The organism is Spirillospora sp. NPDC046719 (assembly GCF_040645715.1).
In the GTDB taxonomy this organism is placed as follows: Bacteria; Actinomycetota; Actinomycetes; order Streptosporangiales; family Streptosporangiaceae; genus Spirillospora.
On sequence record NZ_JBEYYT010000021.1, the window covers coordinates 1 to 51,638 of the forward strand.

At 72.3% G+C, this 51,638-nt stretch carries 32 protein-coding genes; 20 read left to right on the plus strand and 12 right to left on the minus strand.

What is annotated here, in order from left to right; translation table 11 throughout:
• The 4 genes from ABZ914_RS06205 to ABZ914_RS06220 all read left to right on the plus strand — a co-directional run.
• Window positions 1–172: DAK2 domain-containing protein (locus ABZ914_RS06205; protein ID WP_500192028.1), on the plus strand; the 172-nt coding region annotated here is incomplete at its 5' end.
• Entirely contained in the window at window positions 169–1,098 is a 930-nt protein-coding gene (locus ABZ914_RS06210; RefSeq protein ID WP_500192000.1) for a beta-keto acid cleavage family enzyme, read from the plus strand. The genes ABZ914_RS06205 and ABZ914_RS06210, both read left to right, overlap by 4 nt.
• A complete protein-coding gene (locus ABZ914_RS06215; RefSeq protein ID WP_500192001.1) occupies window positions 1,088–2,821 on the plus strand; it encodes an IlvD/Edd family dehydratase in 1,734 nt (577 codons plus the stop codon). Before ABZ914_RS06210 ends, ABZ914_RS06215 begins: the two co-directional genes overlap by 11 nt.
• On the plus strand, window positions 2,808–3,566 hold the full coding sequence (locus ABZ914_RS06220) for an SDR family oxidoreductase (RefSeq protein ID WP_500192002.1): 759 nt from the start codon (window positions 2,808–2,810) through the stop codon (window positions 3,564–3,566). Before ABZ914_RS06215 ends, ABZ914_RS06220 begins: the two co-directional genes overlap by 14 nt.
• A gap of 7 nt (window positions 3,567–3,573) precedes the next feature.
• Here ABZ914_RS06220 and ABZ914_RS06225 read toward each other — a convergent pair whose 3' ends face one another.
• Window positions 3,574–4,359: an IclR family transcriptional regulator gene (locus tag ABZ914_RS06225; protein WP_500192003.1), complete on the minus strand. Its 786-nt coding sequence runs from the start codon at window positions 4,357–4,359 to the stop codon at window positions 3,574–3,576.
• Between the two features lie 733 nt (window positions 4,360–5,092).
• Between ABZ914_RS06225 and ABZ914_RS06230 the strand changes: the two genes are divergently transcribed.
• From ABZ914_RS06230 to ABZ914_RS06285, 12 genes are all read left to right on the plus strand, one after another.
• Window positions 5,093–7,639: a hypothetical protein gene (locus tag ABZ914_RS06230; protein WP_500192004.1), complete on the plus strand. Its 2,547-nt coding sequence runs from the start codon at window positions 5,093–5,095 to the stop codon at window positions 7,637–7,639.
• Window positions 7,632–12,344, plus strand: coding sequence for a DUF6603 domain-containing protein (locus ABZ914_RS06235; protein WP_500192005.1), 4,713 nt, complete (start codon window positions 7,632–7,634; stop codon window positions 12,342–12,344). Before ABZ914_RS06230 ends, ABZ914_RS06235 begins: the two co-directional genes overlap by 8 nt.
• 15 nt (window positions 12,345–12,359) lie before the next feature.
• Window positions 12,360–13,541, plus strand: coding sequence for a Kelch repeat-containing protein (locus ABZ914_RS06240; protein ID WP_500192006.1), 1,182 nt, complete (start codon window positions 12,360–12,362; stop codon window positions 13,539–13,541).
• Window positions 13,538–16,675: a hypothetical protein gene (locus tag ABZ914_RS06245; protein ID WP_500192007.1), complete on the plus strand. Its 3,138-nt coding sequence runs from the start codon at window positions 13,538–13,540 to the stop codon at window positions 16,673–16,675. Before ABZ914_RS06240 ends, ABZ914_RS06245 begins: the two co-directional genes overlap by 4 nt.
• Complete coding sequence (locus tag ABZ914_RS06250) at window positions 16,672–21,909, plus strand: hypothetical protein (RefSeq protein WP_500192008.1); 5,238 nt, start codon at window positions 16,672–16,674, stop codon at window positions 21,907–21,909. The genes ABZ914_RS06245 and ABZ914_RS06250 overlap by 4 nt, the downstream gene beginning before the upstream one ends.
• Window positions 21,906–23,723, plus strand: a complete 1,818-nt coding sequence (locus ABZ914_RS06255; protein ID WP_500192009.1) for a hypothetical protein — start codon at window positions 21,906–21,908, stop codon at window positions 23,721–23,723. The genes ABZ914_RS06250 and ABZ914_RS06255 overlap by 4 nt, the downstream gene beginning before the upstream one ends.
• A gap of 177 nt (window positions 23,724–23,900) precedes the next feature.
• Entirely contained in the window at window positions 23,901–25,199 is a 1,299-nt protein-coding gene (locus ABZ914_RS06260; RefSeq protein ID WP_500192010.1) for a protoporphyrinogen/coproporphyrinogen oxidase, read from the plus strand.
• Window positions 25,200–25,211: 12 nt separating this feature from the next.
• Window positions 25,212–26,186 (plus strand): acetylxylan esterase, encoded by a 975-nt coding sequence (locus tag ABZ914_RS06265; RefSeq protein ID WP_500192011.1) that lies wholly within the window; start codon window positions 25,212–25,214, stop codon window positions 26,184–26,186.
• A complete protein-coding gene (locus ABZ914_RS06270; RefSeq protein WP_500192012.1) occupies window positions 26,179–26,718 on the plus strand; it encodes an NUDIX domain-containing protein in 540 nt (179 codons plus the stop codon). The genes ABZ914_RS06265 and ABZ914_RS06270 overlap by 8 nt, the downstream gene beginning before the upstream one ends.
• A complete protein-coding gene (locus ABZ914_RS06275) occupies window positions 26,715–27,755 on the plus strand; it encodes a glycerate kinase (RefSeq protein WP_500192013.1) in 1,041 nt (346 codons plus the stop codon). Before ABZ914_RS06270 ends, ABZ914_RS06275 begins: the two co-directional genes overlap by 4 nt.
• Window positions 27,752–28,855 (plus strand): phosphonoacetaldehyde reductase, encoded by a 1,104-nt coding sequence (locus ABZ914_RS06280; RefSeq protein ID WP_500192014.1) that lies wholly within the window; start codon window positions 27,752–27,754, stop codon window positions 28,853–28,855. Before ABZ914_RS06275 ends, ABZ914_RS06280 begins: the two co-directional genes overlap by 4 nt.
• Window positions 28,852–30,207, plus strand: coding sequence for an XRE family transcriptional regulator (locus tag ABZ914_RS06285; RefSeq protein ID WP_500192015.1), 1,356 nt, complete (start codon window positions 28,852–28,854; stop codon window positions 30,205–30,207). Before ABZ914_RS06280 ends, ABZ914_RS06285 begins: the two co-directional genes overlap by 4 nt.
• On the opposite strand, the gene ABZ914_RS06290 is transcribed toward ABZ914_RS06285, so the two are convergent.
• The 7 genes from ABZ914_RS06290 to ABZ914_RS06320 form a co-directional block, all read right to left on the minus strand.
• Window positions 30,122–31,111, minus strand: coding sequence for an isocitrate lyase/phosphoenolpyruvate mutase family protein (locus ABZ914_RS06290; protein WP_500192016.1), 990 nt, complete (start codon window positions 31,109–31,111; stop codon window positions 30,122–30,124). The two genes, ABZ914_RS06285 and ABZ914_RS06290, sit on opposite strands and share 86 nt — an antisense overlap.
• Window positions 31,108–31,659, minus strand: coding sequence for a thiamine pyrophosphate-dependent enzyme (locus ABZ914_RS06295; protein WP_206699985.1), 552 nt, complete (start codon window positions 31,657–31,659; stop codon window positions 31,108–31,110). The genes ABZ914_RS06290 and ABZ914_RS06295 overlap by 4 nt, the downstream gene beginning before the upstream one ends.
• Before the next feature lie 2 nt (window positions 31,660–31,661).
• A complete protein-coding gene (locus ABZ914_RS06300) occupies window positions 31,662–32,150 on the minus strand; it encodes a thiamine pyrophosphate-binding protein (protein ID WP_500192017.1) in 489 nt (162 codons plus the stop codon).
• A 111-nt stretch (window positions 32,151–32,261) separates the two neighbouring features.
• Window positions 32,262–36,284 carry an nSTAND1 domain-containing NTPase gene (locus ABZ914_RS06305; protein ID WP_500192018.1) on the minus strand — a complete coding sequence of 1,341 codons (4,023 nt, stop codon included), beginning with the start codon at window positions 36,282–36,284 and terminating at the stop codon, window positions 32,262–32,264.
• Window positions 36,281–36,634, minus strand: a complete 354-nt coding sequence (locus tag ABZ914_RS06310; protein WP_500192019.1) for a CU044_2847 family protein — start codon at window positions 36,632–36,634, stop codon at window positions 36,281–36,283. Before ABZ914_RS06310 ends, ABZ914_RS06305 begins: the two co-directional genes overlap by 4 nt.
• A 4-nt stretch (window positions 36,635–36,638) precedes the next feature.
• Window positions 36,639–40,424, minus strand: coding sequence for a non-ribosomal peptide synthetase (locus ABZ914_RS06315; protein WP_500192020.1), 3,786 nt, complete (start codon window positions 40,422–40,424; stop codon window positions 36,639–36,641).
• Window positions 40,421–42,205, minus strand: a complete 1,785-nt coding sequence (locus ABZ914_RS06320; protein WP_500192021.1) for a non-ribosomal peptide synthetase — start codon at window positions 42,203–42,205, stop codon at window positions 40,421–40,423. The genes ABZ914_RS06315 and ABZ914_RS06320 overlap by 4 nt, the downstream gene beginning before the upstream one ends.
• 67 nt (window positions 42,206–42,272) lie before the next feature.
• Between ABZ914_RS06320 and ABZ914_RS06325 the strand changes: the two genes are divergently transcribed.
• Window positions 42,273–43,055, plus strand: a complete 783-nt coding sequence (locus ABZ914_RS06325) for an aldose epimerase family protein (RefSeq protein ID WP_500192022.1) — start codon at window positions 42,273–42,275, stop codon at window positions 43,053–43,055.
• Here ABZ914_RS06325 and ABZ914_RS06330 read toward each other — a convergent pair.
• Window positions 43,052–43,699 (minus strand): hypothetical protein, encoded by a 648-nt coding sequence (locus ABZ914_RS06330; protein WP_500192023.1) that lies wholly within the window; start codon window positions 43,697–43,699, stop codon window positions 43,052–43,054. The two genes, ABZ914_RS06325 and ABZ914_RS06330, sit on opposite strands and share 4 nt — an antisense overlap.
• A 34-nt stretch (window positions 43,700–43,733) precedes the next feature.
• Here ABZ914_RS06330 and ABZ914_RS06335 point away from each other — a divergent pair, with 34 nt between their 5' ends.
• From ABZ914_RS06335 to ABZ914_RS06345, 3 genes are all read left to right on the plus strand, one after another.
• On the plus strand, window positions 43,734–44,687 hold the full coding sequence (locus ABZ914_RS06335; RefSeq protein ID WP_500192029.1) for a formyltransferase family protein: 954 nt from the start codon (window positions 43,734–43,736) through the stop codon (window positions 44,685–44,687).
• A gap of 83 nt (window positions 44,688–44,770) precedes the next feature.
• Window positions 44,771–45,280 (plus strand): SDR family NAD(P)-dependent oxidoreductase, encoded by a 510-nt coding sequence (locus tag ABZ914_RS06340; RefSeq protein WP_500192030.1) that lies wholly within the window; start codon window positions 44,771–44,773, stop codon window positions 45,278–45,280.
• Window positions 45,281–45,364: 84 nt separating this feature from the next.
• Window positions 45,365–46,612 (plus strand): NAD(P)/FAD-dependent oxidoreductase, encoded by a 1,248-nt coding sequence (locus tag ABZ914_RS06345; RefSeq protein ID WP_500192024.1) that lies wholly within the window; start codon window positions 45,365–45,367, stop codon window positions 46,610–46,612.
• A 523-nt stretch (window positions 46,613–47,135) separates the two neighbouring features.
• Here ABZ914_RS06345 and ABZ914_RS06350 read toward each other — a convergent pair.
• The 3 genes from ABZ914_RS06350 to ABZ914_RS06360 all read right to left on the minus strand — a co-directional run.
• Entirely contained in the window at window positions 47,136–49,700 is a 2,565-nt protein-coding gene (locus tag ABZ914_RS06350) for a CehA/McbA family metallohydrolase (RefSeq protein ID WP_500192025.1), read from the minus strand.
• Window positions 49,697–51,118, minus strand: coding sequence for an APC family permease (locus ABZ914_RS06355; RefSeq protein ID WP_500192026.1), 1,422 nt, complete (start codon window positions 51,116–51,118; stop codon window positions 49,697–49,699). Before ABZ914_RS06355 ends, ABZ914_RS06350 begins: the two co-directional genes overlap by 4 nt.
• Before the next feature lie 181 nt (window positions 51,119–51,299).
• The coding region (locus ABZ914_RS06360; RefSeq protein WP_500192027.1) for a helix-turn-helix domain-containing protein at window positions 51,300–51,638 on the minus strand (339 nt) is incomplete at its 5' end.

The following is a 51,638-nucleotide window of genomic DNA, read 5'->3' on the forward strand; positions in this document are numbered from 1 at the left end:
CGCCGGCGCGGCCCGCGCCGCCGCAGAGGGCGCCGTGTCGACTCGGGGCATGCTGGCGCGCCGCGGGCGGGCGAGCTACGTCGGAGAGCACGCGCGCGGAGTGGTCGACCCCGGGGCGCTCGCCGTCGCCTGGTTCTTCGAGGCCGCGGCGCACGCGCGGGCGGCGGCATGAGGGCCGCGGACGCCGGCCACACCGGCAAAGTGATCATCACGGTCGCGCCCACCGGCGGGTTCCTCACCCGCGCCGACCACCCCCACGTCCCGACCCGGCCGGACGAGATCGCCGCCGACGTGGCGCGCTGCGCGGACGCGGGCGCGAGCGTGGCGGCGCTGCACGCACGGCGCCCGGACGGCCAGGCCACCTGCGACGCGGCGGTCTACCGCGACATCAACGCGCGGGTCCGCGCGGCCTGCGACGTGGTGATCAACAACTCGACCGGCGGCGGGATCAACGGCGACCTGCTGCGGGTGCGTCCGGACGGCTCCCGGGTGGTCGACTGGGCCGCCCGCATGGCGGGCGTCGACGGCGGCGCGGACACCTGCACGCTGGACGCCGTCACCGCCTACATCAGCGGGCCCGATGGGCACGAGGTGCTCATGGACACCCCGATGGAGCGGGCCGTCGAGCTCGCGGCGGCGATGTTCGAGCGGGGGATCAAACCGGAATGGGAGGCGTTCGGCCCGTCCCACCTGGCCCGCGAGCTCGTCCGGCTCACGGCCCTGGGCTTCGACGCCGAGCCGTACTGCGTGAACCTGGTGCTCGGCCTGGACGGCACGTTCCAGAACGCCGTCCCCTATACGCCGGCCAATCTGCAGAACATGGCGGACGCGCTGCCGGACGGCTCGGTGTTCACGGTGACCGTCAACGGTCCGCAGCAGTTCCGGGGCCTCGCGCACGCGCTGGCGCTCGGCGGGCACATCCGGGTCGGGATCGAGGACAACCCCTGCCTCGTCCCCGGGGAACCGGCCGAGAACGTCCGCTTCGTCGAGCGCGCCGTCGCCCTCGTCCAGAGCGTCGGCCTCGAACCCGCCACCCCCGACGAGGCCCGCCGGATCCTCGGACTCCCCGCACGAGAGGACCTCCCCCATGCCGTCTGAACAGGACCGGGACCGCGCGCCGCTGCGCTCGCAGGAGTGGTTCGGCGGCTCCGGCATCAACGGGTTCATCCACCGCTCGTGGATGAAGAACCAAGGCGTCCCCGACCGGATGTTCGACGGCCGCCCGGTCATCGGGATCTGCAACACCTTCTCCGACCTGACCCCGTGCAACGCGCACTTCCGCGAGCTCGCCGAACACGTCAGGCACGGCGTGCTCGAAGCCGGCGGGTTCCCGGTCGAGTTCCCGGTGATGTCGCTCGGCGAGACCATCGTGCGGCCGACCACCATGCTCTACCGCAACCTGGTCTCGATGGAGGTCGAGGAGTCGATCCGCGCCAACCCGGTCGACGGTGTCGTGCTGCTGTGCGGTTGCGACAAGACGACGCCGTCGCTGCTCATGGGCGCCGCGAGCTGCGACCTGCCGACCATCGTGGTGTCCGGCGGGCCGATGCTGAACGGCCGGTGGAAGGGCAGGACGGTGGGGAGCGGCACCTCCCTGTTCGAGATGAGCGAGGAGGTGCGGGCAGGCCGCGTCACCGAGTGCGAGTTCCGCGCCGCCGAGGGCGCGATGGCGCGGTCGGCCGGCCACTGCAACACCATGGGCACCGCCTCGACCATGGCCTGCATGGTGGAGGCGCTCGGCCTCGCGCTCCCCGGCAACGCCGCGGTCCCCGCCGTCGACGCGCGGCGGCGCCTCCTGGCCCGCGAGTCGGGCTTCCGGGCGGTCGAGATGGTCCGCGAGGACCTGCGGATGTCGCGGATCGTCACCCGCGCGTCCTTCGAGAACGCCATCAGGGTCAACGCGGCGATCGGCGGGTCGACGAACGCCGTGGTGCACCTGCTGGCGCTGGCCGGACGGCTGGAGATCGAGCTGGAACTGGACGACTTCGACCGCGTGGCCGAGGGCGTGCCGCTGCTGGTCGACCTGATGCCCGCCGGACGCTTCCTGATGGAGGACTTTCACGCGGCGGGCGGCCTGCCCGTCGTGCTGAAGGAACTGGGCGACCTCCTGAACACCGGAGCGCCGACGGTGAACGGCCGGACGCTCGGCGAGAACGCGGCCGGCGCCGTCGCCTGGGACCGCGAGGTCATCCGCGCCGCCGCCGACCCGCTGCGGCCCGATGCCCGGATCACCGTGCTGCGCGGGAACCTGGCGCCGTCGGGAGCCGTCGTCAAGCCGGCGGCGGCCTCGCCGCACCTGCTGCGCCATACCGGGCCCGCGCTGGTGTTCGACGGCATGGACGACTTCCGGGCCCGCATCGACGATCCGGATCTGCCGGTGGACGAGAACACCGTCCTGGTGCTGCGCCACGCCGGCCCGCGCGGGTTCCCGGGCATGCCCGAGGTCGGCAACCTGCCGCTCCCGAAGAAGCTGCTGGAGCGGGGCGTCACGGACATGGTCCGGATCTCCGACGCCCGCATGAGCGGGACGGCGTTCGGCACGGTCGTGCTGCACGTCGCGCCCGAGGCCGCCGCGGGCGGTCCGCTGGCGGCCGTGCGCGACGGGGACCTGGTCGCCCTCGACGTCCCGGCCGGCACGCTGGACCTGCTGGTCGACGCGGAGGAGATCCAACGGCGGCTGGCCGCGGCGGCACCGCCGTCCCCGCCGTCGACCGGCTACGCGAGCCTCTACGTCGAGCACGTCCTGCAGGCCGACCGGGGCGCCGACTTCGACTTCCTGGTCGGGCGGCGAGGAGCGGCGGTGCACGGTGACAATCACTGACCCGCCGCGGCCCTCGGTGGCCGTCGTGACCGGCGCGGGGAGCGGCCTCGGCCAGGCCATCGCCCGCGCGCTGCTCGACGACGGCCACGTGGTCGTCCTGGCGGGCCGGACGCGGGCATCCCTGGAGGACACGGCCGCAGACCATCCTCGCGCCCACGTGGTCGTGACCGACGTGACCTCCGCCCCGTCGGTCCGGAACCTGTTCGCGTCGGCGCGAGCCCTGCATGGCCGCATCGACGTCCTGATCAACAACGCGGGGATCCTCGGACCGCGGGGAGCCGTCGACGAGGTCGAGGACGGGCCCTGGCACGACGTGCTCGCCGCCAACGTGACCGGCTCGTTCCTGTGCGCCCGCGAGGCGGCGCGCATCATGAAGGACCAGCGGCCCCAGGGCGGCCGGATCATCAACAACGGGTCGCTGTCCGCGCACGTGCCGCGGCCGCGCAGCGTCGCCTACACCGTGAGCAAGCACGCGATCAGCGGGCTCACGGCGTCCATGAACCTCGACCTGCGCGACCACGGCATCGCCTGCACCCAGCTCGACGTCGGCAACGCCGCGACGGCGATGACCTCCGGCATCGGAGTGCGGGCGCTCCAGCCGGACGGCACCCGCCGACCCGAACCGACGATCGACCCGCTGCACGTCGCACGCTCGGTCGCGCACGTCGTGTCGCTGCCGCTGGAGGTGAACGTCCCGTCCCTCACCGTGATGGCGCGGGCGATGCCCTACGCGGGGCGCGGCTGACGCGCCGTCAGCGCCGCTGCAGGACCGGCCGGACGATCGAGCGCGCCCGCTCCAGGTCGCGCGAGATCGTCATGGCCGTCGTCCGGACGGCGGCGTCCATCCGGGCGGTGTCGATCCGGCCGACGACCCCGGACATCGACACCGCCGCCAGCACCTCCTCGTCCGGGCCGATGACCGGGGCGGCGATCCCGACGATGCCGTTCAGCGCCTCCTGCCGGTCGAACGCCACACCGCGCCTCCGGACCCGCCGCAGCTCGGCCCGCAGTGCCCCGATCTCCACGATCGTGTGCGACGTGAAGCGCTGCAGGACATGCGGGATCGCTACCTGTTCCGCGGGCATGAACGCCAGGATCGCCTTCCCGGACGCGCTGGCATGCGCCGGCCACCGTCCCCCGGAATGCTGCGGCAGCCGCGGGCCCTCCGCGCTGCGGAAGACCTCCAGATGCACGACGTCGAACCCGTCCAGCAGGGCGAGCCCGACGTTCTGCCGGGTCGCCTCGTGCAACGTCAGCAGATGCCTTTTCGACGCCTCGCGCAGGTCCCGCTGCTGCGGCAGCGTCTCGCCGATCTCGAACAGCAGCAGCCCCGGACGGTAGTCCTGGCCGTCCCGCTCAAGGAGCCCGACCCGGACCAGCTCGGCCACCATCCGGTACACCGTGGTCTTGGGCAGGCCCGTCCGCTGCGTGAGCGCCGAGGCGCTTAGCACGCCGCTGCTGTGCGCGAACTGCCTGAGAATCTCAGCGGCGCGACCGACCGCGGTGATCTCGCCAGTGCCCCGATGGGCGGGACTCATGGCCGCCTCCTCCGAGGCGCGATCGCCAAGGTCAAAGCCCAGATCCGCTTCGCGTGCACGCCACTCCCTCGTCGCCTCGGCTCAGACCGAGCCTGCGCGCTCCACCGCGTTCACAGGGAGCCCAGAGTCCCATTGAACGGGAATCCTCCCCGTGCTGCCTAGTGCCGCAGCGGCCGCAGCACCACCGGCTCCACGCTGGAGTCGCTGAGGAGCGCGAGCGGGATCATCATTTCGAAGGTGAGGTGGAATGGAGGTCCGACCTGGCCGGCGTTCGAAATCTACAACGTAAAGGAAGTGGCTCGCCATCCCGCGAACAAGAGCGCGACGGCTCAATTGTTGCTCTTATGGGATTAGAGGCCAATATCTCTCCAAACGGGCGTGCGGCATGCTCTCATCGAGAGCATGCCTCTTCGCGCATCCAGCCCTCGCCGAAGAGGTCACAAGTTTCCGCGAAGGCGTTACCGCAGGTCACGGCCCCGTAGAGGTGCTTCGTGCGAGAGTGGCGCAGCTCCGCCGTAACGTCTGACTTGCGAGGCCCCACTTTCGGTTCGGAGTTAATGTGGATTTTGACCCTGAGTTGAGGTCGCGGTCGTGATAGTTGCGGCCGGAGTCGGCCAGTGACGAGACGTCCGGACATCCCTGATGGCACGGTGAGTGTTCCAGACATCACTGACGGCGATGATCGGTTGCGTTCCGGTGAGCCGTCCGAAGTCCCACGTGGATGGGGGCGCTCGTGGCACCGGACATCGTTCTGTTCCCGCACTGCGATCTCCACCTGGTCCTGTCCGGTACGCCGCCGTTGACGCTGCAGGTGTCGGACCGGGCGGTGACGGCCGGCGGGTACACGCTGACGCCGATCGCCCCGGGGGCGATCGCCGTGGACTTCTTCGCGCCGCATCGCCCGGTCGGACAGCGGCTGCTCCCGCCGCTGCCGGCGTACAACAGCGCCAACGGGCAGGTCACCGCCACCCAGCCGGGAGTGTACCTGTTCCAGGTCCGGCGCGGCAGCGACTACATCGTCGGCCGGCTACAGGTGCACACCTCGATCGTGGCGTGGTGGTTCGGCAACGACTCCATCACCACCGCCGTGGACGACGTGGCGCACGCCCAGCCGTCGATCTACGCCAAGTTCAGCGACGATCCGACCGGTACGGACCTGATCGGCGACATCACCGGGCACGGGTACGTGACGCTGACGTCGGCCGACACCAACACCTTCGTGGTCAACCCGCAGGGGCGGCTGCGCGGCCTGCGCGAGACGACCGGCACCCCCGGGACCGTGGACCTGACGGGCACGTTCCTCAACCAGACCCAGCGGCTGCCCGTGCGGGTGGTGAACTACGCCAAGCACCGCCGCGACCTGAAGCCGGTCCAGACGCCCAACGTGGCGCACGCGGCCGAGCAGCACAACATCGTCTTCCTCGCGGAAGGGTTCCGTAAGTCCGACGAAGAGACCTTCGACAAGATCGTCACCCGCGTCGTGGACCAGATGTTCGACCAGCCCCGGCATCAGCCGTACCCGATGCTGGAGGGCAGCTTCAACATCTTCAAGGCCTTCGGCGCCTCGCAGGAGCATTGCGCCACCGTCGCCTACCGGGTCGCCGACGCGGACCAGACGACGGGGACCGGCGTGCCCATCCCGTTCATCCGCAGGGTCAGCGACAACGAGAACGTCTACACGCTGCGGGACCTGGTCGCCAAGGTCGGGCTGCCGATGCGCAACGAGAGCAGGGCGAACCTCAAGACCATCTGGGCAGGGCAGGAGCTGACCGGCTTCGATCCCAACAAGGTGGACGACACGGTGCTGGGGGCGTGGAAGAAGCACCAGGGGACCGGGATCCTGCACGCACGCGACACCCTGTTCGGAATGCATCTGGGCTGCCGGTGGGGCGACCGCTTCTCCGACCGCAAGGCGGCGGTGACCCCGCCCGGAAGCGACCAGCCGGGCACGCCGGGGCTGCGCGAGTTCATCGCCCGGCTCTATGAGTTCTACAAGCCCGAACAGGCGACCAGGGCGTTGACGCCCGACCCCCGCAGGCATCCCCCCGAGCGGTTCGCCGGCCGCCACAGCACCAATCCGGGCAACCTGATCCTGCAGTACCTCGCGGGCCTGGAGTACGCGTTCGCCCCGTTCCCTCACATCGGACCGGTCTGGGAGCCCGACGACGCCCACTTCAAGCCCAGCCGCGGGCTGGTCGCCCTCATCACCTATGACGAGGTGAACGGCGGCAGCAACGTCAACAACAACACCCTGACGGCCCTGACGACCAACAAGGGCGACGGGGTGGAGTTCGAGTACGCCGCGGGCGACAAGCGGGTGATGCGGCGCAAGCCGTCGTCGGAGCCCGACGTCGACTTCACCGACACCGTCGACACGGTCGCGCACGAGTTCGGCCACAGCTTCGGCCTGAAGGACGAGTACGAGAACTCTGGGGGAGACGACCCGACCGCGCCCGCGACCTCACCGGACGACATCCTGGGCGACAACGTGAGCATGCTGGGGTTCCTGCGGATCAACCCCGCGCCCGACCGGCAGATCGACGTCACCAAGGTCAAGTGGTTCGCGCTGCCCCGGATGCGGCAGTCCGCACGGCTGGTCATCGACTCCGCGCCGGGTCTCGGCGGCATCGAGATCATGATCGACAAGCGGTACATCGCGCCGTGGCAGAAGATCGCGGCGCAGAACCCGCCGGCCGAGGTGCACCTGCGCAACTTCCACGTCAGCCCGCAGGGCATCCAGCTGCCGCTGGCCACCGGCCCCGCCCAGATCCTGACCAACCTGAAGATCGCCCACATCGAGCCCGAACTGGGCACCATGACGCTCGACGGCCCGGGCCTGCCGCCCGCGCCGTTCCCGACGTTCGCCGCGGGCTCGGCCGTGTACGTGCCGCTGAAGGACGCCGCCGGTCAGATCCGCACCGTGGTCGAGCCGGCGGTGCGCAAACACCTGACCACTCCCACCCCCGCCAACAGGACGCCGCTGAACGTCGACACCGACATCCTGCGTCCCAAGCACGAGGTCGATAACCCCAGGTCCATCCCGGACTTCAAAGCGCCCTGCAAGTCCTCGAAGCTGATCGGCGTCTACGAGGGCGCGCTCGACTTCGCGGGCGGCTACTACCGGCCGACCGGAGCGTGCAAGATGCGCCGCTCCGACGACGAGGACAACGACGGCGAGTTCTGCTTCGTCTGCAAGTGGCTGATCGTCAACCGGGTCGATCCGGGTTACCACGGCATCCTCGACGCGATGTTCTACCCGAAGGCGAAGAAGAATGGCTGAGCCCGGCACGTTCGACAAGCTGGTGGCCGAGCTGGGGCAGGCGCTGCTGCCGCTGCGCGAGGCGCTCGCCTCCCCGGAGGCCTTCACCGCGTTCCTGCAGAAGCTGGGCTGGCGCGCCGAGGACATCCCGCAGCCGCTGCGCGACCTCGGCAGCGGGGTGGAGACCCTCTACGACGGTCTCACCAGGCTGCTCGGCGCGGGCGGCCTCAACGTCGGCGGCTCCGTGGGCGACGGCGAGGCCTCGGTGCAGATCTCGCCCGACGACGTGGGCCGGGTGCTGCGGGCCTTCCAGGACGTGGTCAACGCGATCAAGGCGATCGCGAACGCACCCGACTCGGCCATCCCCGCGCCGCTGCGCGCGGACGGCTTCAAGGAGAAGTTCCCCGGCCAGCTCATCGACCACCTGGTCATCACCTACCTGCAGCGGTACCACCCGTCGATCGGGTTCGGGCTGCGCGCGCTGGGCGTGGTCAAGACGGGCTACGCGCCGGCTGAGGGCAATCGGCCGCCGTACATGAACGTCCGGCTCGACCTGACGGACCTGCCCAGGACGCTGAGCGAACCCTCGCTGGTGCTCAAGAACGCCTTCGGCTGGGGCGAGGCGGACTTCGACTTCGAGGCGCTGGCCGTGCAGGTCGACAACCTGATGATGGCCCTCGGCGTGGACATCGCCACGGCCGAGATTCCGACGGCGAGTGCGGCCGCCCTGCAGGGCACCGCTCCCAAGCTGACCGACCCGCCGGTGCGCGGCATTCGGGCGGTCTTCTTCGAACGGGCGCAGGCCTCGGGTCGCATGGCCGCCGAGATGAGGCTGCTGCCGGTTCCGGCGGCGGCCGGGGGCCCGCCCGGCCTGGCGCTGATCCCCGCCTTCAACGGCGCGCTGGACTTCAAGTTCCAGCTGGGCGACGACATCGCCCTCACCATCCGTACCGACCTGGATCTGCAAGGCGGGATCGGGCTGCGGGTGCGGCCGGACCGCCCGATCGAGATCATCGTCGGCTTCGCCGGCGGCGGCGGCTCGCCGTCCCACGCCGGCGGCTCGCTGGTGGTCAAGGCGGAGCGCGGCAACGCCGACGCCGCCCCGATCGTATTGCTCGGCTCACCCGGAGCGACCCGGCTGCAGTTCCGCAAGGTCGGCGGCACCGGCGGCATCCGGCTGTCCGACGGCGCGGCGGACGTGTTCGCCGAGTTCGAGCTGGCCGGTCTGGAGTTCGTCTTCGACCCCGGCGAAGCCGACGGCTTCATCGCCAAGATCGTGCCGGACGGCGGCTTCTCCTTCGGGGCCGACCTGGCGCTCGGCGTCTCCCAGCGCACCGGCTTCTACTTCCGCGGCACCTCCAACCTGGAGATCCAGCTGCCCGTCCACCTCAACCTGGGCCCCATCGACATCCAGTCGCTGACCGTCTCGGCCGCCCCCGGCGCGGACGGCCTGCCGATCAACCTCGGCGCGACGTTCAAGGCTGAGCTCGGCCCGATCAAGGCGGTCGTCGAGGAGCTCGGTCTGGCGGCGACCTTCGGCTTCACGTCCGGCAACGACGGGAACCTCGGCCCACTGGACGTCTCGCTCGGGTTCAAGCCGCCCAAGGGCGCGGGCCTGTCGGTGGACGCCGGGGTGGTCAGCGGCGGCGGCTACCTGTTCTTCGACCCGGCCAAGGGGGAGTACGGCGGGGCGCTGGAGCTGGAGTTCGCCGGGCTGTTCGACGTCAAGGCGATCGGGCTGATCACCACCCGGATGCCGGACGGCTCCGCGGGCTTCTCGCTGCTGCTGATCATCACCGCCGAGTTCGGCACCGGCATCCAGCTCGGCTTCGGCTTCACCCTGCTGGCGGTGGGCGGGATCGTCGGGCTGAACCGCCGGATGAACCTGCAGGCTCTGGTGGAGGGGGTACGGAGCGGCTCGATCGAGTCGGTGATGTTCCCGCGCGACGTGGTGGCCAACGCGCCGCGCATCCTGTCGGACCTGCGCGCGTTCTTCCCGCCCGAGCAGGGCACGTTCCTGGTCGGGCCGATGGCCAAGATCGGCTGGGGTACCCCCACGCTGGTCTCGGTCTCGCTCGCGGTGATCATCGAGGTCCCCGGCGACATCGCCATCCTCGGTGTGCTGCGCTGCGTGCTGCCCACCGCCGACCTGCCGCTGCTGGTCCTGCAGGTGCAGTTCGTCGGCGCGATCGAGTTCGACAAGCAGCGCCTGTGGTTCTTCGCCCAGCTCTTCGAGTCGCGCGTGCTGTTCATGACCCTCGAGGGCGGAATGGGCCTGCTGGTCGGCTGGGGCGACGACCCCGACCTGGTCATCTCCGTCGGCGGCTTCCACCCCTCGTACAGGCCGCCGCCGCTGCCGTTCCCGGTGCCGCCGCGCATCCGGGTGGACATCCTCAACCGGCCGGGCGCCCGGATCACCGTCTCCGGCTACTTCGCGATCACCAGCAACACGGTGCAGTTCGGTGCGCGCGCCGAGATGGTGCTGGGCTTCGACGACTTCGGCATCTCCGGCCATCTCAGCTTCGACGCGCTCTTCCAGTTCTCGCCGTTCCGCTTCGCCATCGCCATCTCCGCGGGGGTCTCGCTCAAGGCGTTCGGCGTCGGCCTGTTCGGCATCGACCTGGACTTCCAGCTCGAAGGCCCGGCCCCGTTCCGGGCGCACGGCCGGGGCTCGATCTCGCTGCTGTTCTTCGAGATCTCCGCCGACTTCGACATCACCTGGGGCGAGGACCGCGACACCACGCTGCCCCCGATCGACGTGCTCCCGCTCCTGGCGGGCGAGGTCGCCAAGCCCGAGGGCTGGCAGACCCGGCTGCCGACCGGCGGCGGAAACCCGCTGGTCACGCTGCGCACGTTGCCGCCGACCGAGGACCTGGTGCTGCACCCCCTCGGCTCGCTGTTCGTCCGCCAGCGCGCGATCCCGCTCGCCGCACGGCTGGATCGCATCGGCGCGCAGCGGCCGCGCGACGGCAAACGGTTCACCGTCGAGCCCCTGCCCGGCAGCGGCCTCGTGCGCGCCTCCATCACCGCCGACAAGTTCGCGATGGCCCAGTTCCAGGACATGGACGACGCGACCAAACTGTCGCGACCGGCGTACGAGGACCAGGACGCGGGGCTGGAGATGGTGGCCGCGCAGGGCGCGATCGCCTCCGCCCGGGTCGTCAAGCGCAGCGCCCGCTACGAGCAGATCGTCATCGACAGCAGGCTGCGCCGCCCGCCGGGCACCGTACGACCGGCGACCCGCACGATCGTGCAGGCCGACGGACTCGTCCGCCGGGTCGCCCCCACCGCCGCGCCCACCAAGACGCTGGCCAGCGTCAGCCCGGCCGTGTTCACCCGGCTTCTGGAGGGCAGCAGCACCAGCCGTTCACCCCTGTCACAGCGCGAAGCCGACCAGCGCCAGCCGTACGCCCCTGACGAGACCGTGCAGGTCACGGGCCAGCGCTTCGTGGTCGCGCACCTGCGCAACAACGCCCAGGCCTTCCCGCCGGCCTCGCTCGGCTCGGCCGCGGCGAGTTTCCGCAGCCAGGCGGCGGCCGAGGAGGCCCTCGCCGAGTGGGTCACCGCGGACCCCGCGCTCATCGGCCGGCTGCACGTCATCCCCGAATCCGAGGCGGCGGCCCTGCCGGTCGCCCCGCAGTCGTGGACCTCCACCGGCTCCCTGCCCACCCCGGCCATCGCCCCGGCGGCGGTACGGCTGAGCAGCGGCAAGATCCTCGTCGCCGGCGGTCGGGACGCCGCGGGCAAGGCGCTCGCCGACGCCGCGCTCTTCGATCCCATCGCCGGGAACTGGGCCGCCACCGCGCCGCTTCCGGTCGCCCGCGACGGGCACACCCTCTGCCTCCTGCCGGACGGCCGGGTCCTCGCCGCCGGCGGCGTGACCCAGACCGCGCCCCTGGCGACCACCGAGATCTTCGACCCGCTCACCGCGACCTGGAGCAGCGACGTTCCGCCGATGCGCACCGCCAGGTTCGGCCATGGTGCCACGGTGCTGCGCGACGGCAAGATCCTGGTCACCGGCGGCACCGGCACCCGCGGCGACTCGCTCGCGTCCGCCGAGGTGTACGACCCGGCCAAACGGCAGTGGACCGAGACGGCGATGACCGACCCTCGCTCCGACCACCAGGCGGTACTGCTCGCGGACGGCCGGGTCCTGGTGGCCGGCGGCGTCCTCAAGACCGGCCGGACCGACGCCGCACTCGGCTATTGCGAGATCTACGACCCGGCGACCGGCATATGGACCCCGACCGGCTCGCTCGCCACACCTCGCGCGGGTCATCAGGCGACGCTGCTCGCCGACGGCACCGTCCTGGTGACCGGCGGCGACGCCCCGACCGGTCCGGTGCGCGGTCCGTACGACTCCGCCGCCCTCGCCAGTGCCGAACGCTTCACCGTCGAATCCGGCACATGGACGGCGGTCCGCGACATGCCCGGGGGGCGCACCCGGCACCGCGCCCTGCCATTGCGCTCCGGCCTGGTGCTCGTGGCGGGCGGTACCCGCGCCCCCGCCTTCGACGGCGGCTTCCGCAGCGCGCTGCTGTACGACCCGGCCGCCGGCACCTGGACCCCCGCGAGCGGCCTGGCCACCGGCCGGTGGGCGTTCGCCGTGATCGACCTGCCCGACGGCCGGGTGCTCGTGGCCGGTGGCCGGACCCGCTCGGTCGCCGCCGCCCCGCACCCCGGCACCGACATCCTCACCCCGACCGCCGAGATCTTCACGCCCTGACGACGGAGGCACCCCATGACCAGTCCCACCGTGGCGGCTACCGGACAGTGGACGACCACCGGGGCCCTTCCCTCCGCGCGCGTGTGGTCCGGCCAGCACGACGGCCCGGTCGTACTCGCCGGCGGGAAGGTCCTGGTCGCCGGAGGAGCCGACGCCGCCGGAGCCGCGCTGGGGCAGGTGTCGCTGTACGACCCGACCGCCAAGACGTGGACGGCCGCCGCCGCGCTGCACACCGCCAGGCGGCTGCACACCGTCACCCTGCTGGGCAGCGGCAAGGTGCTGGTCACCGGTGGCATCACCGGGGCGGCGACGTTCCCGTCCGCCGGACTGGCCTCCGCTGAGGTGTTCGACCCCGCGCAGGGCACCTGGACCGCGACCGGCAGCCTGAAGACCGGCCGGTGGGGGCACAGCGCGGTGCTGCTGCCCGACAGCAAGGTGCTCGTCGCGGGCGGCTGCACCATCCGGTCCGGGCAGTCGGTCAAGGCGCTGCGCTCGGCCGAGGTCTACGACCCGGGCACCGGCGCATGGACGGAGGTCACCGCGATGACCGACGCGCGCTGCGGCCACCCGGCGCTCGTGCTCAACACCGGCAAGGTGCTGGTGGTCGGAGGCAGCGCACCCGTGTCCCGCGAGACCGACGCGGCACTGGCCTTCTGCGAGCTGTACGATCCGGCCTCGGGCACCGGCGGCACCTGGACGCCGACCGGGAGCCTGCTGGTGGCGCGCAGCGGGCACCAGGCCACGCTGCTCCCGGACGGCACCGTCCTGGCCAGTGGCGGCAGCCCTCCGGGCGCACCGGGCAACGGCACCTTCGACCCGTTCAGCAGGGCCACCGCCGAGACGTTCAGCCCCGTCGCGGGCGCGTGGAGCGCGGTGCAGGACATGCCCGCCGGCCGCGGCCTGCATCGGTCGGTCTCACTGGGCGGGGGCAAGGTGCTGGTGGCCGGCGGCACCGACAACCCGGACAACGGCGTCGGCTACGCCAGCGCGCTGATCTTCGACGCGGCCACCCGGAACTGGATCCCGGCGGGCGGTCTGGCGACGGGCCGGTGGGGGTTCGCCGCCGTCCCGCTGACCGGCGGCACGGTACTGGTCACCGGCGGCGTCGCCCGCGCGGGCCTCGCCGCCGCCGACTCCGGCGCCACCGAGGTCACCGCCACCAGCGAGATCTTCGGCACCGGCCCGGTGACACCGTGAGCAACGCGTACTCCTTCCTGCCGTGGCTGCGGACCGGCCTCAGCACCCGGATCACGACCGATCCGGGCACCGCCGACCGGGCGGTCATCCCGGTCAAGCTGCGGCTGACCGGGGACGGCGTGTCCGGCGGCACGATCACCCGCGACGTCGAGAAGGCCGTGCAGCTGTACGGGCCGGGCGACGTGGTGGGGGTCGATCCCCGGGTGATCTCGCGGGTGGAGCCGCGTCCCTGGATCACCAACGTGGAGCCCAACTACCTGGCGCACATCGAGTTCTACGACGAGGGCCTGCCGTGGAGTTACAGCCCGGCCCCGCCCGACGGGGCCAACAAGCGGCTGCCGCCCTGGCTGGCGCTCGTCGTCCTCGCCGGAGCGGCCGAGCCCGCGGGCGATCCGGGTGCGGAGTTCACCGAGGGCGCGGTCGCCGGGCGGCCGCTGCCGTCGATCCAGGTCAAGGACCCGGCCGGGACGCTGCCGCCGCCGGGCCAGCTCGGCGCCTGGGCGCACGTGCACGTCAACGGCGAGCTGGACGGCCTGGTCGCCAACGACGATCCCGCCGGTGCGCTCACCGCCCTGCGCCGGGTGCTGAGCACCAACGCCGACCTGGCGTGCTCGCGGCTGATGTGCCCGCGGCGGCTCAAGCCCGACACCGGCTACCACGCGTTCCTGGTCCCCGCGTTCGAGACGGGCCGCCTGGCCGGGCTCGGCCTGGACCCGGCCACCGCGCCCGGCGCGCTGCACTCCAGCTGGGGCCCCGACTACCCGGGCCGCCCCGAGCCCGCAACGCTGCCGTACTACCACCGCTGGTTCTTCGGCACCGGCAGCGCGGGCGACTTCGAGTACCTGGTCCGGCTGCTGGAGCCCCGGCCCGCCGACCCGGCGATCGGCCGCCGCGACCTCGACGTGCACGACTCGGCCGGGCCCGGGCTGCCGCCCATCACCAGCCCGGCGGAGCTGCACGGCGTGCTCAAGCTGGGCGGCGCACTCCAGTCGCCCAACCGTCCCAAGGGCGACGTCTACGACAAGTGGGACGAGCCGTACCCCCACCTGTTCCAGAAGGCCCTCGCCGGACTGATCAACCTGGCCGACGCCTACCTCGACCAGACCCCGGCCGCCGCGCACGCCGCCCACGGGGCGCAGGACGTGGCGGGCGAGGTCGATCCGATCATCACCCCGCCGCTGTACGGGCGCTGGCACGCCCCCGCGAACCGGCTGCTGACCGAGCGCGACGGCAGCCCGATCACGCCCGACCGCAACTGGGTGCACCGGCTCAACCTCGACCCGCGCTTCCGCGTCGCCGCGCACCTGGGCACCCGCGTCGTCCAGGAGCGGCAGGAGGAGTTCATGGTCGCCGCCTGGGCGCAGGTCGGCGACGTGCTGGCGGTCAACGCCAAGGTCCGCGCCGCCCAGCTCGCCCGCGAGGTCGGGACCGTACTGCAGGCCAAGCATGTGGAGCCCGCCGCCGCACCGATCATGCCGGCCGACGCGCCGGTGCCGTCCGGCAAGGCCCTCGTACTCACCGCTCCCGCCAACTCACGGGTGACCACGCGTGATCGGGCTCTGCGCGGGGCGGTGGCGGTCGAGGGCGAGCGGGTCGCGGTCGGGTTCCACGTGGCGCGCAGCCGCGTGACGGCCGCGCCGCTGTCCCCGCCGATGCGGCGGATGCTGCGGCCGGGGCGGCTGATCCGCGACCTGCCGTTCAGCGAGACCAAGCCGCCCGACGCGCTGATCCCGCGGATGGACGACCCGGACGACCCCGTGACGGCGGCCGCCGCCAAGGAGACTCCCGACGCGGTGGTGACGACCGAGCGGCTGAACGATGTCCTGCACCCGGCACCACCGCCGATCGGGCTCACGGCCGCCACCGAGGCCGACCCGGCCGATCCGGTCGACCGGCTTCCGCACAGCGCCGACTTCCGGATCACCTTGCCGGGCGACACGTTCGTCCCCTCCGAAGGCGGCGACGACAGCGAGGAGGCCAAGCGGTTCAAGGACGGGCTACGCGACATCTACCGGGGCCGGTACGCGGCGGGCGTCGGTGGCCGGACCGAGGGCGGCGACGACCCGCTGAACGTCCGCGCCACCACCGACGCGATGATGACCGGCCTGCGCGCCGAGAAGACCGTGCCCACCAGCCTGCTGACGTCGGTCAGCCTGCCCGAACGGCTGCGGCCGTTCGCCGAGCGGTTCATCGAGGCGATGGCCTATCCCGTCATCGACCTGCCGATGTACAAGGCGCTGCTGGACCTGTCGGTGGACTACTTCGCCCCCAACCTCGGGCTGATCCCGCGGAACACGGTGACGCTGCTGGAGACCAACCAGGAGTTCATCGAGTCCTACCTCGTCGGACTCAACCACGAGATGGCCCGCGAGCTGCTCTGGCGCGAGTACCCCACCGACCAGCGCGGCTCGCCGTTCCGGCAGTTCTGGGACACGCGCGGGGGCGTGAAGCAGTACGACATCCAGCCGCTGCACACCTGGCCCAAGGCCGCCGAGCTCGGTGAGAACGACGCGCGGGAGACCGGCCGGCAGGCCGACGACCTCGTGCTGGTCATCCGTGGCGACCTGCTGAAGAAGTACCCGAACGCCGCCATCTACGCGCACCGCGCCCGCTGGCAGCCCGAGTCGGGACCGCCGGACCCGGCCCAGGAAAGGGTCCCGGTCGAACTCATCGACCCGGCGCACCCGACGCTGGAGGAGATCAGGCTCCCGCTGTACGAGGCCAAGGTGGACCCCGACCTGACCCTGCTCGGCTTCGATCTGACGGCGGCCGAGGCCAAAGGCGACTTCGCCGCCGGCGCGGCAGGCTGGTTCTTCGTGATCCAGGAACGCCCCGGCGACCCCCGGTTCGGCGCCGACGAGGGCCCGCCCACCCTGGTCGAGGTGTGGAACGACCTGACGTGGGCCGACGTGGATCCGGGCGGGACCGGGTTCATCCGGCTCGACGCGAGCACCGTGCAGGTCCCGCTCAAGGACTTCGATGACCCTGCCGCCGACGCCGAGAAGAACGCCCAGCACCTGGAGGACGCGTTCCTGCCCGTCTGGCACGGCGGGCTGAGCTCCGCCGACGTGGCCTACATGCTGTTCCAGGCACCGGTGCTGATGGCCGTCCACGCTCAGGAGATGCTGCTGTGACCGCGCTCAGCGACGACTTCCCGGTACTGCTCGGCCCGGTCCGGGTGGAGACCCGGTTCACCGCCACCGAGCTCCTGGTACGGATCTTCCCGGACGAGTGGTGCACCGACAAGTTCGAGCCCAAGCCGACCCGCGCCGAGATCACCGCGGTGGACGCGTACTGGACGGCGCACTGGCGGACCGGCGGGAACGCGGTGGCCGAGCAGGCGGCCTGGCAGGAGCTGGTCGCCCGGATGCCCGGCGGCCGGGCCGGCTGGCTGCTGCAGACCCGTACCCCCGTCAACCCCGCCGATCGGCCCGCGACGGTGCCGGAGGGCGCGACCGTGCTGGTGGTCGTGACCGGCCAGGCCGTACCGGCCGCGGACCGGCAACCGACCGTCACGTACTGGACGGCGGTGTGGCGCGCGCACGGCGACCGGGCCAAGCTGCGCGCCGCCGACACCGCGCTGCGCGCCGACGTCGGGGCCGGCCGGGCGGACACGATCCGGTCCCGGCGCCCGGTGGGCGTCGACGCCGCGCCCACCGCTGCCGACGACGCGGTGATGGTCGCGTTCCTCGTGCTGCCGCCACCGGCCGCGGGAAGCCTGGCCGAGCAGTCGTGGACCCAGGCGGCGAAGGCCAGGCTCCTGCCGGACCGCTTCACCGTGCTCGGATACGTGGGCGGCGAGCGGGTACTGACAGCGACCGGCGAGGCGGTGCCCGACGCGCTCGCGGTCAGCCCCGACCCCGAGGCCGACACCGACGAACAGCTCAAGGTGGACGAGCGGACCGGCGCGCTGCGGGTGCCCGACGAGCTCCAGTGGCTGACCGACTTCGGGCGGGCGGTGACGCTCGGCATGGGCCTGCGCATCCCGCTCACCCCGCAGATCCGCAACGGCCTGGACCGGCTACTGGTGTTCGGGCTGCGGGAGCGGTCCGGCCCCGAGCAGACGGCCGTCCAGCTGGCCGACCTCATCACCCGGCAGCTGCGCAGCCCGTCCGGGTACGGGCTGCTGCCGCAGGGCACCCCGACCAACAACAGCGAGGCCGCCCCCGCCGGGCAGGACCGCCGCGCCGAAACCAAGGCCGCGCTGCGCACCGCGTTCGGGTTCGCGGCGGCGGACGCGCCCGACGACTGGCGGACCCGGACCGACGGGCAGTGGCTGGCCGACCTGCTCGGCATCGATCCGGCCGTGCTGACCGGCATGCCCAACGCCGACGGCACCGACCAGCGTGACGCCCGCGCGGCCAACGTCGCCCTGTGGCCGGCGACCTGGGGCGCGTACCTGCGCGGCATGATGCATCCGATCCTGTCCGAGCAGGCGGTCGACCAGACGCGCGAGTTCTTCGTGCGGTACGTGTCGGGGCGCGGCCCGGTCCCGGCGGTCAAGATCGGGCGGCAGCCGTACGGCATCCTGCCCACCACCGCCTTCTCCAAGATGACCTTCCCGGAAGGCGCGACGCACCGCCGCGTGCTGCACAAGCTGCTCGGCGTGGCGGCGGGGGACTGGCAGAAGGCCCTCGCGAAGGTCGGCTACCTGGGCAAGGGCGGTGACCCGCACCAGCTGCTGCTGGACATCCTGGCGCTGCATCCGACGTCGGCGGAGTTCTACCAGCGGTACGCGCAGAGCGTCGAGGACGTCTTCAACCGGGAGAACCTCAACAGCGGCGGCCCGCGCGTCATCCCCGCGCTGGACCAGCTCAACATGCCGCAGCCGATCCGTGCCCTGCTCGACCGCCTCGGCTACGCCATCCCGCCCGGAGCCGACCCGGACGTGATCCGGCGGCTGTTCGTGGGCGACCAGTATCCGCTGCTCGGACCGCTGGTCGATGACCGCCCGCTGTCGGAGACCGACCACATCCGCGCGTACCTACCCGACGGCGGCAACTACCTCCACTGGCTCGCCCAGCACGCCGAGCAGGACCTGGAGACCATCCGGCTCGAACTGGGCTTCAACGGCGACAAGCCGCCTGCGGCGCTGATGTATCTGCTGGCGCGGCACGCGGTCCTGCTCGGCTGGGAGGACGCCGCCCGCCGCCTGGCCGCCGCGGCCGGGAGCACGGTGCCACCCGCGCGCGATCCGCTGTTCGTCCACGTACGGCCCAACCGGCCCGGCGCACCCCCGGTGGAGAGCGAGAGCCGGTTCCGCCAGCTGTACTCGCCGGACCGGGCCATCACCGGCAGCCCGGACCGGCTGGTGGCGAACTTCATCCCCGAGGTCATCAGGCAGAGCCCGGCCACCGTGCAGCTCGCCGAACAGATCGACGCGCTGAAGCACCTGGCCGGGCTGCCGACCGCCCGGCTGGAACGGGTGCTGACCGAGCACCTGGACTGCGCGACGTACCGGCTCGACGCCTGGCGCTTGGGGCTGGTCAACGAGCGGCTCGCGGAGCTGCGGTACGGGCCGTCCGGGGCGGGACCGGCCCGGCGCGGCATCCACCTCGGTGCGTACGGCTGGCTGGACGAGGTCCGGCCCAAGCCGCGCCCCGGCATGACGCAGGTCGAGCTGACCGGCGAGCTCGGGCAGCTGTTCAACCCGCCGGGCACGCAGCCATTGATGCACGACAAGGCCAACGGCGGTTACATCCACGCTCCCTCGCCCGCGCAGGCCACCACCGCCGCGGTCCTCCGCGCCGGATACATCGCCAACGCCAGTCCCTCCGACCGGCACACGTTCGCCGTCAACCTGAGTTCCGAACGGGTCCGGGTGGCGCTGACCCTGCTGGACGGGCTGCGGCAGGGGCGGTCGCAGGGCGCCCTGCTCGGCTACCGGCTCGAACGGGCCCTGCACGACCGGTATCCGGATGCCGAGCTGGACTCGTTCATCACCGCCCTGCGCGGGGCCTTCCCGCTGCGGGCCGGGCGGATCGAGGAGACCAGGCCGGCCCCGGGCACCGCTGTCGAGCTGGTCGAGGCCCGCAACGTCATCGACGGCCTCGAACTCGTGCGGCGGGTGACCCAGGTGCCCGGCGCGGACGTCTACCCGTTCGGCGCCCAAGGGCTCCCGGACCCCGACGCCGACCAGCGCAAGGCCATCAACGAGGAGGTGCACCGGCTCCTCGACGTCCACGACGCGCTGGCCGACCTGGCGGTCGCCGAGAGCACGCACCAGGTGCTCGCGGGCAATCCCGAGCGGGCGACGACCACCCTCGACGCCTACGCGAAGGAAGGCGTCGCACCCGAACCCGAGGTGGTCCGGACACCGCGCAGCGGCACCACCCTGACCCACCGGATGGCTCTGCAGCTGACGCCGGGCATCCGGCCGGGCCACAGCGCACCGTCCGTGCAAGGCGAAGGCCCGCGCGCCAAGGCCGAGCCCGCCGTGGACGACTGGCTGCCCACGCTGCTGCCCGACCAGCGGGACGTCGCCGCGCTGGTCACCTGGACCGACCCGGTCAACGGGGTGGCCCGCAGCAGCGTGGTCACCCAGCGGGACCTGCGGCTGCGGCCGATCGACCTGCTGTGGGCGGTACGGCCCGCGAGCGAGGCGTCGATGACCGATCTGGACGACCGGATCATCGGCGTGGTCGCCACCCGCGACCAGCCGCGTCCGGACGCGCGGCTGGTCATCGAGCACACCACGCGCATCACCGGCAAGGTCACGTTCTTCGAGCTGTCGCCGCTGATCGCCGCTCTGCGGTCGCTGCTGACCACGTCCCGGCCGGTGCGGCCCACCGACCTGGTCCCGGCCGCCGGGGACGCCCCGATCGACCGCTCCGCCGACGCGGCCGTGACGCTGCCCCGCGAACGGCCGGTGGCGGTGCGGGACGCGCTGGTGGCGCTGCGCACGGCCGTCACCGGCTACCTGAACGACCTCGGGCCGCTGTTCCCCGAGCCGCCCGCGCCGGTCCGGCGCAGCGAAGTGATCAACGGCATCGACACGTTCCTGCGCCGGTACGGGGACCTGATCGCCACGGCGGGCGGGTTCGGCATGGTGCGCAGCGGCTGGGGCGAGGCCGCCGGGTGGCGGCGGGACCGCTACACCGAGGTGCTCGCGGCCGTCGACGGGGTCGCCGACCGGATGGCCAAGGCGCTGGCCGACGCCAACGCGCTCATCGCCGCTTACGACGCGCTCCCTGCCGCCACCGTCGCCCCGGAGCGGTTCCGGCTGCTGGAGCGGATCGAGCGGCTGCTGACCACCACGCTGACCACGCCGCGCCCGAACACGCCGCAGCAACTGCGCTCGATCATCAACAACCGCCGGCAGGCGTTCCAGAACAAGCTGCGGGACCTGCGCGGGGTCGCCGCCACAGGCCAGAAGACGCTGAGCGGCCTGCTGGCCGAGGTCGCCGCGCTGCTGCCGCTGACCGGCTTGGACCCGGCCGGGCTGACGCTCACCCCGTACGAGGACCTGGTCGTCGCGTACGGGAAAGAACTGCTGGACCGGGCACGGGCCCTGCAAGCCGAGATCGCCGAGCGGCTGACGGCCGCCGACGCGGCGCTGACCGAGCACGACGCCGCGCTGACCGGGCCCGACCGGGTGGAGGCCGCGCTCGACACCCTCAAGGCACTGCTCGGCGAGGATGTTCTGGCCGTACCGCAGTACACCCCGTCGGCCGCGCTCGCTTCGGACTGGAAGAAGGCCCGCGACGACAGCGGCGACCTGATCGAGCACCTGGAGGACGCGGGGCGCGACTTCCCGGTGGACGACTGGCTGCACGGCATCGCCCGGGTCAGGGAGAAGCCGCGGCTGTGGGAGCAGGTGGCGATCCTCAGCGACGCGCTGCGCGGTGACGGGGGACTGCTCGGCCATCTGCCCGGCTTCGAGGAGCCGCAGCTGGTGCCGATCCAGCTGCCGTACCGGACCGGCGACCACTGGCTGGCCATGGAGTTCGCGCCGGGCACGACGCTGGATGAGGACCGGCTGCTGTTCACCGCGCACTACGCCGCCAAGCCCGCACCGCCGACCGACGACTTCTGCGGCCTGCTGCTGGACGAGTGGACCGAGGTCATCCCGGCGCAGAAGGAGACGACCGGGATCGCGCTGCACTATGACAAGCCCGACTCCGAGCCGCCGCAGGCCATGCTGCTGGTCACCCCGCCCACCCGTACCGGGACGTGGAGCGCCGACGACCTGGTGGCGGCGCTGCACGAGACGTACGACCTGGTGAAGGCCCGCGCCGTCGAGCCCGCGCACCTGGACGAGACCGCCTACGCTCACCTGCTGCCCGCCACGCTGGTGTCGGCCGCCGGCAAGCCGATCACCATCAGCACCGACTTCGCGACCAACAATTTGCGCGGGAAGAACCCATGACGGAGCGCATCGAGAACCTGCCGAAGGCCCTGGCGGAGCGGGAGTACCCGACCGTCGGCCTGTGGAACCGGCTGGAGGGACGTCCCCGCACGGCGGACTTCGAGCGGGCCTTGCGCGTGGAGGTGCGGGACGCGCTGTGGCTGCTCACTCGGCAATGGCAGCTCGGCGAGTTCCGCGGCTCCGACGCCGGGACGCCGGTCACCGCCATGTACTCGGTGGGGATGGCGGTGCCGAGCCGGTTTCGGTCCGCGTCGGGCGGCTCGGCTGAGAATCTGCCCGCTGACCGTCCTCTGGAGGACGTCGCCGAACGCCGGGCGCTGCCGTTCGCCTTCGGGCCGGAGCGGATCTCGTACGATCTGCGCCTTGCCATCGGCCGCCGCTGGCTCAAGCTGATGAGCCTGCACCCGCCCATCCACCACCTTCGGCAGGACTTCGTCGAGCTGTATCCCATCGCACTGCCGTCCCCGGCCAGCGACGCCGACACTCCGCGGGTGGCCCACCCCGAGGTCTGGTCCACGCTGCAGGCCGTCGCCGGCCGCCGGATGGACGGGTACGAGCTGTACCTTCGCATCAAGGCGGGACATGAGGCCGCCGACGGCATCGACCATGTCGCGCCACCCCACCGCACGCTGATCAACGAGCTGGGCATCCGGCTGGCCGGCTGGTTCGACGGCCTGATCGATCAGCCCGCCGGCGACGCCACCTGGGACCCGCGCCGCCTGGAGCATCGGTTCTCGGTCGCCGCGGGGCTGCCGGGGGGCGTGGAGAAGGTGCTGACCGCGCAGGAGTATCCGGGCGGCGAGCTCGACTGGCATGCCTTCTCCATCGACCCCGACACCCAGGTGGGCGGGGCCGCCGCACCGCCCGCCCCGATCAACCGCACGGTCTTCCCGGCCCCGGTGCGCTACTCCGGCATGCCGCTGCCGCGCTGGTGGGCGGTGGAGGACGGCAAGACCAACTTCGCCGCCGTCCGCCCGGACCGCACCGACATGGCCCGGCTGGTCGTCCTGGAGTTCGCCCTCGTCTACAGCAACGACTGGTTCTACCTGCCGTGCGACCTGCCCACCGGAACGCTGGCCTCACTACGCGGCCTGGCCGTCACCGACGTCTTCGGCCAGCGCCTGTGGATCACGCCCGCCGGTGCGGGGGCCGACAACGACTGGCAGCGCTGGTCCATGTTCACCCTGGACACCATCGGCTCAGACGCCGTCCCCGCCGACACGGGCCTGTTCCTCGCCCCCACCGTCCCCAAGGTCGCCGACGGACCCGTCCTGGAAGAGGTCGACCTCATCCGCGACGAGAACGCCAACATGGTGTGGGGCATCGAGCAGACCGTACGGCTGCCCACCGGCCCGGGCCGCCGCGGCGGCGAGGTCGCCGCCGAGATCCTCGCCCAGCGCCGCCGTCTGTTCCCGCCCACGCCCCCCACCGCCCCGCTGGCCCCCATCGCCTACCTGGCCATGACCTCGGTCCCCGGCCACTGGATTCCGTTCATCCCCGTGCACGTCCCCGGCGACAGCCGCAAGATCCAGCTCCAGCGCGCCGCCATGCCCAGCGAGATCGACACCAAGCCCGTCCGCCCCCGCACCACGATCCTCCGCGAGGGCTTGGACGCCGCCCCGCAACGGTCGTACTTCCTCAACGAAGAAGAGGTCCCGCAGACCGGCACCAAGGTCACCGTCGCCTACAACCGCACCCGCTGGGGCAATGGCCGCGTCGCCGTCTGGCTCAGCGCCCGCCGCGGCACCGGCCGCGGCGAAGGCTCCAGCGGCCTCACCTTCGACCTCCCCGCCGACACCAAACCCCTCACCTGAGGCCACCTACGCCCACCGCCGCAACCCCGGCTCCGAATCGTCCGCTCTTCCCGCCCGTGTCTTGCGGAGTGTGCCGTGCGTTGGCCGGTGACCGGATGCGGGCCTTGGCCGGAGCGGGGCACCGTCATAGGTTGCTGGAATCGGCGGTGCGCGATGAGGACGGTGACCTTGGCGCCTGTGGTCGTTGTGGGAGCCGGGCTGGCTGGTCTGTCCGCGGCGATGCGGCTGGAGCGGGAGCCGGTCGTGCTGGTGGAGCGGGACGAGGCGGTCGGCGGGAAGGCGCGGAGCAGAAACCGGGACGGGTACACCTTCGACGTCACCGGGCACTGGCTTCACCTGCGGGACGAACGGCTCAGGGAACTGGTGTTCGGGCTTCTCGGCGGGGAGAACCTGGTCTGGTTGGAACGTCGTTCGACGGTGCGGCTCTATGGAAGGACCATCAACTACCCGTTCCAGGCGAACATCCACGGACTGCCCTGGCCGGCCCGGTTGCGCTGCCTGGCCGACTTCGCTCTGGCGCGCCTTCGGAAGCGGAGGGAGAGCCCCTCGGAGATGCGCTTCGAGGACTTCGTCGTCGGACGGTTCGGGCGGGGTATGGCCCGGCATTTCTTCCTGCCCTACTACTCCAAGAAGTTCCGGGGAATCTCCCTGGACGACCTGCGCACCGAATGGTTGAAGGACTACTTCCCGATGCCGACGACCGCGCAGGTGCTGGGCGGCGCGCTCGGCGTCCGCCAGGACCGCGTCGGCTACAACGCCCGTTTCCTCTACCCGGCCGAGGGGGGCATCGGTGTCCTGCCCGCGGCGATGCTCTCGGCCTGCCGGAACCGTGACGGCTTCTCCCTTCGGCTCGGGACCTCGCTGCAGGAGGTCGACCTCGCCGGGAAGCGCCTGCGGTTGAGCGGGTCGCCGGAATGGTTCGACTGGCGGGTGATCGTCTCCACGATCGCGCTACCCGAACTGCTCGACCGGATCCCCGGCCTCCCGCCGCACATCGCCGAGGCGCGCGGGGCACTGCGGTCCAGCGCGATGCGCTATGCGAACATCGCGCTGCGAGCTCCCTCGCCGATGGTCGAGCACTGGGTCTACACGCCGGAACCGGGAATCCCGTTCTACCGGATGGGCGTCTACACCAACGCGGCCGCGGCGATGGCCCCGCCCGGCGGCGCGAGCCTCTGGGTGGAGATCGCGGATCAGGCGGGACCGGTCGACGACTCGGACATCCTCGATGCCCTGGTGAGGATCGGCGCCGTCAGGTCGGCCGCCGACCTGCTGTTCATGGAGCATCACAAGGTCGACCATGCCTATGTGGTCTTCGACGAGGCCAGGGAGCGAGCGGTCGAGACGATCCTCCCTTGGCTCGCCGAAGCGGGAATCCACTCGTGCGGACGGTATGGGAGATGGACCTACGGGTCGATGGGAGACGCCATTCTCGACGGATTCTCCGTCGCCGACCTGGTAGCCGAGAGCAGCTGAGACGGGGAACGGATGTTCTACGACACCACGGCGCACGAACTCCTCTCCTATCGTCCGGCGACGCCCGTGCCGGCGGACCTGAGCGACTTCTGGCGCGAGACCCTCGACGAGACCGCCCGTTTCCCCTTGGACGTCACGGTGGAGCGCGTCACCGAGACGCCTCTTCGAGGCGCCGAAGTGTACGACGTCGGTTTCGCGGGCTTCGGCGGCCATCCGATCAGGGCGTGGTACCTGCTGCCGCGCGAGCCCCGCAGGGACGCCGCGACGATCATCGAGTTCATCGGCTACGGGGGCGGGCGGGGACTCCACCACGAGCTGCTCTTCTGGTCCGCCGCCGGATACCCGCACCTGATCATGGACACCCGCGGCCAGGGCAGCTCCTGGCGGGTCGGCGACACCCCTGATCCGGGGTCGTCCGGAGGGCCCCAGGTGCCGGGCTTCCTCACCGACGGGCTCACCGCCCGGGAGGACTACTACTACCGGCGGCTGTTCACCGACGCCGTACGGGCCGTCGACGCCGCCAGGGAGCTGCCGTCCGCAGATCCCGCGCGGCTGGTCACCACCGGCACCAGCCAAGGGGGAGCACTGTCGCTGGTCGCGGCTTCCCTTCATCCCGGGGTCGCGGCGGCGATGCCTAACGTCCCGTTCCTCTGCGACATCCGCGCCTCCTGCCGGGCCGCGGTGACGGGCCCGTACCCGGAGCTCGTCAAGTGGTGCAGGACTCACCGGAGCCTCGCCGACCGGGCGTTCGCCACGCTGGCCTACTTCGACGTGGCCTGCCTCGTGCCCGCCGCGCAGTGCCCCGCTCACTTCGGTGTGGCGCTCATGGACGAGACGTGCCCGCCGCAGGGGGTGTACGGCTGTTTCAACGTCTACGGAGGGCCGAAGGAGATCACGGTGTACGCCTGGAACGGCCACGAGAGCGGCGAGGCCCATCACCTGGAGAACCAGCACCGCTGGCTGACGCGGGAGGCGGGCATTGACTGATCAAGAGGAGGAGGTCCTCGCGGAGCGGGAGGTCTTCCGCGGCCGCAGGCTGACGGTGGTCGAGCGGGACATCAGGGTGGCCCCGGACCGTGTCGTCACCTGGGAGGTCCTGAAGAAGGACGACAGCGTCGCGGTCGTCGCCCTCGATGAGGAGGGCCGGGTCCATCTCGTCGAGGAGTACTTCGGGGCGATCGACGGGCGCGAGCTCTGCCTGCCCAAGGGAAGGATCGATCCAGGTGAGAGCCCACTGGAGGCCGCCGGCCGGGAGTTGCGCGAGGAACTCGGGCTGCGCGGCGACCTCACCCCGCTCTGCACGCTCAGCCTGAGCCCCGGCTACCTGTCGCAGCGGACCCATGTCTTCCTGGCGACCGGGCTGACGCCCGATCCGCTGGACGGCGATGAGGAGCACAGCCTGAAACCCGCGACGCTGCTCCTTGACGACGCCGTCCGCCTGTGCGGCGACGGAGTGATCCGCGAGGCGCGGACCGTCGCCGCGCTCCTCCTGGCCGTCCGTTCGGCCCAGCCGTCGTGACGGGCGGCCGGCGGGTGGTCGTCCTCCCCGACAAGTTCCGCGGCACGTTGACCGCTGGAACCGTGGCGTCCGCGGTGACCCGCGCACTGGTCCGGCTTGATCCGTCCCTCGACATCCTGGCGATGCCGCTGAGCGATGGCGGCCAGGGGACGCTGGACGTCCTGGCCGCGCACCGGAACGCGCGCCTCCATCGGGCGCGGGTCACCGGCCCCTACGGCGGCACGGTGGAGGCGGCCTGGGCGGAACTGCCCGACGGCACCGCGGTCGTCGAGGCCGCCGAGGCGTGCGGGTGGGCACGTGCGGGCGCCCGGCCGGACCCGATGAGGTCGACCACACGGGGGGTGGGCGAACTCGTCGCCCTGGCAGTGGCCGCGGGCCATGAGCGGATCATCGTGACGATCGGCGACACGGTGACCCTGGACGGCGGGCTCGGTGCGGTGGAGGCGCTGTCCTGGACGGCCGTCCGAGCGGACCTGCGGGTCGCGGGCGACGTGGAGATCGGCTTCGCCGATGCCACGCGGTACTTCGCCCGGCAGAAGGGGGCGACCGAAGCGGACGTCCCCCGGCTGGAGGCACGGATGCGACGGCTCCGCGAACGCTACAGGGAGCGGACCGGCCGGGACGTTCAGACGGTGCGGTGCGGTGGTTCCGGAGGCGGTCTGGCCGGGGCACTCGCCGCCCTCGGGGCGCGGTGCGCGCCTGGCTTCACGGTCATGAACGAGCTCCTGGACCTGGCGGGCCCGCTGGCCCGCGCCGACCTCGTCATCACGGGCGAGGGCCGTTTCGACCGGACCAGCCTGCTCGGCAAGGGGACCTACCGGCTGCTGACCGCCGTCGGGGGGACGGCCCGGAGCGGCCTGATCGCGGGTTCCGTGGATCCGGAGATAGGCGGAGTCCTGGGCCCCGGCACGGTCGTCGTCCCGTTCACCGATTACCGGGCGACCGCCTCCGAAGCGATCCGCGATGCGGAGGCGATTCTGGAAACGGCCGCCGCGGACCTCGCGAACGCCCTCCTCAAGCCCGGTGGCCGGCGATGACCGAACCGGAACTCTTCGTCGGGCCGGGCGAGTCGGACGCCGTCGGTGCGATCCTTGCCCGCCACCGGGTGCGACGGCCGCTGCTGATCGCGACGGACCGCGCCCTGCGGTCGATCCATGCCGACCGCGCCCTGGAGGGCCTGGAGTGGCGCGCATTCTCGGCCTTCACCCCGAACCCGCTGCTCGGCCATGTCGTCGAGGGATGCCGGGTCCGGGACGCCTGGCGGCCCGACGCGATCGTCGGGGTCGGCGGCGGGAGTGCGATGGACGTCGCCAAGGCCGTCCGGCTGCTTCCCGCGGACCCCTCGCTCGCCTTGGCCGTGCTGACGGGGGCGGGCGACCGGTTCGCCGCCGACGGGCCGCCCTTGTTCCTGGTCGCCACCACCGCGGGCAGTGGCAGTGAGGTGACCGGATTCGCCACGATCTTCCACGCGGGACGCAAGTATTCCCTGGATCACTCCCGGGTCCGCGCGGACGTCGCGATCGTCGACCCGTGCCTGACGGCGTCGTGCCCACCCGAAGTGGTCAGCAGCGGACTGTTCGACGCGGTGTGCCACGGCGTGGAGTCCCACTGGAGCAGGCGGGCCACCGACGTGTCCCGTCGCCTGGCGAGGGAGGCCCTGACGCTCCTGGTCCCGCATCTCGGCGCTCGCGTGCAGGACCCGCCGCTGGAAGTCCGCGAACGCCTCGCTGCCGGGGCCCTGGCCGCCGGGCGGGCCATCGCGATGACGCGGACCACCGCCGCCCACGCGTTCGCCTACGCCCTGACCATCCGTTATGGAATCCCTCATGGAGTGGCCTGCATGCTCAACCTGCGCTGGCTCGCCGACTACAACCTGGCGCGCTCGAAGGGCCCCGCTCGTGTCACCGTCGAGGACTCCGTGCTCCTGCTCGGATCCGTCACGGGGAGGACGGGCGACCTGATTGCCGAGCGGTTGCGGCGACATACCTGGCCCGCGGAGCTCGGCGGCTACGGGGTCGCCGCGAAGGACCTGGCCGGTCTGGTGCGGGCCGGAATGGAGGTGGGGGACCGCGCCGGGAACAACCCTGTCGACCTCGAAGCCGGCTCCGTCCACGAGGCATTGGAGGCCGTCCTGTGAACGACGGCTCGGTGGACGAGCGGGGCTACCGGCTCCGGGCGGCGGCGCTCCTGCGGAGCGCGGCCAATGACCTGAAGCGAGACGACGAAGCAGCAGCCGCCGACCTCGGCATCACGGCGGCCGAGTTCGCCTCCTATGCCGGGGGCGGAGCGGAGATCCCGGCGGAGGTGCTGCGCCGCGCCGCAGCCGTCTGGCCGGTCAACGAATGCGACCTGATGCCCTGGCGCGACGACTGCCCGGACGGCGCGGTCGTCCACCGGCTGACGGACGCCATCGCCTCGGCGAGGGTGCTGCGGCGCGGCGGCATCGCCTACTACGAGTACCGGGACACCGCGATGTCACGGGTGGCCTCGTTCCGGCCGGAGTGGATCAGGATGCTCTCGGTCGTCGACGACGATGATCCCGCGCACCCGGGAGTCCGGTGGAACAGAGGGCACCTCCTCTACCAGTTCACCTATTTCGTCGGGCCGGTCAACTACTACGTGCGCGAGCCGGAAGGCGACCGGGTGCTGCGCATGAACACCGGCGACTCGGTCTGGGGAGTCCCGTTCTCGCCGCACACGTTCACCTGCCGGGAGGAGGGCGCCGACGCGCATATCCTGGCGCTCACCTACGGCGCCGAACTGGTCGGCGACGCCCAGCGGGAGCTGGCGGCACTCGGCTCCGGGACCGCCGCGAGCTTCGTGCGCCAGCCCGAGGAGCCCGCCTCCGCGGCGATCCTCCGGGACTTCCTGGACGCCTGCGCCCTGCCCGCCGACCGGTTCGCAGGTCTCGCAGGGATTCCGGAGGACCGGGTCGCCGACCTGCTCACCGGAGACGTGCCGCCCACGGCGGAGGAGCTGGCGCGAATGGCGAAGGCGCTGCGCGTCAGTCCCCGCGACCTGCTGCCGGTCGTCAGCGACATGGCCGGTTCGATCCGTCACTGCCGGGCGGGTGAGGCGAGGCAGTGGTCCTACCCTTCGCCGGGACCCGCCGCCTACCGGATCAGAGAGCTCGCCGGAAGCAGCCTCCACCCCCACACCCGGGCACTGGAGATCCTTCCGGTGGCCGGTTCCGCCGACGTGGCGCTCCGCACCTACCAGCACCAGTACGTCTACAACGTGGGAGCCGCTCCCGCGGACCTTCGCTGGAGCTTCGACGGCAGGTCCTTCGAAGATCGTCTGGAACCGGGCGACTCGGCCTACTTCAAGCCCTTCGCGAGTGTCGCCTTCGCCGCCGCCTCCTCCGCCGGATGCCGCCTGCTCAGCCTGCGCATCGGCGGCCGGGTCACTCCGGAGAGCCGGACCGCGTTGGGATCGATGGCGCCGGGGAGCCTGCCCCGCTTCCTCCGGGAGACCGGCCGTTGGTACTAGGGGCCGCCGGCGGTGTGTCGCCGGGCGCGGCCAGCTCGCGGCCCTGTGTCTCGAACCTGCGCTGACGCTCCGTCATCTCCCGGACGTGCTGGAGGTCGAAGACGTCCTGGAGCGAGGCCATGGTCTGCTCGACATTGCCGGTGGTGCCGTCCTCGATGATCCGTGCGAAGGTGCGCCGCATCGCCGAGATGGAGCAGCGCAGTCCGTGGTTGGCGTAGATGACCATGCCGAAGCCGCGCTCGGCCAGCTCGGCGGCGATGACCTGGTGGTAGGTGGTAGGTATCACGATGACGGGGAGGTCCCCGCGGTACCGCTCCCGGAACGCGAACACCTCGTCGGGCTCCGGCTCCTTGGAGTGGATGAGCAGGGCGTCGGCCCCCGCCCGCTCATAGACTCCGGCTCGGCGGAGGGCCTCGTCCAAGCCGCGGCCCGAGATCAGCGCCTCGATCCTGGCCACGACCATGAGGTCGCGGCTCCGGCGCGACTCGACCGCCGCCCGGATCTTGGCGGCGAAGTCCGCGGCCGAGGCAAGCGCGTGGTCGCCCGCCACGAAACTGTTCAGTTTGGGGAACAGCTTGTCCTCGATGCAGACGCCCGCCACGCCGCGCGCCTCGAACGCTCGCACCATGTAGGCGACGTTGCTCGGGTTGCCGTATCCCGAGTTGCAGTCCGCGAGAACCGGGATCGCGACCGCCTCCGCCATCTCCGCGGCGGCCTCCAGGAACCGCGGCATGGTGAGGATGTCGGCGTCGGGCACTCCCGCGACGGCCGAGATCTCCAGTCCGCTCGACCAGACGACGTCGAACCCGGCCTCCTCCACGAGACGGGCACTGAGCGCGCTGTGCGCCCCGGTGGCCCGCAGGAGCCGGCCGCTCTCCAGGGCCGCCCGCAGACCCACCGTCACGGCAGGACCCCGATCTCCGACCTGAAAGCGGCCACGATCTCCTGCGGTGAGCGGGACACCCGGCCGCCGGGCCCACCGCTCCGGGGCCGGCACCGGAGATGGAGAAGGAAAGGTGTGGCGTGCACTTTCACCTCGCCGAAGGACTCGGGAGAGTCGGCTGCGGCCGCGCCCGCGTAGCCGCATCCGAGGGCGACGGCCGCGAGGTCGTCCGGCAGGACCGTCCGCTGGCCGCCGGTGCTCTCGTGGCAGGAGTTGTCGAGGACGACGTGCACGAGGTCCGGGGCCAGCCCGCCCGTCATCGGCAGGCAGCCGAGGTTCATGGCCAGCGAGCCGTCGCCGTCGAGGACCACGACCGTCCGCCCAGGTTCGGCCAGCGCCACACCCAGGGCGAAGGGGGCGGCGATGCCCATGGAGCCCACCATGTAGAAGTTGGCCGGACGGTCTCCGAGGCCGAACAGGTCGCGCGAGATGAAGCCGCAGGTGGAGACGTACAGCGCGGCCGGGAACCGGTCGAGGACCAGGCCGATCGCCTCGCGCGTCCCGAGCACGGTCAGATCCCCTCGCGCACGACGAGCACCGAGGTCGTCTCCACCAGGCGTGCGAGCCACGTGTCGACCGACCGGCGGACGTCGGACACGTCGAGGACGTTCCAGACGAGGCCGAAGAGGTCCAGAAGCCGGGGGAGCTCCCGGCCGATCACCCGGTGCTCGACGGCGTCGTCCGGATCGGACCCGCGCCAGCTGACCACCAGCGGAAGCCGCACCTCGTAGACGAGATTGAACGAGGTGAGCACGTTCAGCCCATTCGCCAGTCCGGAATTCTGCATCAGCACCACGGCTTTGCGGCCGGCGACCGCCAATCCCGATGCGACCCCCAGCGCGGTGTCCTCACGCGGCGCCGGAAAATACCGAATTCGTCCGCTCGGCCCAGGGTTTTCAACGATCTTGAATATCCCTTTGAGCATCGAACAGGGAACCCCCGTGAAATCGGCGTACCCGCGATCTGTGAGTTCCCGTATCAATTCCTCCGCCGCCGGCATTCGTTCTCCTTCCCGGCGCCGGAACAGCGCTGCCTCACCATGCTAGACACCATTGGACCGGCATTTCGTCGCTCTGGTGTCCGCTACCGGTCAGCGGAACCGGCGTTCAGGTCATGTCGCTTCGACACCGAGGTAACGCGAACGCTCTTCTGGCGTCAGTTCCCTGGACACCCGCTCGGCGGCTTGGGCGAGGAGGTCTTCGGGACGGAGAGGCCACCAGCGGACCCAACCGTCGGACGCCCCGGTGACCACGGTCCCGTCGGGGGCGAAGACGACACCGGTGACCTCGGCGGGGTGGGGGAGACGGCATCGCTCGTTCCCGGTGTCCGCATCCCAGACGCGGACGACCGCGTCATCCCCGACGGTGGCGAACAGCCGACCGTCCGGACTGAAGACGGCGCGGCTCACCCAGCTCTCGGGATCGACCTCGGCGCGGACCTCGCCGGTCTCGGCGTCGAAGACGCGGGTGCGCCCCGCCCGGCCGATCGCGGCCAGCGACGTGAACCCGTGCAGCGCGCCCCCGCCCCACCAGTCGTCCCGGGCGAAGGAACGGTGCTCCAGTACGGTGCCGTCGCGGGCGGCGAGGGTGAGGACGCCGGAGTCGTCGAGGGCGGCGACGCGCGCACCGTCGGCGGAGAACGCCACGGCGCCCGCACCGTCGCCCAGTTCCGCCCGCGCAGGGGCGCCGCCGGCCGAGGGCAGCAGGAGGACGGCCGGGATGTCGCCGACGGCGGCGAGGGTCCGGCCGTCCGGAGCGAACGCCAGCGCGCGTACCTCTTCCGCACCGGTCGGCAGGACCGGTTCGGGATCTCCGGCAGGCAGGGCCCAGCGCCTGACCTCGCCGCCTTCGCCGGCGCCCGCGAGAGTCAGTCCGTCGGGGGAGACGGCCAGGACGCGGGGAGATGTCCCGGTGGCGAGCGCCGCGGTACCGGTGCGCCCGTCCGCGCTCCACAATCGGATCGCCCCCTCGGTGGAGGCCGCGAGCCGTTCGCCCCCCATCGCCAGCGCCGCGACCGGTCCGCCCGCGCTCTGGTGGCGCTGCTCGGCATGCGCGGTCGTCGACCAGAGGGCGCCCTCGTCGTCCTGGCTGGCCGACGCGCCCCATTCCCCGCCGGGGCTGACCGCCACGGCCCGGACGGCCTTCTGGTGGCACATCCGCAGGAGTTCGGCGCCTCCGGTGCTCCACACCCGTGCGGTGCCGTCGTCGGAACCGGTGAACAGCCGGGGGGACACCGGATCGAAGACCACGGCGCGCACCGCGCCGCCGTGCCGCAGCCGGACGAGTTCCGCGCCGGTCGCCGTGTCCCAAATCCGGGCGTGGCCGTCGTCGCAGGCGGTGGCCGCGAGCCGTACGTCGGCGGAGAACGCGACGGCCGTCACCGGGCCGTCGTGCCGCAGGACATGACGGATCCCGTCGACGTTCCAGAGCACCGCCGTGCCGTCGTCGCTCGCGCTCGCGGCCAGCCCGCCGGGCCCGAACACCGCGTCGCGGACGGGCTCTCCGTGCGCGTGGCGGGCGAGTTCGGTCCAGTCGGCCGTGTTCCAGATCCGGGCGATGCGGTCGGCTCCGCCGGTCACCATGAGGGAGCCGTCGCCGTTGAACGCGACGCTGCGCACCCATCCGTCCAGCGGAATGCTGACGAGCGGGGTGTCACGGCCGTCCCAGACGCGCACCAGACCGTCGTCGCTGCCGCTCGCCAGCAGCGCGCCGCCGGGGTGGTAGGCGAGCGCGGCGACCCAGCCGCCGTGCACGAGCTCGCCGAGCAGGCTCCCGTCGTCGAGGGACCACAGCCGAGCCCCGCCGTTCTCGCTTCCGGTCACCAGGCGGGTTCCGTCGGGGCTGAACGCGACGGCGCGCAGCCAGCCGCCGCTGCGGTGCCGCAGGCGGTGGAGCTCCTCGCCGGTCCGCACGTCCCAGACGCGGGCCGCCGCGTCATCGCCCGCCGTCACGAGCAGGGAGCCGTCGGGGGAAAACTGGGCGACCTGGACGTCGGCCTCGTGCGGGAGCCGGACTGCTTTCGTGGGCAGCAGCGCCAGCCCGCGCCGCAGTGCGAGATCGGCCTCGAACGACGGCGACCGCCGTAGCGCCTCGGCGGCCAGCAACACGCTGAGCGGCAGCGCGTTGGGTCGTTCGCCGCGGACCAGTTCGGAGTGGGCGACGAGCTGCCGCGAGAGGGCCTCGGCGTAGAGCCTGCGGTAGCGTGCGTCCTCCTGTTCTTGACGCTCCCTGCTGAGCCGGACGAACTCGTGCTCCTCGACGGTGATCTCGGCGTCGCGCTCCGCCAGCCAGGTCTCGGCCTCCGCGAGCAGCGGACCGCGCAGCAGGACGCTTTGGTCCTCGCCGAACGCCCGCCACACGCGGATCTGCTCGCGGACCCGCTCCTGCCAGATCCGGAAGGTGCGGTCCAGGGCGACCCACTCGCGGAGCCGGGGCCAGCCGGTGATGAGGGCCTCGTGAACCAGTTCGACGGTCTGCTCGCCGGACGGGTCGGCGCCGGTCACCACCAGCCGGTCGTCGGCGAGCCGGCGGGCGATCGGCCAGTCGCCGGGCCTCAGCTCGGTCCTGCTCGCGAGCCGGCGGGTGTCGGGTGTGCCTTCTCCGGGAGTGACCAGCTGGAGCAGCACCTGCCTCACCTGGAGCCGCTCGGCCTCGGGGTAGTGGCCCAGGACCTGCTCGGCGTGGTGGGTCAGCGCACCCTCGACCCCGCCGATCGCCTCGTAGGCGTCGTGGCCGATGGTCAGGCGGTGCTGCCGCTCCCACAGCAGGGACAGCGTGAACTCCAGCAGCGGCAGCCGTCCCGGCCGCCCGCCGACGTCCTCGAGGATCCGGTGGACGAGACCCGGTTCGAACACGGCCCGGCGCAGCGCCGCGGGCCGCTCGACCGCCTCGCGCAGCCCGGCGGCCGACAGGGGGCCGACCGGCTCGATCGCGCCGGTGAGCGCCTCGGCGAACGCCCGGTCGCCCAGGGCCTGGTTGAGGAAGTCGGCACGCATCGTCAGCACCAGCCGCACGTCCGGTTCGTCGGCGAGGCCGAGGAGGTCGGTGACGAACCGGCGGGGCTTGTCGGGGTCGCGGTGGTGGGTGTACAGCTCCTCGAACTGGTCCCCGACGATCAGCAGCCGGCCGCCGTCGCCGGTGACGCGCCTGGCGACCATGCCGAGCCCGCCGCGCTCCAGCAGCTCGGTCATCCGCGGGGTCTCCAGCAACAGGTCGAACTCCGACGAGTCGGGCTGCAGCAGCCGCAGCAGTTCTCTGGCCAATTCCTCATAGGGCTGCTTACGCGGCCGGAACACCGCGAACGACCAGGATCCCTCCTCCTCGAGAGCGGGGATGAGCCCGGCCTGGACGACCGACGACTTGCCTCCCCCCGACGGCCCGATGACCGCTGTCAGCGGTTTCGCCGCGACCGCGCTCTTCAACCGCGCGACGTCCTCGTTCCGGCCGAAGAACACTTCGGCGTCGCTCCGCCGGAACGCCGCGAGGCCCTTGTAGGGGGTGGGGGCGATGGTCCTTTCTTCCAGGACCTCGGGCCAGGACGCCACGAGGGTCTCGGTGGTCAGCGCGTAGGCGACGCGGTCGGTGTCCTGTCGGTCCGCCGCGACGACCATGCCTGCCACACCCTGGAGTTCGTCCACCCAGACGGGAGCTCCGCTGTAACCGCGCTGCACCCTGCGTCCGGTCTGGCGCTCGTGCTCCAGTTGCAGCCAGGAGGTGGCCTGGACGCCGGCGAAGACCCCGTCGGCCCAGTCGCCGCCCGGACGCCCGCCGGGGAACCCGAAGGTCCGGAACGCCAGTCCATAGGGCTGCGCGGTGGAGACCAGCAGGGCGGGCTCGGTGCCCGCGGGCGGGTCGGCGTCGAGGAGCAGGCCCGCGATGTCCCCTTCGCCGTCCGGCCCGACCGGCACCCAGTGGACGATGCGCGCGGTCAGCCGGGGCCCGTGGCTCGCCAGGGGGAAATCGAGTTCGACGACGCCCTCGGGGAGGGGCGCTCCGGTGTCCTCGATGCCGAGCGCGCCCGCGACGACATGCGCGCAGGTGAGCACGTGCCGCTCGCGGACGAGGAGTCCCGCGCCGACGATCGTTCCCGCCGGGGACCAGATCCGTGCGACGCTCCCGTGGAGGGTCCCGCTCACTCCGAGGAGTCCGCCGGAGGCCCGGCCGCGGGGGCGTCCGTCCAGCGCAGCGCGACCTTGAGGTTGGCCTCGGCGTTGGTGTTGGCGATGACGACACCCGCCGACGTCCCGACCTTGATCGCGAACTCGACGGTGATCTCCGAGGGCGGCGACGCGGAGTTCCGCATCGTGGCCCCGACCTGCTCGGCGGCGGTCTTCAGCCGCTGGAGCGCCGATTCGAACGACTCCCCGGCGAGCGCGGCCACGTCACGGATACGGCCCGCGCGGACGATGTCGCCCTCGTCCTCGGGGGCGCGCTGGACGATGAGCGAGACCCCGTCCTGCAAGGGAACCTCGACGTAGTCGGTCACGGGGTCAGCCTGCCTTTCGGGCGCCGCGGTCCGCAACAGGTTCCAGGATCCTGGCGATCGCGGACACATGGTCGGTGTCGAGAAGGCCGTAGTGACTGGTGGGCAGGGACAGGACACGGACCGAGCCCGTGGTGCGCGCACGCCACAGCTCGGGTTCGTCCATCCGGCGCGCAGGCAGGACGGGATGGTCCTGGGTGGCCTGCACCAGCACGAGGTCGATGTCCAGGCGGGGGCCGCGGAACCGGTATCCGCGGCGGGCGCGGGCATTGGCGAGCAGCGACTCGACCAGCGACTCGGGGACGGGGCCCGGCGAGGTCGCGGCGAGGATCGCGCGTGCTTCGGCCTCGGTCAGGTCCTCGGTCTCGTCGCGCGGCGAGGTGTCGAGCAGGGCGAGGGTCCGGACGCCGCCGCGCGCGCCGCCGAGCAGCCGGGCCATCTCGACGGCGATCAGCCCGCCGAACGACCAGCCTGCCAGGTCGAGCGGGCCCTGCGGATGACGCCGCCGGGCCTCCCGCGCGTACCGGCCGGCGAGCTCGGCCACCGTGCCGGGCGGTGCCCCGTGCGACTGGAATCCGAGGACCGTACGGCTCGGTGGCAGCCCGGCCAGCAGGTGCCGGTAGCAGAGCAGATCGCCCGACAGGGGATGGATGAGTACCAGTGGCGCGCCCTCGCCGTCCCGGAGGGGGACGGCGTGCCGGGCACCGTCCGCGAGGCCGCGGCCTTCGGCGAGCGCGGCGACGGTCGCCGAGGCCAGGAGGTCGGCGGGGGCCACCCGCACGCCGAGATGTTCCGTGAGCCGTTCCGCCAGCACGATCGCCGCCAGGGAGTCGCCGCCGAGGGCGAAGAAGTCGACGTCGGCGGGGACGGGAGCGGCGGAGCCGAGCGCTTCGGCCCACAGCCCGGCGATGGTCCGTTCGAGCGCGGTCGCGGGCGGGCGTCCCGGCGGCCGGCTCAGCGCGGAGTCCGGGGAGGGGGTGAGCGCCGCCCGGTCGACCTTGCCGTTGGGGGTCCGAGGCAGGGCCGGGAGCTGGTGGTACGAGCTGGGAATCATGGGGCCGGGCAGCAGAGCCCGCAGGTGGGCCCGGAGCGCGGCGGCGTCCAGGGCACCCGCACCGGTGAGGTAGGCGGCCAGTTCGGCGCCGTCGGCTGTCACCGCCGCGTCGTGGACGCCGGGGACCGACCGCAGCGCCTCCTCGACCTCGCCGGGGTCCACCCGGACGCCGTGGCGCTTCAGCAAGGCGTCGGTGCGGCGGAGGAAGGCGATCTCGCCGTCCGGCAGGACGCGAACGCGGTCGCCGGTGCGGTAGCGGAGCGCGCCGTCCGGCCCGGCCACGAACCGCGACGCCGACGTGGCGGAGTCGCCCAGATAGCCGCGGGCCACGCCGGTGCCCCCGAGGTACAGTTCGCCGGGCACTCCCGGGGGGACCGGCCGCAGGAACCGGTCCAGGATGACGCCGTCGAGGTTCGGGATGAGGCGTCCTGCGGGCACGTCGCCGATCCCGTCCTCGCCAGGGGCGACGGGACGGAAGGTCGCGGTCATCGTCGTCTCGGTCGGCCCGTACTGGTTGACGAAGACCGCGCCGGGGCCGAGCGCGCTCCGGGCGCGGCGCAGGTCGGCCCAGCGTAGAGGTTCACCGCTGACGAGGACCAGCCGCAGCGCGGAGTGGTCGCGTGCCCAGTGCCCCCCGGCCGCGCGCGCGAGCTCGGTGAGCAGAGTCGGCACCACGCTCAGCAGGCAGGTGACGCGGTGCCGGGCCAGGGCGTCGAGGATCGACGCGGGGTCGGCGGACGTCCGGGAATGGGTGAGCACGAGGGTGGCGCCGGCGGCGAGCGGCGCGAAGGTGTCGCGGATCGCGGAGTCGAACGCGAACGACGGCAGTTGCAGAACGACGTCGTCGGCGCCGAGGCCGTACTGCTCCACGACGTAGGACAGGTAGTTCACCACTCCGGCGTGCGTGGCCATGACGCCTTTCGGTGGCCCGCTCGAACCCGACGTCCGTACGACGTACGCCAGATCCGCGCCGCGGACATCGGCGTCCGGGCCGCCCGTGGCCGGGCCTTCCCGCTCCAGATCGGCGAGGACGCCGGGCGTGATGACGAGCCGGACGCCCGCATGCTCGAGCATTCGGCGGGTCCGCTCGGGCGGGTGGTCCGGATCGACGCCGAGGAACGCCCCGCCCGCCCGCCACACCGCGAGCGCGGCGACCACCAGCTCGGGTCCGCGGTCGAGACGGATCGCGACGACCGTGCCGCGGCCGACGCCGCGGTGGCGCAACCGCGTCGCGAGCCGCAACGAGCGCTGGTCCAGTTCGCCGTAGCCGATCGGCCGGCCCGTACCGAGCAGGGCGGTGCCGCCGGTGGCGGCGACGAGGCGGTGGGCTCCATGGTCGGGGCGGGCTCGGACGGGACCCGCGAGGGGCGGTCCCGGGGGCAGCGGCACTCTGGGCAGCGGCACGTCCGGGGCGGCGGCCGCGGCGGTCAGCAGGTCCCGGCAGGTCTCCAGGAGACGCCGGGCGGTCTCCTCGCCGAAGACGTCGGTCGCGTACTCCAGGGACAGCTCGATCGGGCCGCCGCGCTCGGTCGCGTAGAGGGTGACGTCGAACTTGGCGGTGCCGTTGTGAAGCGGAGCCGGGACCGTCCGGAGGCCGTCGAGCCGGTCCAGCTCCACCGGCTCGTCCTCCATCACGAACGACGCCTGGTAGACGGGGTTGCGCGCGGCGTCGCGGGGAAGGGCGAGCGCCCGCACGATGGCATCGAACGGCACGTCGGAATACCGGTGCGCGGTCAGGAACTGCCGGCGGACCCGCGCGGCGAGGGCGCGAAGTCCCTCGTGGCCGGCAAGGCCGATCCGCAGTGGCAGCGTCTGGGCGAAGAGCCCGACGACGGACTGGAGTTCTGCCCTGTCACGGCCGCTGACCGGGACCCCGATCACCAGGTCGTCCTGTTCGGTCCAGCGCTGGAGCGTTGCGGCGAACCCCGCTAGCAGGGCCGAGAAGGCGGTCCCTTCCCCGAGCCGCCGCAGTGCCGCGCAGAGCCCCCGGTCGAGGGTCAGGCGCAGCAGCGCACCGTTCCCCGTCGCGACGGGCGGCCGCGGCCGGTCGGCGGGCAGGTCGAGGACCGGCAGTGGAAGGGCGAGCCGTTCCGTCCAGAACCGCAGCCCCTCCGGCGACGGGCCGGGCGGCCGGGCGAGCGCGCACGCCGCGTCCGCCGCCCCGATGGCGGCCGGGACGGGCGGGGGAGCCAGGCCGAGCCGATGGGCCCGGTAGAGGGCGGAGAGGTCGGCGACGAGCAGCCGCAGCGACCATCCGTCCGCGAGGAGGTGGTGGGCGACCAGGATCAGGTGCGTCCGGCCACCCGTGAACAGTTCCGCGCGGATGGGCGGGACCCCGTCGGGGAATGTCCGGCGTGCGGCCTCCCGGAGTTGCGCGCCGAGGTCGGAGGCCGCGGAGACCTCCAGCGGCACGGCACCGCGTGCGGCGACGATCTGCCGGACCTCGCCGTCCTCCACCGCGAACGACGTGCGCAGCGCCTGATGGCGGCCTGCGAGGTCGGCCAGGGCCCTGCGCAGCACTTCGACGTCGAGGTCGCCGACCAGTTCGGCCGCGATGTACACGTGGTAGCCGGGGCCGCGGCCGAGCAACCGGTCGGCCAGCCACACCCTCCTCTGGGCGGGCAGCAGCGGAACGGGCGCGCCGGGGGCGCGGGGCCCGATCGCCGGGTCTCCGGCTCCGCGTAACAGCCGTTCCACCAGCTCCCGCCGGGCGGCCGACGAGAACTCGCCGGACGTCATGGTTCCGCGATGCGAGAGGCGACGTCGGCGTCGCTCATCGCGGCCACCGCGGCATGGACCGCGGCCTCGACGACCGGTGCGAACCGGGCGATCGTCGGATGGTCGAACAGCTCCTGCAAGGGGATGTCCACGGTGAACGCCGACCGGACATGCGCCATCAGCCGGGTCGCGTGAACCGAGGCGCCGCCGATGAGGAAGAAGTCGTCGTCGACGCCGACGCGGGAGACTCCGAGCGATTCGGCCCACAGCTCGGCCAGTGCCTGCTCCAGGGGAGTGGAGGGCGGCCGGTAGGCGGCCGCCGCGGAGCGCGCCGACCAGTCGGGCGGGGGCAGCGACTTCCGGTCGGTCTTGCCGCTGGAGGTCTTGGGCATCTCCGCGACCGGGACGAACAGCGAGGGGATCGTGTAGGGCGGCAGTTCGCGCGACAGGAAGGCGACGAACTCCTCGCGCGGCGCGGGCGCCGGCCCCGCGACGTAGGCGACGAGGCAGGGCTCACCGAGCGGGTCCCTGGCCAGGACGACCGCCGCGTTGACCACGGAAGGGTGGCGGACCAGGGCGTTCTCGATCTCGCTCAGCTCGACGCGGATGCCCCGTAGCTTGACCTGCCGGTCATGGCGGCCGAGGAACATCAGCGCCCCGTCGTCGCGCCGCAGGCCGCGGTCGCCCGTCCGGTAGAGACGCTCGCCCGTGCCGAAGGGGCTCGCCACGAAACGCTCGGCCGTCCGGACGGGGTCGCCGAGGTAGCAGCGGGCCAGGCCCGAACCGCCGATGTACAGCTCGCCGGGCCGGCCCGGAGGGCACGGGCGGAGCAGATCGTCCAGGACGTGCACCTCGGCACCGTCGATGACCGTGCCGATCGGAACCGGCCCCTCCTCGTCCTCGGGGCCACAGGTGTGCGCGGTCGAATCGATCGAGGTCTCGGTCAGCCCCCACAGGTTCCGCAGCACGCAGTCCGGCCCGAACGCCCGCCGGAACCGCCGCACCAGCTCCGGCTGGAGCGGTTCGCCCGCGGACACGACCAGGCGGACCGATTCCAAGCCGGGACCATGCGGCAGGTCGAGGAACTCGGCGAGCCAGCTCGGGACGAACTGGAGCACGGCGACGCGGTGCCGGACGGTCGCGGCGCGGATCGCCGCCGGATCGCGGTGCAGACCCGGCGGGAGCATCACGACGGTGCCGCCCGCGATCAGCGGCCAGAACACCTCGACGGCCGCGTCGTCAAAGGTCAGCGTGGTCTTCTGGAGCACCCGCTCACCCGGCCGCAGGTCGTGTGCGTCCTGCATCCAGCGCATCCGGCCGACCCAGCCCCGGTGGACGCTGGCCACCGCCTTGGGCGGGCCGGTCGAACCCGAGGTGTGGTAGACCGAGACCAGCCCGTCCTCCCGGATCCGCACATCCGGCCGGGCCGGGGCCAGGCCGGACAGGTCGGGGAGGGGCAGGGCGCCCGGCAGGTCCGACGGCCCGTCGCACAGGCACACCGCACTTCCCGCGCGTTGCAGCAGGTCCGCGTTGCGGGCGGTGGGAGCGTCGAGGTCGAGCGGCAGGTAGGCGGCGCCCGCCTTGAGTACTCCGAGCAGGACCGCGACCAGTGCGGCGGACCGGTCCATGCCGACCCCCACGACCCCGTCCGGGCGGATGCCTCTGTCGAGGAGGAACCGGGCCACGCGATTGGCCCGGTCGTCGAGTTCGCGGTAGGTGAGCGCCTCGGTGTCGGTCAGGACCGCGACGCCGTCGGGATCCCGGTCCACCTGGTCTTCGATGAGCCTGTGCAGCAGAGCCATCGGCCCCCCTTCAGCGGGCTCCGCTCAGAGTACGATGACGGCCTTCTCCCGACCAGAGGAGCCCGACGTGGGCGGAGCCCGCACGATGACCGTGACCGTGGATCCTGAGCTCGGGGGGAGGTGGACTTCACTCCGATCGGCGTCGGGCCGCGAATGGCTCTGGTCCAGACAGGAGCCGCTGCGTGCGCGGGTCGCTCCTGGTGACGCTTTCGTCGACGCCGGCGGCCTGGAGGAGTGCCTGCCGACGCTGGGCGGCCCGCCCGACCACGGGGACCTGTGGTCCAGGCCATGGCGGGAGACCGGAAACGGTCACGAGGCCGAGGGCGGCGGATTCCGGCTGCGCCGCCGGATGGAGATCGAGGGCGACACCCTCACCGTCACCTACGAGGTCTCCGCCGATCCGGGCCGCCGTTTCATCTGGGCGGCCCATGCGCTGCTGGACGTCTCGCCCAACGCCCGCCTGGAGCTCCCCCACGGCCTACCCGCGACGGTCGGGGTCGAAGGCGGGCTGAAGTCGTTCTCCTGGCCGGAGCTGGACGGGGTCGACCTGGGCGCGCTGGGTCCCGACGACGGCACCACACTGATGGTGGTCGTCCCGGACGTCGCCACGGTCACGGTCGTCGACGGCACCGACCGGCTGACGATGACCGTCACCTCCGCCGGCCTCCCCACCGGCGTGGCCTACTGGCGGAATCTGTGCGGCTGGCCGGAGCACGGGCCGTACCGGTCCATCGGTGTCGAGCCGCTGCTCGGCCGGACGGGCGACCTCGGCGCGTGCGGTCCGGGCGACGCGGTGACGGTCCCGGAGTCCGGGACCGTCGGATGGACCCTGACGATCACCGCGCCCTAGCCCTCTCGGAGCAGCCCGAACCCGGTGACCGTGTCGCCGTTGCGGATCTCGCCGCTGATCGCGTTCTTCTGTCGCGTGAACAGATGACCATGCGCCCGGACATCCGCCACCGACTCATCTCCGGTGAAGCGGAGGGTGAGGCCGTGCGCGGTCGTCGCGTCGATCTTGCCTTGGACACCGAGCTCCCATCCGTCGCCGCGGCAGGTTCCGGCGAGGACGCCGCCATCGACGTGCTCCAGATCGACCGAGGCCTCCGCGCCCTCGTGCAGGAGGGTGTACCTGCCCGCGAAGTCGGCGGGCGCCACATCGTTGGTGGCCTGGCCGGGCACCGGCGGGGGCAGTTCGCGGGCGCGCAGCGCGACGAAGCCGAACGGGTCGTTCTCCCAAAGCGTGGTTCCGGCGAGCAACATTCCGTCACGAGTCGACAGATATCCGGTGAAGCGCTGCTCGGGCAGCCAGTTGAAGTCGTGGATCACCAGCTCGACCCGGTGCCGGACGGCCACGTCGACCTGACCCGTCACGGCGAAGGTCTGGTCGAGCCGGTGATCGCGGTAGGACCCCCGCAGGTTGCGCCCGCTGGAGACCCGCAGGGTCAGGACGCCAGGCCAGCCGTCGTGGGCGAAGGCGTACTCGCCGGCGAACATGGCGGGCCTGACAGAAGAGGTTCGCGGAGTGAAGATGTCGATGAAGGCCACGGGTGTCCCGGGAGGTCGAGGAATGGAATCCGGCTCAGGAGTTCTGTCTGTCGAACGCTCGGGAGAGCGGCCGCTGCGCGTCGCGGCGATCGGATCGGAAGGTCCGCACCATCTGTACCTCTACTCCGTCCTAGCGGGCAGGTTCGATCTCACGGGCGTCATCGTGGAACAAGGCGATCGCTGGCATAAGCGGTTGCTGCGGCGGCGACGTTACAGGGACTGGTTCTACCGGCTCGTCCACGAGTACCGGCAGAAGCTGCACGGCTACCGGCGGTACCGTGAGGCCTTCTTCGCTGAGCTGGGACCGCACACGCCTCCGGAGACGGTCGTCCGCGTCCCCTCGGTGAACGCTCCTGAGGCAGCGAGGGCGCTCCTCGACTGGGATCCGGACATCACCATCGTGTTCGCCGTCTCGATCCTGGGTGACGCGACCCTGAAGGCGGCCGGAACGGCGATCAACGTGCACGCCGGGTGCCTGCCGCGCTACCGCGGCAACCAAGGGATCTTCATGGCGCTCTACCACGGGGACGAGGGCAACGCGGGGGCCAGCCTGCACCTGGTCAGGCGGCGGGTGGACGCGGGTCCCCTCCTCGCCGTCCTGCACGCGCCGGTCGCTCCAGACGACACCGAGGAGATGGTCTGGTGCCGCGCGCTCAAAGGCGCCATCGACGAACTCGTCGATCTGCTCGGGACGCTCGAACGCGGCGGCACCGTCCCCTACCAAGCGCAGCCGCCGGGCGGACACGCCATCCGAAACCGGGACCGGGGTCTGCGGACCGACCTCGTCTGCGCCTGGCGCCGGCTTCGCCGGCACCGGCTGACGCCATATGCCGAGTGGCGGATCGAGCGTCCGGAGGACGGATTTCACTCGGCACCATCAGAGCCCGACGACCCATCCCCCGGATCTCGCCGACGCCGCCGAGACAGGTCCACCTGACGGGCGCCATAAGGGCTCACACCTTGCTGGACTCCGTGATGTTCCGGGTTTACCGGGAAGGGCTTCATTTTTCAGTTTGCTGGATGCTCCTGCTTTTCGGGCATCATTCGAGAGTGGGCTCAGAGGCATGCTCTCACCGAGAGCATGCCTCTTCGTGCATCCAAGTCCCGCCGAAGAGGTCCGGAGGCGGTTCCGTCGCCTACATCTCGTCCGTCGGCGGGCTCGTGCACCAGATCGGTGTGCCGAACCCCGCGTACACGGCCGCGAAGTTCGTCGTCCGCAGGCTGATCAAGGCCGCGGCCGTGCAGTTCGGACCTCAGCGCGCCCGGGTGAACTCCGTCCATCCGGGCGGCGTGCTCCCACCGATGCTGCGCGACACCCTTCCGGCCGCGACGCTGGAAGGCCCTGAAGCCGGACGTCCCGCTGCGGCGCATGGCCGACCCGCGGGAGGCCTCCCAATTCAAGGCGATCGTGGTGAGTGCTTGCGACGTCCCACCGCCGAGCTCACCGATTCCTCTGGACAGCGGCCGGAAGTAGAAAGGCGTCATGACAACGATTCCGCATCACCGCACACCACGCAGCCCAAGGGGTAAGAGGGAGACCATGAAGGGTGCCTCGACTATGCGAGTCTTCGACCGGCCCGGTTGCGGCTGGGCGGTGCGGGTGGGGGCGGCCGTATGACGCCGCGGCGGGTCGTGGTCGTCGGCGCGGGGATGGTCGGCCTGTCGTGCGCCTGGTCGTTGCAGGATTACGGCGTCGAGGTCGAGGTGCTCGATAGGGGACGGGTCGGGCTAGGGGCCTCTTGGGGGAACGCCGGTTATGTGGCGCCTTCGCTGACGGTGCCGCTGCCGGAGCCCTCGATGCTGCGGTACGGCCTGCGCGCGGTGCTCGACCCGGCGTCGCCGGTGCGACTTCCGGTTCGGGCCGACATCGAACTCGTCCGGTTTCTGGGGCGGCTGGTGCGGCATTGCACGGGCCGCCGCTGGAGCCGGGCGATGGACGGGTACCGCATGCTCAACGCCCAGATCTTCGACGCGTTCGACGCGCAGCGCCGAGCAGGCGTGGACGCTCCCGTGCACGAGGCCGCTGTGCTGGCCGCCTTCACCGAGGCCGGGCAGGCGACGGGACTGCTGCACGAACTCGAAGGCGTCGCATCGGCCGGGCAGCAGATCGAGGTCGGGCTGCTGACCGGAGCGCAGGCACGCGCCACCGAGCCGAACCTCTCCCGGGAGATCGCGCTGGCCGTCCGGATCGACGGGCAGCGGTATCTCGATCCGGGCGCCTACACCGCGGCACTGGCCGCCCAAGTCCGCGCCCGGAAGGGGAAGATCACCGAACACGTGACGGTGACGGGCGTCGACCGGCACGCGGGCCGGGTCCGCATCCGGTGCGCGGACGGGCATCGGGACGCGGACGCGGTGGTCCTCGCCTCCGGAGCGTGGCTGCCGGAATTGGCCGGCGACCACGGCGTGCGGGTCCCGCAGTACGGCGGACGCGGTTACAGCTTCACCGTGCCGCTGCGTCGTCCGTTGCAGGGGCCGTTGTACTTCCCGGCCGCCCGTGCCGCGCTTGCGCCGCGGGGCACGAGCGCGGCACGGGTGACCAGCATCATGGAGTTCCAGCGTCCGGACGCCCCACCGGACCGGCGTGCGCTCGCGGCGACCCTTCGTGCGGTACGTCCGCTGCTGGAAGGGGCTGAGTGGAGGTCGGTCACCGATCCTTGGGTCGGTGCCCGCCCTCTGACCGCTGACGGGATCCCCCTGGTCGGGCCGTCGGCCACTGAAGGCGTCTACATCGCGGGTGGGCACGGCATGTGGGGAGTGACGCTGGGGCCGCTGACCGGACGGCTGCTGGCCGAGCACATCGCGACCGGCGCCACACCCGCCCCGCTGGCCTGGCTCGACCCCCTCCGCAGCGGCCACTGACCGCGGCATTTCCTGACAACGACCCGGCCCGAAGTCCGAGCGCCGACCGCGCCCCTACCGGCGAGCGCCATCAGTGCCCAAGGGGGGAACAGCCGCCGTGGATCGCTCAGGGCGGCTTGTGGGGGCGTTGCTTGCCGCGGCTGATCAGAGTTCGTCCTCCGGATTCCAGCCGGCCGGCCTGCCCATCCCCTCGCTCACTCCTGAGTCCGTCCTCCTCGGGCGAGCAGCACCGGCGATCGACGATGGAGAGCCATTGGCCCGGATCGGGGATGCCGGGATACCGGTGTTGCACAGCTATGCCAAGGGTGGCCGGCGCCACGCGGTCGATGAGCAGTGGCTCCGGGCCGTGGCGTACTTGCGCGTCTGCAGCAGGCGGCCGCCACCCTTCCGCCGGAGTTCGGCCTGGCCGTCTTCGACGGCTGGCGGCCCCTGGCCCTGCAGCGTGAGTTGTTCGAGGCCCTCAGCTGAGGACCTGGACGGGCCGACCGCACCCATCCCAACCCGGTCATTCTGTTAGGAACTCTTAGATCGCGTCTGCTTCGTCACCGGCGCGGTTGGTTCGGCGGACGGAGGCGGGGCCGGCAGGGCTGGTCATCGAGGATGCTCGGATCGCCTGTCTTGCCTCGGCCAGCGGCGCGAGCAGGTACCGGGTGTGGTCGGACGTCCCGTGGCGGTGGTCGACGGGGCCCGGCCACGTGGTCCTGGCGCGGTGGCGGATGTGCTCCTCCACGCCGTCGATGAGGTGCAGCATCTCGGCGAGGACGCCCTCGTCGGTGCGCCGGTATGCGTCGCCGGCGGCGAGGTAGACGGGGGAGGTGTGGGCCATGATGGGCCGCTCCCAGACGTCCCGGTGGCGGGCGATGCCGTCGCCCGGCCCGTAGCACCGGGCCGCGACCCACGAGGACTCCTCGACCCGCAGGTCGAAGTCGAGCGAGCCGGTCAGGACGGGCTCGTCCCAGCGCCGCGATTCGACGACCGTGCCGTTGACCACGATCTCCAGGCGGCCGATGGGGAAGATCGAGTGGAACTCCGCCGCGCCGTGCACGGTCCTGCCGCCGGTGCCGGTGAGCACCGAACCGGGCGGGGCCTCGTCGACCGACAGCCGCAGGTGGGGCCCGCTGGTGACGACGGTGTCGCCTGAGCGGACGGCCTCGCACCAGTCCCAGTAGTCCATCGTCGCCGGGTCCGGGACGCGGGCGTAGGTGCGGACGAGGCCGATCGGCACCTCGCTGCTCATCTTGTCGGTGCCGCCGACGAGGGTGAGGCGGTATCCGGCGTTGAGATAGCGGTAGTACTGGGTGATGTTGTAGTCGTCGTAGGCGATCATCTCGACGCCGTCGAGCCGTCCGGTGGCGATCAGGGCGGCGGCCTCGCCGTTGGGGACGGGGAAGTGCGCGAGCAGGACGGTCCCGCCCTGGGCGTGGCACTCGTCGGCCCAGTGCGCGAGGGTGGTCTCCAAGCCGCCGCCGAGGTCGGACTCCTCGGCGCCGCCGGTGCACCAGGGGCGGATCGGCGCGCGCAGGCCGAGCAGGTTGATGTGGCCCAGCATCGCGGTCCGGTTCTCCTGGCCGGTGTGGACGTGGGTCGCGCCGTCCGCGGAGGTGTGCGGGTGCCCGGTGAAGTCCTCGACGTTGGTGTGCAGGTGGCCCCACTGGCTCAGCAGGAGGTTGGTGACCCGCACCCCCTCGCCGCGCGCCTCCAGCTCGGCGCCGTGCGTCGAGACGAAGTGGACGTGGGTGTCCCCGGCGACGTAGCCGTCCGCCTCCGGGTCGTGGAAGCGTTCGAGGCGCAGTTCGAGCGTCCGCTGCCCCGGCCGGATCGTCAGCTCCTCGCGCAGCGGGACGTAGTCGAAGCCGTGCGCGGCCTCGACGACGACCCGCCCGTGGGGGAGCCAGCCCTCGAACTCGCCGTCGACGTAGGCGTACGTCCGCTGGCCGAGGCGGACGTCGCCGCCGATGTCCAGGTTCCAGGTGTTGCCGTCGGAGTTGATGTGCGCGTGGTGCCCGTAGGGCGCGAGCGGGACGCCGTCGGGGGTGTGGAAGTGCAGGCGGCAGGGCAGCGGCTCGCCGGTGGCGGCGTCGACGACCGTCCCCCTGATCCAGGCGCGGCCCGGCTCGGTCAGCCGCCATTCGGTGCCGTCGCCGGTGGTGATCCGGCCCTGTTCGAGGAGGTCGCCCCAGGTGAAGCGGGCTTCGACGGTTCCGGCGACGTCGAGGGCGACGGTCGCGGACGGCGTCGCGGCGACCCGGACGTACCCGGTGCGCTCGCTGGTCGCGCCTCCCCACGCCGGCGGGGTCGACAGGCCGGCGTCGTCGACCGTCCGGTAGGCGTAGGTGGCGGTGCCGCGGTCGACGGTCACCGCGACGTCCTCGTCCACCGATCCGCCGGCGAGAGAGAAGATCAGCTCGCGGGAGACCGTCCGGCCGAACGGCTCCTCGGCGAGCCGGCTCAGCGTGATCGCGCCGATCAGGACGGCCGGGCCGGCGGACTCGATCTCGATGGCGGCCGCCCTGCGCTCCGGGTGAGGGTTGCGCCACGGCCACAGGTAGAAGCGGTAGGGCAGGACGTAAGGGGAGCGCGCCTGCGGGTCGTCGATGTCGACGTACCTGGCCCCGGCGGCGTCGTAGCGCCCGCAGGTGCGGTGCATGAGCCGGTGCTGCGCGTCGGGCAGGGCGAGGAAGGGGGTCTGGCCCCAGTCCAGCGGGAGCGGGCGGCCCTCCCACAGCCGCGGGGTGGGGCCGATCTCGAACCGCTGCCGCACGGGGACGCTCTCCGCGCCGCCGTCGGCGTACCGGAGGGTGTAGCGGGCGACGGTCTCGCCGACCGGGGCGCCCTCGAAGAGGCCGGGTTCCTCGATGGCGTGGGCGAAGAGGATCCAGTGGCAGTCCTCGTCCACGGGGATCACGGCGGGGGCGTCCTGCGTCACCCGGACGAGGGACGCCCCGTCGAGGTCGGTGCCGAAGCGGAAGGGCAGGCCGTAGAGCGCCCGCTCCCCGGCGAAGGAGGCGTCCACGTCGTCGAGCAGGGTCAGGGGGGCGTTCCAGGACGCCGCCAGGTCGAGGGCCCGGTAACCGCGCTGCCAGGTCACGCGGGCTCCACGGCGACCGTCTCGGCGGGCTCGTCGACGCTGGTCTCGGCGAGGACGGCGTACCGTTCCGGGGCCCGCGAGCGCAGCGACAGCGCCGAGGCGATCCCGCCCGCGAAGGCGAGCACGCCGAGGCCGAGCAGCACCGCGTTGGTCGCCGTGCCCGCACCGGTCAGCAGGGAGATGTTGGCGAGCGCGAGGACGAGGATCACGCAGAGGGCGGCGAAGCTGAGGCCGGGGGCGATCAGGGTGCGCCAGAGGCCCGCCTCGGGGGCGTTGCGCCGCAGGTAGGAGACCACGGCGAGGCAGCACAGGGCCCACAGGACGATGATCCCGAGGAAGCCGATCGCGCTGCCCCACAGCAGCAGTTGGAGGTAGGGGTCGAGGTCGAACGCGGCCCACAGCACCACGACGACGCCCGCCGCCGCCGTCTGCGCCGCGCCGGCCGCCAGCGGGGCCCGCGTGCGCGGGTGCGTGCGTCCGAACGCCTTCGGCATGAGCCCCTCGCGGCCCAGCGCGAACAGGTACCGGTTCGCCGCGTTGTGCAGTGCCAGCAGCGCGGCGAAGGCGCTGGTGAGCAGCAGGACCTGCATGACGGCCGAGACCGCGTCCGGGGTGTACCGGTCGAACACCCCGATGACCAGCCCGGCGGTGTCCTGGCCGGCGGCCGCCGCGATACCGTCCGCGCCGACGGCCTGCACGATCGTCCAGGTGATCAGCGCGTAGAAGACGGCGATGAAGCCGACCGCGATGTAGGTCGCGCGGCGCACCGTCCGGATCCCGCCGCGCGCCTCCTCGCTGAAGATCGCGGTGGACTCGAACCCCATGAACGCGCCGAACACCAGCGCGAACATCGCCGCGTTGGACGGCGTGAACACCGTCGCGGGGGAGAAGGACGTGAAGGACGTCTCGCCCGCGCCGCCCTTGGCGAGCACGCACACCGCCATCACCACGAGCACCGCGATCTCGAGGACGAGCAGGATCCCGAGGATCCGGGCGCTGGTGCGGATGCCGCGGTAGCCGAGCCATGCCACCAGCACGACCGCGACCAGCGCGAAGACCCACCAGGGCAGCGACACGCCGGTGTACTTGTCGAAGGTGTCCGCGGCGTAGAGCCCGAGGGCCCCGTAGGTGCTGATCTGCAGCGTGTTGTAGGCGAGCAGGGCCAGCGTCGCCGCGCCCGACCCGGCCGGCCGGCCCAGTCCGCGGGTGATCACGGCGTAGAACGCCCCGGCGTTGCGGACGTACCGGCTCATGGTCATGAAACCGACCGCGAACAGCGCCATCACGAGGCCCGCCACCAGGTAGGCGCCCGGGACGGCGGCGCCGCCCTTCAGGAAGTGCAGGGGCGCCACCGCGACGATCAGGGTCAGCGGCGCCAGCGCCGCCAGGACCGTGAAGACGAGGTCCTTCGTCCCCATCGCGTTCGCCGCAAGGCCGTTGCTGCCCGGGTGTTCGGTACCTGGGTGTGTCGACATGGTCATCCGCCTCCGGGAGTCCGCGGGAGCTCGCTGCGCCAACGCTAGGAAGCCCTCTCGCGCGGCAGAAGTGGACGTTCAGCCCCATCCGGAGGTGCGGGTTGTGCGTATCGTCCCGGCCGGTTCAATGGATCTGGCTCCGCCATCGCAGCGCGAACCACAGTTCCATGCGCACGTCGGGGTCGTTGAGGTCCAGGTCCAGCAGCCCGCTGATCCGGCGGATGCGGTGCCGCACGGTGTTGCGGTGCACGCCGAGGTCGGAGGCGGTGCGGTCCCAGTTGCCGTGGTGCGCCAGCCAGCTGCGCAGCGTGCCGGCCAGCAGGGCGGGGTCCGGGGACGAGGCCGCGTCGAGGCCCGCGAGGAGCCGGTCGGCGTACCGGGACGCCTGGGGGGAGTCCAGCAGCGCCATGACGCCGTGGAGGCCGGCCCCCGCGACCACGGTCGCGCCGCCGCCGCGGGCCGC

Bases quoted from the DNA above. Each gene is read 5' to 3' on its own strand.
- ABZ914_RS06210 (WP_500192000.1), top strand. From the start codon at position 169: ATGAGGGCCGCGGACGCCGGCCACACCGGCAAAGTGATCATCACGGTC.
- ABZ914_RS06215 (WP_500192001.1), top strand. From the start codon at position 1,088: ATGCCGTCTGAACAGGACCGGGACCGCGCGCCGCTGCGCTCGCAGGAG.
- ABZ914_RS06225 (WP_500192003.1), bottom strand. From the start codon at position 4,359: ATGAGTCCCGCCCATCGGGGCACTGGCGAGATCACCGCGGTCGGTCGC.
- ABZ914_RS06235 (WP_500192005.1), top strand. From the start codon at position 7,632: ATGGCTGAGCCCGGCACGTTCGACAAGCTGGTGGCCGAGCTGGGGCAG.
- ABZ914_RS06240 (WP_500192006.1), top strand. From the start codon at position 12,360: ATGACCAGTCCCACCGTGGCGGCTACCGGACAGTGGACGACCACCGGG.
- ABZ914_RS06255 (WP_500192009.1), top strand. From the start codon at position 21,906: ATGACGGAGCGCATCGAGAACCTGCCGAAGGCCCTGGCGGAGCGGGAG.
- ABZ914_RS06265 (WP_500192011.1), top strand. From the start codon at position 25,212: ATGTTCTACGACACCACGGCGCACGAACTCCTCTCCTATCGTCCGGCG.
- ABZ914_RS06280 (WP_500192014.1), top strand. From the start codon at position 27,752: ATGACCGAACCGGAACTCTTCGTCGGGCCGGGCGAGTCGGACGCCGTC.
- ABZ914_RS06300 (WP_500192017.1), bottom strand. From the start codon at position 32,150: ATGCCGGCGGCGGAGGAATTGATACGGGAACTCACAGATCGCGGGTAC.
- ABZ914_RS06315 (WP_500192020.1), bottom strand. From the start codon at position 40,424: ATGACGTCCGGCGAGTTCTCGTCGGCCGCCCGGCGGGAGCTGGTGGAA.
- ABZ914_RS06320 (WP_500192021.1), bottom strand. From the start codon at position 42,205: ATGGCTCTGCTGCACAGGCTCATCGAAGACCAGGTGGACCGGGATCCC.
- ABZ914_RS06330 (WP_500192023.1), bottom strand. From the start codon at position 43,699: ATGTTCGCCGGCGAGTACGCCTTCGCCCACGACGGCTGGCCTGGCGTC.
- ABZ914_RS06335 (WP_500192029.1), top strand. From the start codon at position 43,734: ATGTCGATGAAGGCCACGGGTGTCCCGGGAGGTCGAGGAATGGAATCC.
- ABZ914_RS06340 (WP_500192030.1), top strand. From the start codon at position 44,771: ATGCTCCTGCTTTTCGGGCATCATTCGAGAGTGGGCTCAGAGGCATGC.
- ABZ914_RS06345 (WP_500192024.1), top strand. From the start codon at position 45,365: ATGACGCCGCGGCGGGTCGTGGTCGTCGGCGCGGGGATGGTCGGCCTG.
- ABZ914_RS06355 (WP_500192026.1), bottom strand. From the start codon at position 51,118: ATGGGGACGAAGGACCTCGTCTTCACGGTCCTGGCGGCGCTGGCGCCG.